Source organism: Pedobacter sp. Leaf216 (assembly GCF_001421515.1).
Lineage (GTDB): Bacteria > Bacteroidota > Bacteroidia > Sphingobacteriales > Sphingobacteriaceae > Pedobacter.
This window is the reverse complement of sequence record NZ_LMKM01000023.1, coordinates 173,015-230,685: the sequence shown is the minus strand read 5'-3', so window position 1 is coordinate 230,685 and position 57,671 is coordinate 173,015. Positions and strand designations below refer to the sequence as shown.

The 57,671-nt window shown below is 40.4% G+C and carries 48 protein-coding genes and 1 tRNA gene (2 of these 49 running past the window's edge); 32 read left to right on the top strand and 17 right to left on the bottom strand.

The features are described 5' to 3' along the window. Nucleotides 1-1,481, top strand: partial view of a M56 family metallopeptidase gene (locus ASE74_RS16350; RefSeq protein WP_055911260.1) — the 3' portion only. 409 nt of this gene lie to the left of the window's left edge; 1,481 of the gene's 1,890 nt are visible here — the last part of the coding sequence; its start codon lies off the left edge, out of view; it ends in the stop codon at nt 1,479-1,481. 31 nt (nt 1,482-1,512) lie between these two features. Continuing rightward, nucleotides 1,513-3,960 (top strand): outer membrane beta-barrel family protein, encoded by a 2,448-nt coding sequence (locus tag ASE74_RS16345; protein WP_055911258.1) that lies wholly within the window; start codon nt 1,513-1,515, stop codon nt 3,958-3,960. A gap of 174 nt (nt 3,961-4,134) precedes the next feature. On the opposite strand, the gene ASE74_RS16340 is transcribed toward ASE74_RS16345, so the two are convergent. The 3 genes from ASE74_RS16340 to ASE74_RS16330 form a co-directional block, all read right to left on the bottom strand. Further along, nucleotides 4,135-4,719 carry a nucleotidyl transferase AbiEii/AbiGii toxin family protein gene (locus ASE74_RS16340; RefSeq protein WP_235526135.1) on the bottom strand — a complete coding sequence of 195 codons (585 nt, stop codon included), beginning with the start codon at nt 4,717-4,719 and terminating at the stop codon, nt 4,135-4,137. 58 nt (nt 4,720-4,777) lie between these two features. Further along, entirely contained in the window at nt 4,778-5,272 is a 495-nt protein-coding gene (locus tag ASE74_RS16335; RefSeq protein WP_055911254.1) for a hypothetical protein, read from the bottom strand. A 160-nt stretch (nt 5,273-5,432) separates the two neighbouring features. Continuing rightward, nucleotides 5,433-6,116 (bottom strand): arylesterase, encoded by a 684-nt coding sequence (locus tag ASE74_RS16330; RefSeq protein ID WP_055911252.1) that lies wholly within the window; start codon nt 6,114-6,116, stop codon nt 5,433-5,435. A 105-nt stretch (nt 6,117-6,221) separates the two neighbouring features. Here ASE74_RS16330 and ASE74_RS16325 point away from each other — a divergent pair, with 105 nt between their 5' ends. The 4 genes from ASE74_RS16325 to ASE74_RS16310 all read left to right on the top strand — a co-directional run bounded on the left by ASE74_RS16325 (nt 6,222) and on the right by ASE74_RS16310 (nt 11,160). Further along, complete coding sequence (locus ASE74_RS16325) at nt 6,222-6,911, top strand: ABC transporter ATP-binding protein (protein WP_055911250.1); 690 nt, start codon at nt 6,222-6,224, stop codon at nt 6,909-6,911. Then, nucleotides 6,904-9,438 carry an ABC transporter permease gene (locus ASE74_RS16320; RefSeq protein WP_055911248.1) on the top strand — a complete coding sequence of 845 codons (2,535 nt, stop codon included), beginning with the start codon at nt 6,904-6,906 and terminating at the stop codon, nt 9,436-9,438. The genes ASE74_RS16325 and ASE74_RS16320 overlap by 8 nt, the downstream gene beginning before the upstream one ends. A gap of 133 nt (nt 9,439-9,571) precedes the next feature. Beyond that, nucleotides 9,572-9,754: a hypothetical protein gene (locus ASE74_RS16315; protein ID WP_055911246.1), complete on the top strand. Its 183-nt coding sequence runs from the start codon at nt 9,572-9,574 to the stop codon at nt 9,752-9,754. Nucleotides 9,755-9,870: 116 nt separating this feature from the next. Then, nucleotides 9,871-11,160 carry a gluconate:H+ symporter gene (locus ASE74_RS16310; protein WP_055911243.1) on the top strand — a complete coding sequence of 430 codons (1,290 nt, stop codon included), beginning with the start codon at nt 9,871-9,873 and terminating at the stop codon, nt 11,158-11,160. A 98-nt stretch (nt 11,161-11,258) separates the two neighbouring features. Here ASE74_RS16310 and ASE74_RS24760 read toward each other — a convergent pair whose 3' ends face one another. Together ASE74_RS24760 and ASE74_RS16305 are read right to left on the bottom strand one after the other, a co-directional pair. Next, nucleotides 11,259-11,405 (bottom strand): hypothetical protein, encoded by a 147-nt coding sequence (locus tag ASE74_RS24760; RefSeq protein ID WP_157255455.1) that lies wholly within the window; start codon nt 11,403-11,405, stop codon nt 11,259-11,261. A gap of 470 nt (nt 11,406-11,875) precedes the next feature. Further along, nucleotides 11,876-13,279, bottom strand: coding sequence for a discoidin domain-containing protein (locus ASE74_RS16305; protein WP_157255454.1), 1,404 nt, complete (start codon nt 13,277-13,279; stop codon nt 11,876-11,878). Between the two features lie 658 nt (nt 13,280-13,937). Between ASE74_RS16305 and ASE74_RS16300 the strand changes: the two genes are divergently transcribed. Genes ASE74_RS16300 through ASE74_RS16260 form a run of 9 tightly spaced genes read left to right on the top strand, consistent with a single transcriptional unit; the run spans nt 13,938 to nt 27,125 of the window. Then, complete coding sequence (locus ASE74_RS16300; protein WP_055911241.1) at nt 13,938-17,048, top strand: TonB-dependent receptor; 3,111 nt, start codon at nt 13,938-13,940, stop codon at nt 17,046-17,048. Between the two features lie 15 nt (nt 17,049-17,063). Next, complete coding sequence (locus ASE74_RS16295) at nt 17,064-18,425, top strand: RagB/SusD family nutrient uptake outer membrane protein (protein ID WP_055911238.1); 1,362 nt, start codon at nt 17,064-17,066, stop codon at nt 18,423-18,425. An 11-nt stretch (nt 18,426-18,436) separates the two neighbouring features. Further along, complete coding sequence (locus tag ASE74_RS16290; RefSeq protein ID WP_055911236.1) at nt 18,437-19,366, top strand: cyanophycinase; 930 nt, start codon at nt 18,437-18,439, stop codon at nt 19,364-19,366. Nucleotides 19,367-19,382: 16 nt separating this feature from the next. Beyond that, nucleotides 19,383-20,714 (top strand): hypothetical protein, encoded by a 1,332-nt coding sequence (locus ASE74_RS16285; RefSeq protein WP_055911986.1) that lies wholly within the window; start codon nt 19,383-19,385, stop codon nt 20,712-20,714. 12 nt (nt 20,715-20,726) lie between these two features. After that, on the top strand, nt 20,727-22,433 hold the full coding sequence (locus tag ASE74_RS16280; protein ID WP_055911234.1) for a hypothetical protein: 1,707 nt from the start codon (nt 20,727-20,729) through the stop codon (nt 22,431-22,433). A 4-nt stretch (nt 22,434-22,437) separates the two neighbouring features. Further along, nucleotides 22,438-23,037, top strand: a complete 600-nt coding sequence (locus tag ASE74_RS16275; protein WP_082458839.1) for a c-type cytochrome — start codon at nt 22,438-22,440, stop codon at nt 23,035-23,037. Further along, complete coding sequence (soxC, locus tag ASE74_RS16270; RefSeq protein ID WP_082458812.1) at nt 23,037-24,290, top strand: sulfite dehydrogenase; 1,254 nt, start codon at nt 23,037-23,039, stop codon at nt 24,288-24,290. Before ASE74_RS16275 ends, soxC begins: the two co-directional genes overlap by 1 nt. A 4-nt stretch (nt 24,291-24,294) precedes the next feature. Continuing rightward, complete coding sequence (locus ASE74_RS16265; RefSeq protein WP_055911231.1) at nt 24,295-25,746, top strand: NAD(P)/FAD-dependent oxidoreductase; 1,452 nt, start codon at nt 24,295-24,297, stop codon at nt 25,744-25,746. A gap of 5 nt (nt 25,747-25,751) precedes the next feature. After that, entirely contained in the window at nt 25,752-27,125 is a 1,374-nt protein-coding gene (locus ASE74_RS16260) for a YeiH family protein (RefSeq protein WP_055911229.1), read from the top strand. Between the two features lie 100 nt (nt 27,126-27,225). Here the strand turns inward: ASE74_RS16260 and ASE74_RS16255 are convergent, their stop codons facing one another. Together ASE74_RS16255 and ASE74_RS16250 are read right to left on the bottom strand one after the other, a co-directional pair. Continuing rightward, the gene (locus tag ASE74_RS16255; RefSeq protein ID WP_055911980.1) at nt 27,226-27,675 is read right to left on the bottom strand and encodes an SRPBCC family protein; all 450 of its coding nucleotides are present in this window, start codon (nt 27,673-27,675) and stop codon (nt 27,226-27,228) included. A gap of 196 nt (nt 27,676-27,871) precedes the next feature. After that, nucleotides 27,872-28,261 carry a helix-turn-helix domain-containing protein gene (locus ASE74_RS16250; RefSeq protein WP_055911227.1) on the bottom strand — a complete coding sequence of 130 codons (390 nt, stop codon included), beginning with the start codon at nt 28,259-28,261 and terminating at the stop codon, nt 27,872-27,874. 111 nt (nt 28,262-28,372) lie between these two features. Between ASE74_RS16250 and ASE74_RS16245 the strand changes: the two genes are divergently transcribed. After that, nucleotides 28,373-29,344, top strand: a complete 972-nt coding sequence (locus tag ASE74_RS16245) for an NmrA/HSCARG family protein (protein ID WP_055911224.1) — start codon at nt 28,373-28,375, stop codon at nt 29,342-29,344. Nucleotides 29,345-29,394: 50 nt separating this feature from the next. Here ASE74_RS16245 and ASE74_RS16240 read toward each other — a convergent pair whose 3' ends face one another. Both ASE74_RS16240 and ASE74_RS16235 read right to left on the bottom strand, forming a co-directional pair. Next, nucleotides 29,395-31,050 carry a hypothetical protein gene (locus tag ASE74_RS16240; RefSeq protein WP_235526134.1) on the bottom strand — a complete coding sequence of 552 codons (1,656 nt, stop codon included), beginning with the start codon at nt 31,048-31,050 and terminating at the stop codon, nt 29,395-29,397. A 173-nt stretch (nt 31,051-31,223) separates the two neighbouring features. After that, nucleotides 31,224-32,180 (bottom strand): NAD-dependent epimerase/dehydratase family protein, encoded by a 957-nt coding sequence (locus tag ASE74_RS16235; protein WP_055911222.1) that lies wholly within the window; start codon nt 32,178-32,180, stop codon nt 31,224-31,226. Between the two features lie 308 nt (nt 32,181-32,488). Here ASE74_RS16235 and ASE74_RS16230 point away from each other — a divergent pair, with 308 nt between their 5' ends. The 5 genes from ASE74_RS16230 (at nt 32,489) to ASE74_RS16210 (ending at nt 36,626) form a co-directional block, all read left to right on the top strand. Beyond that, the gene (locus tag ASE74_RS16230) at nt 32,489-32,977 is read left to right on the top strand and encodes an Lrp/AsnC family transcriptional regulator (RefSeq protein WP_055911220.1); all 489 of its coding nucleotides are present in this window, start codon (nt 32,489-32,491) and stop codon (nt 32,975-32,977) included. 369 nt (nt 32,978-33,346) lie between these two features. Further along, complete coding sequence (locus tag ASE74_RS16225; RefSeq protein WP_235526133.1) at nt 33,347-34,369, top strand: heme-binding domain-containing protein; 1,023 nt, start codon at nt 33,347-33,349, stop codon at nt 34,367-34,369. A gap of 1 nt (nt 34,370) precedes the next feature. Further along, nucleotides 34,371-34,841 carry a hypothetical protein gene (locus ASE74_RS16220; protein ID WP_055911218.1) on the top strand — a complete coding sequence of 157 codons (471 nt, stop codon included), beginning with the start codon at nt 34,371-34,373 and terminating at the stop codon, nt 34,839-34,841. After that, nucleotides 34,838-35,881 (top strand): sensor histidine kinase, encoded by a 1,044-nt coding sequence (locus ASE74_RS16215; RefSeq protein WP_055911217.1) that lies wholly within the window; start codon nt 34,838-34,840, stop codon nt 35,879-35,881. The genes ASE74_RS16220 and ASE74_RS16215 overlap by 4 nt, the downstream gene beginning before the upstream one ends. Then, a complete protein-coding gene (locus ASE74_RS16210) occupies nt 35,862-36,626 on the top strand; it encodes a LytTR family DNA-binding domain-containing protein (RefSeq protein WP_055911214.1) in 765 nt (254 codons plus the stop codon). The genes ASE74_RS16215 and ASE74_RS16210 overlap by 20 nt, the downstream gene beginning before the upstream one ends. A gap of 131 nt (nt 36,627-36,757) precedes the next feature. Here ASE74_RS16210 and ASE74_RS16205 read toward each other — a convergent pair whose 3' ends face one another. The 3 genes from ASE74_RS16205 to ASE74_RS25505 form a co-directional block, all read right to left on the bottom strand. Continuing rightward, a complete protein-coding gene (locus tag ASE74_RS16205) occupies nt 36,758-37,666 on the bottom strand; it encodes a ketopantoate reductase family protein (protein ID WP_055911212.1) in 909 nt (302 codons plus the stop codon). 9 nt (nt 37,667-37,675) lie between these two features. Then, nucleotides 37,676-38,614, bottom strand: coding sequence for a helix-turn-helix domain-containing GNAT family N-acetyltransferase (locus tag ASE74_RS16200; RefSeq protein WP_055911211.1), 939 nt, complete (start codon nt 38,612-38,614; stop codon nt 37,676-37,678). A gap of 273 nt (nt 38,615-38,887) precedes the next feature. After that, on the bottom strand, nt 38,888-39,139 hold the full coding sequence (locus ASE74_RS25505; RefSeq protein ID WP_162235820.1) for a helix-turn-helix domain-containing protein: 252 nt from the start codon (nt 39,137-39,139) through the stop codon (nt 38,888-38,890). 139 nt (nt 39,140-39,278) lie between these two features. Between ASE74_RS25505 and ASE74_RS25210 the strand changes: the two genes are divergently transcribed. Continuing rightward, a complete protein-coding gene (locus ASE74_RS25210) occupies nt 39,279-39,419 on the top strand; it encodes a hypothetical protein (protein WP_235526132.1) in 141 nt (46 codons plus the stop codon). A 241-nt stretch (nt 39,420-39,660) separates the two neighbouring features. On the opposite strand, the gene ASE74_RS16185 is transcribed toward ASE74_RS25210, so the two are convergent. Further along, complete coding sequence (locus ASE74_RS16185) at nt 39,661-40,089, bottom strand: helix-turn-helix domain-containing protein (protein ID WP_055911205.1); 429 nt, start codon at nt 40,087-40,089, stop codon at nt 39,661-39,663. Nucleotides 40,090-40,197: 108 nt separating this feature from the next. Between ASE74_RS16185 and ASE74_RS16180 the strand changes: the two genes are divergently transcribed. The 4 genes from ASE74_RS16180 to ASE74_RS16170 all read left to right on the top strand — a co-directional run bounded on the left by ASE74_RS16180 (nt 40,198) and on the right by ASE74_RS16170 (nt 42,876). Continuing rightward, a complete protein-coding gene (locus ASE74_RS16180; RefSeq protein ID WP_055911203.1) occupies nt 40,198-40,944 on the top strand; it encodes an SDR family oxidoreductase in 747 nt (248 codons plus the stop codon). A gap of 13 nt (nt 40,945-40,957) precedes the next feature. After that, the gene (locus ASE74_RS25205; protein ID WP_235526130.1) at nt 40,958-41,515 is read left to right on the top strand and encodes a polysaccharide deacetylase family protein; all 558 of its coding nucleotides are present in this window, start codon (nt 40,958-40,960) and stop codon (nt 41,513-41,515) included. Beyond that, on the top strand, nt 41,491-41,904 hold the full coding sequence (locus tag ASE74_RS25200; protein ID WP_235526129.1) for a hypothetical protein: 414 nt from the start codon (nt 41,491-41,493) through the stop codon (nt 41,902-41,904). The genes ASE74_RS25205 and ASE74_RS25200 overlap by 25 nt, the downstream gene beginning before the upstream one ends. Nucleotides 41,905-42,006: 102 nt before the next feature. Further along, the gene (locus tag ASE74_RS16170) at nt 42,007-42,876 is read left to right on the top strand and encodes an SDR family oxidoreductase (RefSeq protein WP_055911201.1); all 870 of its coding nucleotides are present in this window, start codon (nt 42,007-42,009) and stop codon (nt 42,874-42,876) included. Between the two features lie 569 nt (nt 42,877-43,445). Here ASE74_RS16170 and ASE74_RS16165 read toward each other — a convergent pair. The 4 genes from ASE74_RS16165 to ASE74_RS16150 form a co-directional block, all read right to left on the bottom strand. After that, nucleotides 43,446-43,535: transfer RNA gene (locus ASE74_RS16165), tRNA-Ser, on the bottom strand. Between the two features lie 172 nt (nt 43,536-43,707). Next, entirely contained in the window at nt 43,708-44,148 is a 441-nt protein-coding gene (locus ASE74_RS16160) for a DoxX family protein (RefSeq protein WP_235526128.1), read from the bottom strand. Between the two features lie 76 nt (nt 44,149-44,224). After that, nucleotides 44,225-45,049, bottom strand: a complete 825-nt coding sequence (locus ASE74_RS16155) for a response regulator (protein WP_055911197.1) — start codon at nt 45,047-45,049, stop codon at nt 44,225-44,227. Next, nucleotides 45,034-48,207 (bottom strand): two-component regulator propeller domain-containing protein, encoded by a 3,174-nt coding sequence (locus tag ASE74_RS16150; RefSeq protein WP_055911195.1) that lies wholly within the window; start codon nt 48,205-48,207, stop codon nt 45,034-45,036. Before ASE74_RS16150 ends, ASE74_RS16155 begins: the two co-directional genes overlap by 16 nt. Nucleotides 48,208-48,363: 156 nt before the next feature. Between ASE74_RS16150 and ASE74_RS16145 the strand changes: the two genes are divergently transcribed. From ASE74_RS16145 to ASE74_RS16120, 6 genes are all read left to right on the top strand, one after another. Next, complete coding sequence (locus ASE74_RS16145) at nt 48,364-49,380, top strand: glycosyl hydrolase (RefSeq protein ID WP_235526127.1); 1,017 nt, start codon at nt 48,364-48,366, stop codon at nt 49,378-49,380. Between the two features lie 567 nt (nt 49,381-49,947). Beyond that, nucleotides 49,948-53,151, top strand: coding sequence for a TonB-dependent receptor (locus ASE74_RS16140; protein ID WP_055911193.1), 3,204 nt, complete (start codon nt 49,948-49,950; stop codon nt 53,149-53,151). A 1-nt stretch (nt 53,152) separates the two neighbouring features. Further along, nucleotides 53,153-55,075: a RagB/SusD family nutrient uptake outer membrane protein gene (locus ASE74_RS16135; protein WP_235526126.1), complete on the top strand. Its 1,923-nt coding sequence runs from the start codon at nt 53,153-53,155 to the stop codon at nt 55,073-55,075. Nucleotides 55,076-55,081: 6 nt separating this feature from the next. Then, nucleotides 55,082-55,789 carry a DUF3823 domain-containing protein gene (locus ASE74_RS16130; protein WP_055911188.1) on the top strand — a complete coding sequence of 236 codons (708 nt, stop codon included), beginning with the start codon at nt 55,082-55,084 and terminating at the stop codon, nt 55,787-55,789. 147 nt (nt 55,790-55,936) lie between these two features. Then, entirely contained in the window at nt 55,937-56,926 is a 990-nt protein-coding gene (locus ASE74_RS16125) for a glycoside hydrolase family 43 protein (RefSeq protein ID WP_055911186.1), read from the top strand. Nucleotides 56,927-57,052: 126 nt separating this feature from the next. Next, on the top strand, nt 57,053-57,671 hold the 5' portion of the coding sequence (locus ASE74_RS16120) for a family 43 glycosylhydrolase (RefSeq protein WP_055911184.1). The gene runs 416 nt beyond the window's last position; 619 of the gene's 1,035 nt are visible here — the first part of the coding sequence; it begins with the start codon at nt 57,053-57,055; its stop codon lies off the right edge, out of view.

Below are 57,671 nucleotides of genomic sequence, written 5' to 3'. Positions count from 1 at the left end.
AAAGTATCCAGTTAATGGTAGGTTTAAATGGTGTATATCATTTACGCAGGCATAAAACTTATGCTGCGGGAATAAAATGGGATGAAAAATTAACTGAACTTACCGCAAAGATGGGTTTAACCCAACCTGTTAAGATAATGCAATCGGGCATTGCGCATGCACCCATGGTGGTAGGGCACTTAAAACCGCTCATACTGATTCCGCTAGGTTTGCTAAATGGGCTTTCCAATGCCGAAGTTGAGGCTATTCTTGCGCATGAACTTGCGCATATCAAGCGTAAAGATTATTTGGTTAACCTGTTGCAAAGCTTTATTGAAATTGTTTTCTTCTTTAACCCAGCGGTACTTTGGGTATCACAATTAATAAAAACAGAACGCGAAAATTGCTGTGATGATTTGGCCATCGCATGCGTGGATGATCGCAAAAACTATGTTCAAGCCCTTATAGTCTGTCAGGAATTTAAGCAGCGTGCACCTGCTTATGCCATGGCGATTACAGGTAAGAACGGTAGCCTGCTGCATAGAGCCAGCAGGATGTTATTTAACACCAATTCAACTTTAAACAAAATGGAAAAAACAATATTAACCATCGCCCTGGTATCGGTAGTGGTTTGTACTGCCGCTTTTAAAAGTGTAGGCAATGCAAAAACAACTACCAAAAAAGAAGTGTCCAGTTTAGTGCAGATTAAACAGGATAGCACCAGAAAAACTAAATCTACACAAAGCAAACCGACTGATCAACTGGAGAAGGAAATCAATGTGAAAATGGAACGACAACTTAAACAGTTGGATGAAAAGCGTAAAAAAGCCGAAACAGATGAAGATGTAAAAGCCAGAGCTGAAGATTTAAAAGCAAGGCAGCAAGATGCAGATCATGCTAAGGAGGATGCCAGAGCAAGAATAGAGGACGCTAAGGCAAGAATTGAAGACGAGATGTTAAGAAAAGTTGATGAAAAATGGGCTAAAGAAGATGCCAAATGGGCTAAAGAAGATGCTAAGTGGGCAAAAGAAGATGCTAAATGGGCTCAGGATGATAAGCGTGGTGATGGTCCTCGTTCACCAAGGGCACCCCGCCCGCCGCGCCCGCCAAGAGCACCAAGAACTCCGAGATCGTCTATCGCCGTTCCTGCAATGCCTGCCGTGCCAGCAGCTCCTGCATTGCCACCAAATCAAATAAATCCACCAACTCCGCCTACGCCGCCATTAAATAATGGTAAAACGGTTAATCAGCGCACGGTTACTTCCAAAAGCGTTACCAATGGTGACGGCCATGATTATACCAACCAAATCAATCAACAATTGATGAAAGACGGAATCATCAGTAGCACCAATAAATTATCGTACAAGCTTAATAAGGATGAACTGATTGTAAATGGCGAAAAACAAAGTGCCGACGTTCAGAAAAAGTACAAGCAAAAGTTTTTAAAAAACGATAACCATTCGCTGATGTATAATTTTCTGATCGAAAACAACAAAAACTAATTTTCTAAAAGCGCTAATCCAATAACACATCATGAAATTTAAGCTCGTGGCTTTTTTAGCCTCATGGATAAATATTGCCCTTACTTTTGCCCAAGTTCAACCCCAACAAAGCCGAATTTATGGTCGTGTATTGGATGCCGATGAAAAAAATATAGAATTTGCCACTATTGCCCTGATTAAAGATTCGCTGCTGATAAAAACTACTTTTACAGAAAAGGACGGTCAGTTTAGTTTTGATAAGCTCGCTTATGGTAAGTACATCATCAAAGTATCGGTTGTGGGTTCGCCCATTTATCAAACCGATACTTTGGTTTTAACACCTGATCATACCGTTATTAATTTAACCGATATTAAGATCAAAACGGGAGCAACTAATTTAAAGGAAGTCAATGTTTCGGGCCAGAAAGCATTTGTAGAGCGTAAGATAGACCGTACAGTGGTTAATGTTGATGCTTTAATTTCCAATGCTGGTACAACTGCACTGGATGTATTAAGTAAATCGCCCGGAGTAAATGTAGATCAAAATGGTGCAATCTCGCTCAAAGGAAAAGGTGGTGTAGCTGTTTTTATTGATGATAAACCGACCTATTTATCGGGGGCCGACCTGGAAAATTACCTGCGTTCGTTGCCGTCTTCTTCACTTGATCAGATTGAACTGATGACCAACCCGCCTGCCAAGTACGATGCTGCAGGAAATGGAGGGGTTATTAATATAAAAACTAAAAAAACCAAAACCGCTGGTTTTAATGGAGGGATTAATCTGAGTTTGAACCAGGGAGAATTAAGCCGATCGAACAATAGTTTTAATTTTAATTACCGAAAGGATAAAATTAATGTTTTTGGAAACCTGAGTTACAACCTGAACAATAGTTTTACAGATCTTGACCTTAACAGGAAATACAAAAATGAAGATGGTAGTGCCAAATCCTATTTCAATCAAAATTCATATTTCCGTAGGCATGGCAACACATTTAATTTAAAAACCGGTTTAGATTATTATGCATCTGATAAAACCACCTGGGGTATTGTGCTTACCGGAATGAACCGGATTTCTAAGCAGGTTAATAACAATACCAGTAATTTATCCAATGCTTCTGTTCAGTTGGATTCTGTTATAAGGGCGGAAAATATCGACCAGATTAAATATCAAAATGCAGGGGTAAATTTAAATTACCGGCATAAATTTAACCAGGCTGGCAGGGAGATTACTTTTGATGCCGATTACCTGTTGTACCGTAACCAAACTGATCAAACCTATTATAATTTCAGTTATCTGCCTGCCGGAACTTTAAAGTATCAGGATATTTTAACAGGTAATTTGCCTGCTGATATTGATATTTATACGGCAAAAGTGGATTATTCCCATCCACTCGAAAACAAATGGAAGATTGATGCAGGTGTTAAAACTGCTTACACCAAAACAGATAATATTGCCGACTATTTTAATACTGCCAATAATAAAACCAATGCCGATTACGAAAAGAGCAACCACTTTTTATATGAAGAACATATTAATGCGGTTTATTTGAATATGAGTCGCGAAGGAAAGCGTTTTTCCTTACAGGCAGGATTGCGCTATGAAAATACAGTTTCAAATGGTCATCAGCTTGGCAATCTGATTAAACCTGATTCGAGTTTTAAGCGAACTTACAACAGTTTGTTTCCAACACTTTATTTTTCTTACAAATTAGATACTGCCGGCAACAACCAACTGGGTTTAAATTACGGCAGGCGGATCGATCGTCCGTATTACCAGGATTTGAATCCGTTTTTCTCTCCGCTGGATAAATTTACCTACTATGTAGGGAATCCTTTCCTAAAGCCATCATTTACACAAAGCGTCGAACTTTCGCATACCTTTAAAAACAAAATTACCACCACATTTGGGTACAGTTGGGTTAGGGATGAAGTAAATGAAACCATCGAAATAGTGGAGGGTACGTATTACAGCCGACCTGCAAATGTGGGCAAAACAACAGTGGCTAACGTTTCGGTTGATGCTGAAATAGACCTGGCCAAGTGGGTAAAGTTGAATGCATACCTGGAGGTTGCGAAAATGGTTTCTAAAACCGATTTCTATACGGGGTTTTTGGTTACCAATGGAAGTTATTTCAGGGCAAACCCTACGTTGCAGTTTAAAATAAGTAACACATGGAATGCCGAGTTGAACATGCGTTATCAAAGTAAATTTTCTAATGTTCAGTTTTTCCTGGGTTCTGTGCATGAATTTGGAGCGGCTGTGCAGAAAAAGCTTTCCCCAAAAAGCACACTCAAGTTAACAGCAAGCGATATATTTAGAAACCGTATTTACAGAGGCGTAATTAATAACCTTGCAGCCACAGAGGCCAATTGGGTAAACAAACAAGATTCTCGTGCGGTGATGCTGAGTTACAGTTACCGTTTTGGAAAGGCATTTTCGTTGCCAGCCAAGCATGAATCTTCTGGTGCAGATGCTGAGAAAAATAGGGTAAAGAATTAGGGTTTATTTTCAGGATGCGAAGCTTATTTGACTTCGGTTTACCTCAATTGTAAGCGCGGCAGAGTTCGAATGATGTTCAGTTAACTCAGTTAACAATGATGGAACATAAAAAAGTTTATGAGGAAAAATATGAGCAGTTTCACCCTATTTCAATAAATAGTATGATTTATTATTCTAATTCTCTAAAAGAGTTATCAAATCATACTTGATCAGTTCCCAGTGTTTTCCCCTCATGCAGATTGGATCGGGTTCATGATCGGCAGGCCCAAAATCGATCATGTTTCTTTTAATAAGTAAAGGATCGTGGTTGTAAGGATATCGTTTTTGATGAAGTGCCAACATTTGTTGTAATGAAAAAGATTCCATTAGTTCATGAATATCCCAAAAATCTTTTTTCCTACCGCCCCTCTGAATCACATCTACTTTCATAGCCAAAATTTCCGCTATTGTGGCCATTCGAATACCATCAACAATAAGCGGCTCAAATATAAAGTTATCAGTATAGTAAAAGTCGAGTTTAACAAGCGTACTTTCATCTTTTCCTACCCTGTATGATTTTCCCATTGCTACTGGCATATTAGATACACCAAAAATAAAATCAAAGTGATTAGTTAGAAAAGAATCAATTTCTTTAAAGTTTACTGATCCGTAAGTTGCATCTGTAAATAAATCAATGTCTATTGAAATGCGGTTACCCAATTGTAAACTCAATGCTGTGCCCCCAACTAATCTGAACCGATTAAATAATGGCTCATGCATTAGAAGTTGCAGGCAATCCTTTAATCGATTATTTACAGTATGCCAATGAATCATTAAACTAAATTATGTTAATTCCATTTAAGCTTTTCGGACGACTATTTGAAGGTGTAGAAAGTAATTTTTCCACCGTATCTTTTCCATAAAAACTCAAAATCTCTTGTTTTTCATTTTCATTGCCATATTCAAATATTCGGCTTACAATAGATTTTTTATGAAGATTCCAATCAATATTTTCAATTTTGGTATCCCAAAACAACGTTGGGCTAAAAACAGAGAGATTAGGTGTTAATTTTTGCTTTTGCTTTTCTTTTTTGATGTCATAAAAGGCTTGAAGTGTCATTAAAAAACCTTCTTCCAAACCAAGTGCATTTTCAATCCGCAATGAAAGATTGGTGTTCATATCTCTGTTTCCTTTGGTAATTGCCCCAATGGTTTGTGGATGCTCTGCTAAGGAAAGAGCGAAACTCCGTTTAGAAAGCTTTTTTTTCTTAAGCTCATGCTCCAGAAAAAAGCCTGGATGGAGTCCTTTTAATATTGATAGCTTTTTGAACATAATACAAATGTAAACAATATTGTTTGCATTTTGGGTCCTCACTAGTACATGATTATATCTAGGAGTTGTGTTAACTGAATCATTATCAGTTAAATGATTTTTAATATTCTTTCTGTTTGTATTTATTATCGGCAATCTTTTTATTTGAAATTGATGGGTCTTACAATAAATCCTTTAGCACTACCCAAACATTTTCTGCAAGAATTTTATCTCCTTCAGCGGTAGGATGAATACCATCAGCCTGGTTTAATTTAGGAATACCGCCAACCTTATCTAATAAAAATGGAATTAAAGCCATTTGATTCTTCTTGGCTAAATCAGGAAAGATGTTTTTAAAGTCGGATGCATATTTTGCGCCCATATTTGGTGGTACCTGCATACCAGCCAACACCATTTTAGCATCCGGATATTTAGCTTTAACCCGATCAATAATTGCCTGTAGGTTTTTTATGGTTTGCGCAACCGGTAAACCCCGCAAGCCATCATTTGCTCCTAGTTCGAGCACAAAAATATCCACGCGCTGTTTAAGCAACCAATCAATTCTGCCTTTGCCACCGGCAGAGGTTTCGCCACTTAAACCACCATTGATTACCTCATAGGGCATTTTTAAGGAGTCGATTCTATTTTGAATCAATGCCGGGTAAGCTTCCGTAGGGTCAAGTCCGTATCCTGCAGTTAAACTGGTGCCAAAAAAAAGAATGTTTTTCTTTTCCTGCGCTACAGTTGCTGATTTTTGGTCAGCCGAATCTAAAGTTTTATTGGTATTGCTTTTACTTTGTTGATTTCCACAGCTTAGCAGTGCAAAACACAAAACAAATAGGCCTATTAATCGTTTTCGTAACATATCTAATAAATCTAAATCTAATTTTCGTTTAAACCAATATCTTAACAGGCATCAAGCCGTTATGTTTGGTAAATGTAGATACACAAACCCTAAAAATATCAGCTATTGGAAAGCATATTGAATATCCGAAATGTAAGCAAAATTTACCAAAGCGCCGGACGAGAACTTACCGTTCTGGATAACATTAATTTTTCTATCGCTGCTGGCTCAACAGTGGCCATTACCGGACCTTCCGGAAGCGGAAAAACAACTCTACTGGGTTTATGCGCAGGTTTAGACCTTGCGAGCAATGGAACTGTTGAATTGAATGGTATTGCGTTGGAGAAATTAAATGAAGATGAGCGTGCTGCGGTTAGAAACCAGTATGTAGGCTTTATCTTTCAAAATTTTCAGCTTTTGCCGACCTTAACTGCACTCGAAAATGTAATGGTTCCTTTAGAATTAAGGGGCGCAAAAAATATCCGTACGCATGCTTTAGATCTGCTTGATAAAGTGGGGCTGGCTAACCGGGCGCACCATTATCCGGTTCAATTATCTGGCGGAGAACAACAAAGGGTTTCGTTGGCCCGTGCATTTTCCAATCAGCCTGCCATTCTTTTTGCTGATGAACCTACCGGGAACTTAGATGCAGAAACAAGTGAGAAAGTAATTAAACTGCTTTTCGACCTGAATAAAGATGCCGGAACCACATTGGTAATTGTAACACACGATTTAGAACTGGCAGCAAAAACAGCAAGAAGCATTAAAATTAAAGGTGGCGTAATCATTTCAGACGAAAATCCTACTTATGCCTAATACCCTTCCAAAGCAAAGCGTTAAACTTTCGTGGCTGTTTAAAATGGCCTGGCGCGATAGCCGGAAAAACCGTGCGCGTTTACTTCTTTTTATATCATCAATTGTGTTGGGTATTGCGGCGCTTGTTGCTGTGTACTCATTTAAAGATAACCTGCAAAAAGATATTGATGCGCAGGCAAAAGAGCTTACCGGCGCCGATCTGGTTTTGGATAGTCGTAAAGGTGTAAGCAAAGCGATGCAAAAAATGCTCGATACGCTTGGCGATGAAAGGTCGCAGGAGAAAACATTTGCCTCGATGATTTACTTTCAGAAGGGTGGGGGCAGCCGCTTGGTACAAATGAAAGCACTTGAAGGTAATTATCCCTATTACGGTATAATAGAAACCATCCCGCTGGCTGCTGCAAAAAACTTTCAATCGGGAAGAAATGCACTGGTAGATCAAACACTGATGTTGCAGTTTAAGGCTAAGGTTGGCGATTCGGTAAAAATCGGCGATTTAAACTTTAATATACTTGGTACCTTAACAAAGGCTCCAGGCCAAACAGGAATCGGTTCGAGTATTGCGCCAACGGTTTACATTCCGCTGCAAACGCTTGATAAAACAAATCTGATCAAAACCGGAAGCCGGATCAACAATAAATTTTACTTTAAATATAACGATCCATCAGGTATTGATGAATGGGTTAAAAAACAGGATGCAAAACTGGAAAAAGAAGGTTTTGATGCCGACACGGTAGAATCGAGAAAGGAACAAACCGGAAGGTCTTTTAAAGATGTAAACCGTTTTCTGGCCCTATCGGGATTTATTGCCCTATTATTAGGCTGTGTGGGTGTAGGCAGTGCCATACACGTTTACATTCAGGAAAAATTGAGTGCCATTGCTACTTTAAGGTGTTTGGGCTTAAAATCACGGCATGCTTTTATAATTTATCTCATTCAGGTTTTTTTTATAGGTTTAATTGCTTCGGTTTTGGGCGCAATTTTAGGTACGGGTATCCAGTTTCTGCTTCCATTGGTTTTAAAAGATTTTTTACCTGTAGAAATTACCATGCAAGTGTCGTGGTTTGCTGTTGCGCAGGGAATTTTGCTTGGCCTCATCATTTCAATTCTTTTTGCCCTTCCATCATTATTGTCTGTAAGGCGTATTTCACCTTTAAATGCCATCAGGTTATCTTTCGAAAAAACGGGGGGCAAAAGAGACCCTTTAACCTGGCTGGTATACCTGCTTATGGCCGCCTTTATTACAGGTTTTACGCATTTGCAAATGAAAACATGGGTGCAAACCCTGGCATTTACCTTAAGTATAGCCATTGCTTTTCTGCTGTTGATCATACTATCTAAGTTATTGATGTATATGGTGCGCAAACTGTTGCCAAATTCATCGAGCTACTTATGGCGACAGGGCTTTGCCAATCTTTACAGGCCCAATAACCAAACATTAATGTTAACCGTTTCCATAGGTTTATCAACCGCATTTATCTGTACATTATTCTTCGTGCAAGGTATATTAATGAGCCGGGTAACACTTTCATCGGGTGCCAATCAGCCAAATATGGTGATGTTCGATATTCAGAATACGCAAAAAGAAGGGTTGGATAGTTTAACGAAAGCTTTTAAATTGCCATTGATGAACCAGGTTCCGGTGATAACGATGCGCATTGAAGAAATTAATGGCAAAAAAGCCAGTGCCGATACCAATAACAGGAGGGCTTATCGCAACGAGATCAGGGCTACTTATCAGGATACTTTAACGGCGGCTGAGAAAATCACTTCAGGTAAATGGATTGGAAAAATTAAAGCCAATGAAACCGTTTATATTTCACTGGATCAGCGTTATGCACAATCGATTAACGTTGAACTGAACGACAAAATTCTTTTTAATGTGCAGGGCATGATGATTCCGACGGTTGTAGGAAGTTTGCGTGAGGTAAACTGGAGCAGGATGCAAACCAATTTTAGGGTGGTTTTTCCGGCCGGGGTGTTAGAAGAAGCACCACAGTTTCATGTATTGATGACAAGGGTACCATCAGGTGAAGTTTCTGCCCGTTTCCAGGGAGAAGTGGTGCAAAAATTTCCTAATGTATCGGTAATCGATTTAGATCTGATTTTAAAACTGCTTGATGAGTTGTTAAGCAAAATTGGTTTCGTAATTCAATTTATGGCCGGTTTTAGCATGGTTACCGGATGGATTGTTTTAATATCGTCGGTACTTACCAGTAAAAACCAAAGGATAAAAGAAAGTATTTTATTGCGTACAATGGGAGCGAGTAAAAAGCAGATTTTAGCCATAAATGCCATCGAATATTTATTTTTAGGTGCTTTTGCTGCAGCTACAGGACTAATTTTAGCCATTGGTGGCAGTTGGGCTTTGGCTAAATTTGTCTTCGATGCGGCATTTACACCACCACTTCTGCCAACTGTGTTGTTATTTGGCTCGATTGTATTACTGGTGGTTATTACAGGAGTGCTGAGCACAAGAAGTATCCTTAATCAGCCGCCTCTAAAAATTTTAAGAACAGAGAGTTAGGAGCTCCTAAAGCTCTGCTACCAGTACCAGCCAAGAGATTTAAAAGCAAATTAAAATCCGATTGCTTCTAAATTTAAAACATTGCTAAACACAATCGGTGGAGATTTTATTAATAATCGATACTTTTACTTTTATGATCAGATTAAATAGCGATACACCCAGCGATATTCTTCAAGATGTAAAAATCGGCGATATGGTAACCGATACCTTTAGCAAAACAGGTTTGGTAGAAACCATAGAAATCAGCGATGATGGTTTGTATCGGATTTACGAGTTTAATCTTGTTACGGGCAGAACCATTGTTATTAAGAAATAAATTAAACCTAAATTGAATGAGAAATTAGCCACAGTTAATTAGAAAAGTACAGGTATGAAAAAACCTGTTCCATCAAGTGCACCTGTGGCAAAGTACATTGCCTAAACCCTAACCAAATGTCATTATTCATATTACTCTTCGGAATTTTGTTGCTTTTCGTGCTGATTCTCAAAAAGATCAACCCGATGATTGCATTAATTGCAGTGGCCATTATTACCGGTTTGTTATTGGGTATGCCAGCCACAAAGGTAATGAGTGCCATCAGTAATGGTATAGGTAGTACACTCGGGAGTATGGTTATGGTATTGGCACTCGGGGCCATGATGGGTAAATTGATTGAGGATAGCGGCTCGGCGAAAAAGATTGTTTTCATTCTCATTGGAGCTTTTGGTAAAAAGAACATCCAATGGGCCGTTTTGTTAACAGGCCTTTTAGTTGGGATTCCACTATTTTACAATGCAGGTTTTGTAGTGCTCATCCCTTTGGTATTTGCAATTTCAGCTGCTACTGGTCTTTCTAAATTATATATTGGCATTCCAATGGCCACCGCACTTTCAGTAACCCACGGCTTTTTACCCCCTCATCCGGGGCCGGTTGCTTTGGCAGGAATTTTTCATGCAGATATTGGTAAAACATTAATTTATGGGTTAATATTAAGTGTGCCAATAGCAATTATTGCCGGAATTTACTTTCCAAGAATGATTATTAAACGCGATCAAACTGCTAATATTCACGATTTTAACATCAGCGAAGAAGAAAATCTCCCTTCTGCCGCAAGAAGTTTTGTTACAGCCTTATTACCAGTATTTCTAATCATTGCCGGAACTATAGGAAGCAGTATCAAGTTCGCTTATATTGGTAAACCACTGTTTGTATTTCTGGCAGATCCTACCGCGGCACTATTAATTTCGGTTATCATTGCTTTGGCCGTTCAAAAAACCAGCATCGCTAAGGCTATGGAATCTTGTGCGGAAGGCGTTAAGAGCATTGCCATGATTATTCTGATTATTGCTGCGGGTGGAGCTTTTAAGCAAATTTTAATTGATAGTGGAATGGGCGAAACCGTTAAACAACTTACAGGAGGTTTAAATTTATCGCCACTGCTGCTCGCCTGGTTAATTACTGCTTCGTTACGGGTAACTTTAGGTTCGGCAACGGTCGCAGCATTAACCGCATCGGGTATGGTACTCCCGTTAATCGGACCCGGAGCACCACCAGAATTAATGGTATTATCCGTTGGTGCCGGAAGTTTGATGTTTTCGCACGTAAATGATACCGGTTTCTGGATGTTTAAAGAATATTTTAATATCAGTCTCAAAGAAACTTTTACCACATGGACGGTTATGGAAAGCCTGGTTTCCATTTTGGGCCTTGTTGGGGTATTGGTGTTAAACCAGTTTGTATAAAATTCTCTGGCGATTGATCCTGATGTGATATTAATTTTTGGGCTAAAATAGCACTGCTATCCGAAGTGAATCAAGCCAATTACATCCAGGAGAAATAACTATTCTAAACTTTTGGATTTTGGCAATGATGAAAATGTTTTAACCTCTTTGTGCTCTTTAGGGGAGAGCTGGTAAAACAGCAGCCAATACGTTATGGCCATAATCAATATACCTAAGAGCGCACTGATTATATCTTTCGTTTTCATGCGGTGGATGTAACAAAAAAGATGCCGATTGGGACGTCTCGATCAATAATTTTTACAATCTGCCCATTTAATATTGATTTTTAACTTTTTATAATCAGTACTGTACCGCTACGTTAGAAGTGTAGTGTACAGCTGAATAATTTTATAGACGAAATACTTTACACATAAAATCTTTCTGAAAAAGGACGGAAAATAATTCCTGTTTGCATCTTAATATACTGCATGCCTTAACCATAACTTAGAGCGCTTGCTTGCCAATTTGAACAAAATTCTCCTTCTATTTGAAAAACGTGGCTACAGCAAGATAGATGTAGAAATTTGATGCATGGCAACTGGATCAGATTTTGAAAAAAAAGCCTGATCTTAGTGTATTGTGCTGATTTATAATAAGCTACGAAGCTTCGAAGAGGGCGATTGAAACAATGACCGGAAATTGCTCAACTCTTAAATTTCCGGTCATCATCAATATTTTACTGCAATAACCTCCATTCGCTAAACTGAAGATCAACACTGCCATTGTTAGAGGTAATAAAAAGCTTATAATATTTATAGGCCGTGGCGTTGCTGATCACTATTTTTTTAGTCTGTTTTCTAAGATCAAAAGTTTGGTTGCTGCGGATATCCAGTTGCGTAAAGTTTATATTATCATTGGAGCCCATCAGTTTCCAAGCCTTCGGATCGCGATCAGGGGCGTCATTGCCTGCGGTAATGGTGTATCCTCTAACAACCTGACTTGATGGGAAGCTAAACTGTGCCCAAAAAGATGTTGGGTAACTGCCCAAAAAGAATTTGGTATTATAATAACTATCCGCAAGTTTTGATGAGCCCTCTGTAGCTGATGTGCCACCCGAATTTTCGTTACTTACGCTCAAGGTAGCCTGGCTGGTAATATCTTTAAGGTAGCTTACATTTGGGAAAGCGGTTTTTGCTGTGCTCAGTTGAGCCGTCCAATCATTGCCTTGTTCATCCAGGCTACCGAAAGCACTTAAAGCAAGCGGCTTAAGGTCTATACCGGTTGCACCACTCCAAAAATGGATAAATTCACCATAGTTCATTGATCTGGAGAAACGCATAATATTGGACTGGCCATTATTTACAGTTTCTTTTGGGAAGTATTGTGCCAATAAGCTAAAATACTTGTTTAAAGAACTTGCATCGCCCTGCTGACTGTAAATTGGGAAGAACCAATCTCTAAACCAGTAAGTTTGTGCACGTGGATAGTTTTCGGCACCATTGGCTACAAGATTATACCAACGCTGAACATCGGCGGGGCGGTTGAGGCCTTTATAAACATCATAAATGTATATTTCCATCCATTTGCTATCGTGCCAGATGCCAAATGCAGGCGAATTCAGCACATTTCGTGATGCGCCTTCAACAATATGCCCAACTTCATGTGTAGTAAGGTCTAGATCGTTGCCTGTGCCCGATAGCCATGCACTTGTACTTGATGAGCCTACGTCAATTACGTTTCTATAATCGTGGCTTGCATCCATATAAGTGCTGGGATGCCCACCACTATATTTCCCGGTATGGAATATTGCCCATAAACGTGAGTCGGAACCAAAAGAACCATATTTGTTTTTAGTGTAGTTCCAAACCTGCGCCAGGTAAGTATTAGGCCAGGTAACCGTATTGCTCACATCATTATCATGGTATACCACAATACTCGTATCGTGATAGAAACGCTGTAAAACTTGTACATGATCGAACCAATGTTCCTGCCAGGTAAGGGGTGGTTCTGCCAGTAATGCATTATTTTTTAGTGAAACTGGGCTTTTAGAAATCTGCTGAACATCTTCCAATGCTTTCTTTTTACAAGCGAAGGCAAGAAAGATCAGCATGCCCGGGATGAGAATTAATCTGTTTTTCATAATGGTTTTTTATATTTAGGTTGAGTTGATTGCTCAAATAATATTCGGCCATCTCCCGTTTCATCTTTTCTGCCGTTACAGTAAAAACTACTAATAAGTTTATTTAAAACGTTTTAGTAATTCGTTTAAAAATTAATCCACTGCAACGGTGGACATATAAATTAAGTTAGTGTTTTAAAACAAAGAATACAAATTTGTAATTTAAAAATTACGTAAATGTATTTCTAACGGTTGTTACAGATTAGGCTTCACCAGAGGAAAAAGCGATCATGTAACATTATTAATAGTTAGTCTACCGATTTTGTAGATTAAATATTTATCAATATGTTTGCGCTGATCATGAATGCAACAATAAGCCCTAAAGTGTCTTCTATCCCTGATATAGTTTATAAAGATGTTGTTTTAAACATTTATATCTATGGCAAAATATGGTGTTGTTGATTTTTGATTTCTCTTGAAAACCATAGTCTGATGCTTATTTTCCATTAAACTGACCACCAATCTCTTAAATATGTGTTAAAAACCTTATATAAAAAAAACCGGCAAGGAAGCCTCGCCGGTTTTCATGGAATATCAGTTCTGTAACGCCAATCACGCACTGATATCCATTTCCAGTCTTATCCAATGAATTTAATCATTAACATAAAACCCGTTAAATATGGAAATATTTCTCCATAAGAAAAAACCATTCTTATTGGTCAGCCATTTTTTGCTCCTTACAGTGCTGGCCATCCCATTTAAAATTTTTGCACAGGTAGAGCCACCGCCGCTAATCAATTCTAAATTGGCCGGAACGGTGATCGATTCCCTTACCAAGCAAGCACTGCCAGGCGTTGTTGTACGCATTAAAGGCGTTACACACGTAGTTTCTACCGATGGAGATGGAAAATTTGTTTTTGTAACCGGTCAAAAACTGCCATATACGTTGATACTTTCTTCCGTAGGTTATGAAACCAAAGAAATTGTAGCGGGTACAAGTCCGGTAACCATTAAATTGAAAGAACTTAACAGTCAGTTAAATGACGTAGTGGTTGTGGGTTATGGCACACAGACTAGAAAATCGTTAACCGGTTCTGTTTCTACCATCGCAGTTGATGAGGTAAGGGCAAAGCCGACCGCTACATTTGCCGAGCAGTTACAAGGCAAGGCTCCGGGTTTGCAAGTGAGTACATCTACAGGTGTTCCGGGAGATGGAATGTTTATCCGGATCCGTGGTACCACCTCCATTAATGCCAGTAATGATCCTTTATATGTAATTGATGGTGTGTATGTAAACAGCGGATCTTTACAAAAAATCACCACACAAGGGCAAGCAAATAATCCTTTATCGGATATTAGTCCTGATGATATTGAAAGCGTAACCGTTTTAAAAGATGCTGATGCTACTGCCATTTACGGTGCACGTGCAGCCAATGGGGTAATTTTGATCACCACCAAACGCGGTAAATACAATACTGCACCAAAAGTAAGTTTAAGTGCTTATGTTGGTGTGGCAAAAGCACATAAACTGTGGGATCTGGTAACGGGGCCACAGCATGCAGAACTGGTTAACGAATTTTACCGCAATTCAAATGCAGATGCCATTGCAACTGCTGCTGCAAATGGAACTACGCCTGCTACAACCTATGTTTTCCAGCCTTTCAGGGCATTAACCGATAATCCTGCAGCCTCCCCGGCGCCACGTGGTTTACCAAAGGATCAAAATACTTACGATCGTTTGAACAAAGCTTTTCGTACCGGACTGTTGCAGAATTATGATCTTTCAGTTTCAGGAGGAAACGATAAAACGACCTATTACATCGGTGGCGGACTAAACAAACAGGAAGCTACCCTAAAAACGAACGATTTCAGAAGGGGAAGTTTTAAGCTCAACCTCGATCAGAAAATTAATGATTACGTTAAAATAGGAACCAGCAACATCCTCACACAAACTTACCGTACCAATGCGCGTGTAGGCGATGGGCCGCAAGGAGGTATCTTACAATCGGCGCTGCATACTCCAACCTATCTGCCTGAATTTAATGCCGATGGAACGCCTGGTAAATGGGCAGGTTTTGATAACCTGGATGTGTTGCTGAACAACACAAACATGAACAGCACAAGTAACAGGTTGATTAGTAATTTGTATGGAGAGGTAAATATTACCAAAGATTTAACATTTAAAACGAGCTGGAGTGTTGATTATAATCAATACAATGAATATCAGTACTGGAACAGTTTAACCAACCTGGGTTTGGCAAATAAAAACCTCGGTACTTCAAGTATAAGCAATAACACCATCTGGACAAATGAACAGACCTTAAATTATAACCATGTTACCGGTAAGCATACTTTTGGGGCATTAATCGGTAATTCATTGCAGGGATCGGTTTCTAACCAAACTTTGGCCCAGGGTACCAATTTTCCAAACGATTCATTCCAGCAGATTATTTCGGCTGCTACCACCACTTCATCTGCTTCTGAATCAAAATATACACTGTCATCATTCTTTGCCCGTATAAACTATAACTATGGTGGGAAATATTATGCGGTTTTCAGTGTAAGGGCCGATGGATCTTCGCGTTTTGGTGCAAACCACCAGTGGGGATATTTCCCTTCAGCAGGTTTGGCATGGCGCGTTAAACAAGAAAATTTCTTAAAGGATGTTGCGGTAATATCCGACTTAAAACTTCGTGGAAGTATTGGTGTAACCGGAAACCAGAACGGGATCAACGATTTTGCCTCGCGTGGTTTATGGGGTGCTGGTGCCAACTATCTAAATAATCCAGGTACTACACCTTCACAGCTTGCCAACCCTGATCTGAAATGGGAAAGCACCCGCCAGGCCAATATCGGTTTTGATTTAAGTTTCTTTAAAGATAGGTTGACTTTAAGCGGCGACGTTTACGATAAATATACCAGTAACCTGTTGCTTAACCTGCCATTGGCATCAAGTAAAGGTTTTTCTTCCATCCTCACCAATGCCGGCGAAATGAGCAATAAGGGTTTGGAGCTGAACATCAGCAGTGTTAATCTGGATGGTGCATTTAAATGGAGTACCAATTTCAATATTTCGCGCAATATCAATAAAATAGAAAAATTACCTACACCTGTTGTTGCCGCTTATGCCGCCGAACGGATGGTTCAGGGTTTATCGATGTATACTTTTTATGTGTATAACCAGCTTTATGTTGATCCGCAAACGGGCAATGCAGTTTATGAAGATGCCGATCATAATGGCGTAATCAACGCCAATGATATTGTTCCGGTAGGGAATGCACTGCCGAAATTTAATGGCGGTTTAACCAATAACCTCAGTTATAAAGGCTTCGATTTATCGGTGTTTTTCAATTTTGTATACGGCAATAAGGTATATAACAATAACAATTTTTTTCTTGAAGGTGGCGGTACCCGCGATGCCAACAGGGCGATGGATGTTTACCAGTTAGATCGCTGGCAGAAACCGGGCGATATAACAAATATGCCAAGGTTAACCGCTTATGGGCAGAATTACACTTTAAGTCCAACCAGCCGCAATATCGAAGATGGATCTTTCTTACGCCTCAGTAATGTTACCCTTGGTTATAACCTGCCGAAAGAATTTATTAAAAAAGCCAGGATGAATTCTGTTAGGATATACGCCAGTGGCTCAAACCTTTGGTTGTGGACGAAATATAAAGGCCCGGATCCTGAGATCAACGTTTCTTCATCGGCTACCGTGCTCGGTTACGATTTAGGTACGCCACCCGTGCCACGTACTTTCCAGATAGGTGCAAACATTACTTTTTAAACCGAATAATCAATCATGAAAAAAGTTATCTACATATTCGCCATTTTATCCTTGTTTACTTCCTGCAAGAAGTTTCTGGAGGTACAGCCCCAGTCGCAGGTAGATCAGGATCAGGCGATCATCAATGCCGGTAGTGCGGCAACAGCGGCAAACGGTTTATTTAATCTGTTGGCTGCAAACAGTTATTATGGTTCAAATTTCCCGGCACTTTCTTACTTATCTGCCGGCGACATTCAATGGTCGGGTTCACAGTCAGATCCTAACGAAATTACCAAACACCTTACTTCTGCTACAAACGGTTATGTTCAATCTGCATGGACGGCCATTTATAAAACCATTTTGCAGGCTAATCTTATACTTGATCGGGTTCCGGCAGTTAATGATCCACTGCTTAGCACAACGCTAAAAAACCAATACCTTGGTGAAGCTTACTTTGTGCGTGCTTTGGCCTATTTCGATCTTGCACGAGGTTGGGGCGGTGTGCAATTGGTTTTAAAACCTACCAATATTCCTTCAGAAAACAGCGATATCCCACGCAGTACCTTGGCTGATACCTATGCACAGGTGTTAAAAGATTTAAATGCTGCTGAAACGTTGGTGCCTGCATCAGTAAGCAGAAACCGGGTAAGCTTGCGCACGGTACAAGCCCTTAAAGCGAGATTTTACCTGTATCAAAAAAACTGGGCATTGGCCGAGCAATTTGCTACTTCGGTAATTAACGATAATGAAAATTATTTCCTGGTGGGCCCATATAGTGCTTTTTTCGCCAATAATGCTGCGGCTACTCCCGAGTCTGTGCTTGAGCTGGCTTATACCACATCCAATACCAATGGCCATAGCAACTGGTGGTTGCCACCGGTTTTGGGCGGCCGTAGAGAGTGGTCGCCGAATGATGCCCTGGTTGCTTTGTTAAATAACCCAACCATTGGCGGCAACCGCAGCACTTTGATTGCTAAAACCGCGCCTCCGGGTAATTTATGGTATGGCAAATTATATTACCGTAATCCATTGGGTACCGATCCGGCTTATATAATCCGCATGGCTGAGTTGTATTTTATCCGTTCAGAAGCCAGGGCACAACAGGGTAATTTAGTTGGTGCAAACAGTGCACAAAGCGATTTAAACCTGGTAAGGAGCCGTGCAGGACTTGGAGCCACCACTGCTGCAACATTAAGTGATATTTTGCTGGCCTTGGAAAAAGAACGCCAGGTGGAGTTCCCTTTCGAAGCCGACCGCTGGTTTAACCTGGTAAGAACCGACCGTGCCCAAACTGTGCTGGGCCTGCCTGATAAACATCTTTACCTTTTTCCAATTCCATATAACGAAACATTGGTAGATCCGCAATTGGCGGGTGCTAACCGTAATCCAGGTTATTAAAAATATTAATTATGAAAAAATTAAGTGTGCTGTTTTTGGCCCTAACTGCATTTGCTTACCCGGCCTTTGCTCAGCCATCACCAATAACAGTCAAAAAATCTGATACTAAACATGGACCTGAAAAAGGCAGTTTGCTAATCATCGGTGGCAATGTAGGCTCGCAGCGCGATATATGGGAGAAATTTACCGAATTGGCAGGAGGTAAGGATAAAGCCATATTGGTTGTGGTTACCACTGCCTCGGGCGATTCTGCCGCGTATGATAAAAAAGGGGTAGAAGAGGTAAAAAAGCAAACAGGGATCAAAAATGTAACCCTTTTCCATACGAGCGATTTGAAGGAAGCCAATAGTGAAAAATTTATTGCCCCTTTAAAAAATGCAACAGCTGTTTATTTCGAAGGTGGCCGCCAATGGCGAATTGCCGATTCTTACCTCAATACCCTTACCCACCAGGCTTTTATTGATGTTTTGAATAGGGGAGGCGTTATTGCAGGCAGCTCGGCCGGAGCAAGTATTATTGGTTCTTTTTTATGGAGGGGTGATACGAAAGGCGCACAAATTTTAGTTGGCGACCATACACAGGGATTGGGTTTTCTTAAAAATTCCGCTATCGATCAGCATTTATTGGTACGAAACCGCCAGTTCGATCTGGTCAACTTTATCCGTAATGCACCAGATTTTATCGGCATTGGTTTAAATGAGGCTACAGCAGTCCTGGTACAGCGGGATACCCTTCAAGTGCTTGGACATTCTTTCGTGGCAATTTACGATTACAACACCATCGTAAACAGTAGCGAAAAACATGTGGTCAACAATCGTGAAGATTTTACTGCTTCAAACGGATCTTTTTTCTTTTTAAGCGCAGGGCAAAAATATGATCTTGCCAAAAGAAAGGTAATTACAGCTCCACGCAAGCCCGCAAAGGCTGATGAGGATCAATAATCTTATTTATACAGCAATGAGTAACACAAATAAACCATCACCGCTTGTATGGACGGATAGGGAAAAGCTGATATTCAGGTTCTTCTTCTTGTTTTTCATGCTGCAGGCTATTCCTTTAAGCGTCGATTTCTTTAAAATTGTTTTTGGTTTTAACTGGCTCCATATCAGCTATGGCGATATTTTTAACCTTACACGTTTATCTTCAAAATTTCTTTCCGGTGCCGATAGTTTTATCAACTGGATCATTATTGCAGGAATTTCGGTTATCTGCGCAGTGGTATGGGGCAAAACCAAATACAAGGAAGTCGATTACAATCAATTTTATTATTGGTTAAGGGTTGTGGTCCGCTACCGTTTGGCTATTGGTATTATCGGTTATGGGTTCATCAAGTTTTTCCCATTGCAGGCACCTTTTCCTTCCATTAGTAATTTAAACACCAGTTATGGCGATTTTACCGACTGGAAAATATTTTCGATGAGTTTAGGCATTGTGCCTTCTTACGAAACATTTTTAGGCGCGATAGAAATCCTCGCAGGTTTGTTATTGTTCTTCCGGAAAACCGCAACCATTGGCGCAGCAATTATTCTCGTATTTACAGGGAACGTATTCATTTCAAACCTGGCTTACGAGGGCGGCGAATTTGTATATGCCACCTACTTAATCACTTTTGCATTATTTGTGTTGTGGTTCGATGCAACGCGGATTTATAATCTCATATCGCTCGAGCGGCCAACAGCACCAAACAGCTTTAAGCCAATTTTTGTGGGGAGAATTAAATCCTTGCGTTTAGCACTTAAAACATTGGTTATTTTCTTTTTTGTTTTTCTTTACGGATTTAAAACGTATTCAGGTTTTCACGATGATCCTTACCAGTTTCCACGCAAGAAGGGCTTGGCCAGGGCTGCGGGAATTTATAATGTTAGTGAGTTTAAAATCAACGGGCGGGTATTGCCTTATGCTGCTACAGATTCTACCCGTTGGAAAGATGTGGTGTTCGAGAAATGGGCCACCATCAGCGTGCGTTCCGATCGAAAAGTAATTGTTGATTCTTCAAATTACGAACAGGTATTTAAAAACGATAAAGACCGCGATTATGAACTAGCCGGTACCGCAGGAAGGCATTATTACAGTTACACAATCGATTCGGTAAACCGTGTTCTGCTGTTGGCTAATAAAAATCCACACTACAAAGGCGAAAGTTTAAGGTTAAATTATTCGCGTCCGGATAGCGTAAGCATCATTCTTTCAGGGATCAATCAACAACGTGATTCCATTTACGTCGTATTGAATAAAATCGATAAAAAATATCCATTAAAGCTTAGCCGCCGCAAAGCACTTAAACTATAAAAGCTTAATGTTATGTCTGAAATAAAACAACAGGAGATAGATAAAAATTTAACAGATCAGCAAATACCAGCTAAAAAGCCATGGTCGTGGCAAAAGAAATTTGGCTTCCGCGTGCTGTTTATTTTCTTTCTGGCCATGTGTATTCCATTTTCTGCCAATTGGTATAAAAATGTTTTCACCCTGGATTGGTCGCGACCGCATTACCGCGATCTCTACGATATCGCCAGGTTTCAACCCAGCTTTTTGTCACTTTTTGGCGGGCAGCGATCACGTGATATTACCGATTCGCCATCTGCAGATGAATCGGCTAAAAAGGATGGCAACAGGAAAAAGAAATTGGAAAAAAGTAGCCTTAAGCAAACCGAACAAAAAAACGAAAGTAATGCTGCTTTGCCTCCAAAAAGAAGTTTTCTGGCTGATTATGTAGATTGGGGCATAGCATTATTCTTAGCCCTTGTTGGTGCTTTAATCTGGTCGGCCTTCGATCGTAAGCGTAAATCCTATCATATCCTTCATTACTGGATCAGGGTTGTTGTCCGTTATCGTGCCGGGATTGGGATTATCGGTTTCGGTTTTACCAAACTTCTCCCTACACAAATGCCCTATCCATCGTTAGGTCTTTTAAATAGCAATTTTGGCGATTTTACCGCGCAAAAAATATACTGGCTTTCCGTTGGTGTAGTGCCCTGGTACCAGGTTTTTGGTGGTGTGGTGGAAATAGCCGCCGGAGTAATGCTTTTTTTTCGTAAAACAACCACTTTTGGTGCCATTTTACTGGCTGCGGCACTGGGCGATATTACTTTTGTAAATTATGCTTACGATGGCGGTGTACATGTATATGCGTTTTATTTTGTGCTGCTCGCGCTGTTTATTGCCGCAGATGATTTTCCTAAATTATACAACCTGCTCATTTTAGAGCGTTATACCATACCTTTTAGGATCTACCCCGATTTTAATAAACCTTGGTTAAAATACACCCGCATTACCCTGAAAGTGCTCACTTTTGTCATCTTTTTCGGTGTGCTCACTTATACTGAAGTCATCAATTTTAAATACGATCCTTATAAACAACCCGCAACTGCAGGTGTTAAAAAACTAAGGGGAAATTACCATGTGAGCGAGTTTAAATTGAATGGGGAGGTTATTCCATTTAATCCATTGGATTCTATCAGGTGGCAGGAAGCTACCTTCGAAAACTGGACTACCCTCACTTTTAAAATCAACCGCCCGGTTTTAATCGATCCATCAAATGGAGGAGGCAGCCCGATGCGTGATATTCAACGTACTTTCGAAATCAGTGGTGTTGCAGGAGGCCAAAGGGCCTTTCATTATTATGCCGATACCGTAGATAAAGTACTGTACCTCCAGGATAAAAATGTAATGGCTTTAAGGGCTGGGCGTAAAGCTGCAGGTAAAACAAGAGAAACAGCACCAAATGAAGATAACTGGATCAGTAAAACCGCATGGCAACATATCGGCGATGAAAATAAAATGATAGATAAAGCAGCCTGGTCTACCCGCAGAGACCGTGAGTTTGAAGAAAAACCAAGAGAAGTGAAACGCCACCGTATGGTACTGAAATACGATACCACAGATGGTTCGAGGGTTATACTTTCCGGTATTGATGAACATAAAGATTCTATTTACATCGTTCTCGATCGTTATAACCGACAATATGTATTGCCTAAAAGTTCTTTAAGTGCTGGTAAATATGAATAAGAGGATGAACAGAAAGACGGTATACATACTTGCATTTCCTGTAATGTTGTTCTTAATGTCGCTAAAAACAGCGTTTACTTCAATGCAGGCGCAATCGCCATCAACGGATAGCTTAAAACGCCCGGCAAAATTTGGTTTCGGTCGCCCGGCCACCGCTCAGGAAATTGCAGCTTGGAATATTGATATCCGGCCCGATGGTAAAGGCTTACCAGCAGGCCAGGGTGATGTTAAAAAAGGGAAACTGTTGTATGCGCAAAAATGTGCAATGTGCCATGGTGAGGATGGTACCGAAAAGCCGGGTGTAAAACTTCCCGGAAGTGCTTTAGTTGGTGATACCTCGGCTAATAGTAAACCGAAAACAATCGGTAATTACTGGCCATATGCCACTACTTTGTTCGATTATATGCGCCGGGCCATGCCCTATAATCTTCCTGGTTCCTTAAGTAATAATGAAGTGTACAGCATAACCGCTTATCTGCTCAATGCGAATAAAATTATCAAGGCTGATGTAGTGCTCGATGCCAAAAACCTGTATAAAGTGCAAATGCCTGCTAAAAAGCTATTTATTATGGATGATCGTAAAGGAGGACCTGAAATAAAGTAATGAAGAAGCAAGATAAAACCGATCGGAAAATAGTTACTGGTAAAATGAGCAGACGTACTTTATTGGGCGGTGTAATTACTGCTGCAGTTTTACCGGTACAATCGTTATTTGCAAGTGAAGCAAAAGCTGAAAAACAGGTTCTTACAGATATTGTAGATGATCCGACCAAAATTATTGGTCCGGGGCCAAGTCCGCTCGGCAAACGCTCCTTATTTGAACAGCCTGTACGCAAACCTTCTGATATCTCTTCGCGTACACCCTTGCAGGATATGCACAGCACTATTACGCCTGCTGATCTTCATTTCGAACGTCATCATGCAGGTGTTCCAGCAATTGATCCTGTAAAACACGAATTGCTCATTCATGGCCTGGTAGATCAGCCGATGAAGTTTACCCTGGCTGATATCAAAAGGTTTCCATCCATAACACGCACATGTTTCATTGAATGTGCAGGTAATTTCCGCACTGGCAAAACCGAAATGACTCCGCAGGATATTCTTGGCCTTACCAGCCAAAGCGAGTGGACGGGCGTTATGCTCTCTACCATATTTGAAGAAGTCGGCATCAGCAATAAAGCGAAATGGTTTTTGGCCGAAGGCTCGGATGCTGCTGTTATGACACGTACCATCCCGATTGCAAAAGCCTGGGATGATGCCATGATTGTTTATGCGCAGAATGGGGAGGCCATGCGCCCCGAACAGGGATATCCCATGAGGCTACTTTTGCCAGGTTTTGAAGGCAATATGAATATCAAATGGCTCCGTCGGATTGAACTTTCAGAAGAACCATATATGACCCGGGAAGAAACCTCAAAATATACTTACCCTGTAAAAGATAAAATCAGAATGTTTAGCTTTGAGTTGGATGCACGCTCCATCATCACCTATCCTGCTTACCCGCAAAAGGTAAATAAAGGTTGGGTGGAGATCCGCGGAATTGCCTGGAGCGGAAGGGGTAAGGTAGAAAAAGTGGAAGTAAGTACCGATGCAGGCAAAACGTGGCAACTGGCCAATTTACAGGAACCGGTGCTTAGCAAAGCGCATACTTATTTCAGGCATTTATGGGAATGGGACGGCAAAGCAACTGAAATTTTGAGTCGCGTTACCGATGAAACAGGCTATTTACAGCCAACATTGGCGCAATTGGTTGCGGCACGTGGCGTAAATTTAGGGGGTTACCACATGAATCCCATTACGGCTTGGCAGATTGGTGCCGATGGAAGAGTTTTATTTAAACCGGAAACAATAAAATAACCAGATGAAATTAGAAAAACGGGATTATGATGCAGTAGTTGTAGGTTCGGGGCCAAATGGATTGGCCGCAGCAATTCTTATGCAGCAACAGGGACTTTCCGTTTTAATTATAGAAGGTAAAAACGTGATCGGGGGCGGCTTAACTTCTGCTGAACTTACTTTGCCCGGTTTTACACATGATGTATGCTCAGCGATCCATCCGATGGCATTGGCTTCGCCATTTTTTAAAACACTGCCTTTGGCCGAATTTGGCCTGGAATACCTGCAACCTCTTTTGGCCGCCGCACATCCTTTTGATGACGGAACCGCTGCTATATTGGATCATTCTATCCAGAAAACTGCCGGATACCTCGGCAGGGATGCAAAAACGTATACTTCCTTAATGGAAAATGTTACATCAGCCTGGCCATTGATAGCTGAAGATGCTTTAGGGCCCCTGCGTTTTCCCAAGCACCCATTGGCAATGGCCGGTTTTGGCCTAAAAGCATTAAGAAGCGCAACGGGTTTTGTTAACCGCTTCAAAGCACAACATGCGCGCGGGCTTTTTGCCGGAATGGCCGCACATGCCATACAGCCTTTAAGTAATTTGAGTACCACTGCAATCGGTTTGGTATTAATGGCTACCGGGCACCTTAAAGGTTGGCCGATACCCAAAGGCGGATCAAAATTTATTGCAGAGGCATTGGCTGCTTACTTTAAATCACTTGGCGGGAAAATTGAAACGGGAAATTTTATTTCATCACTAAATCAACTGCCATCCGCCCATGCAGTGCTTTTTGATGTTACGCCAAAACAATTATTGCAAATAGCAGGACATAAATTCTCCAATATTTATAAATGGCAGCTCGAACGTTACCGCTATGGTATGGGAGTATTTAAGGTAGATTGGGCACTGGACGGACCTATCCCTTTTAAAGCTGAAGCATGTAAGGGTGCCGGCACGATACACCTTGGCAATACATTTGAAGAAATAGCCGAAGGGGAACTAAAAACCAGCAAAGGCCAGCAGGCCGAAAAACCATTTGTATTACTTGCTCAACAGAGTTTGTTCGATCCATCACGTGCGCCTGAAGGAAAGCAGACCGCCTGGGCTTATTGCCATGTGCCAAATGGATCGAAACAGGATTTGACAGCAATTATAGAAAACCAGGTAGAACGTTTTGCCCCTGGATTTAAAGATCGCATCCTGGCCAAACACACCATGAATACCGAGCAGATGGAAGCACACAACCGAAATTATATTGGTGGCGATATCAACGGAGGTATATTGGATATTGGCCAACTGTTTACCCGCCCGGCTTTAAGGTTGTCGCCTTATAAAACTTCTGCCAAAGGGTTGTACATCTGTTCATCTTCTACGCCTCCAGGCGGTGGTGTACATGGAATGTGCGGTTACAATGCCGCAAAAAAAGCACTGAAAGATATTTTTAACATCAAATTAGATAACCACAAATAAACACTATGTCAACACAGAACAATGCTTCAGGAACTACGGGAGCTTTAACAGACGCCGGGATAACGCCCGACAAAAAAACATTTTTACAATCGCTTACAGAAGATTGGTGGGCTGTAATTTTAGGAACAATCATTATTGCAACCGTGCTTTACTTAACCAATAACGGCACAACCATCACTTTACCCGCATTTAAATGGGCTACTACTGATGATTTGTTTGGTGAAATATTATCGCCTCAAAACCTGTTGCTGATTGTAGAAACCGGTGCAGTTTTTCTGGTGCTGGCAGCCATTGCGATTGCGCTATCAGGAGGTAAGGTAGCCAGGTTTGCAGCGGGTTTTACACTGATTTATTTTTTGGCAATTGTCTCTTTTATAATCGGTGGTAATAAAAGTATTTCCTATTTCGGTTTAGAATATGTTGTATTCGCCCTGTTGATCGGGATCCTGTTGGGTAACCTGGTTAAATTGCCAAACTGGTTAAAGGAGGCGGTAAGGTCTGAATTTTATATCAAAACAGGCTTGGTAATTTTAGGTACCACTATTTTATCTGCCGATTTAATTAAAGCTGGTTTACCGGGCATTGTTCAGGCCATAATTGTGGTAACCGCTGTTTGGTTTTTCTCTTTATGGTTAAGCCGTAAATTGAAGGTTGATGATGAATTCGGTGTAATTTTGGCCTCTGCGGTATCCATTTGTGGTGTTTCAGCCGCAATTGTTGCTGCAGGTGCAATTAATGGCGATAAACGTAAATTATCCTATGTAACCACTTTGGTATTGATTATGGCCATCCCGATGATGGTTATTCAGCCATGGGCCGTAAGGTATTTTCATATTCCTGATGTAATTGGCGGTGCCTGGTTGGGTGGCACTTTAGATACCACCGCTACAGTTACTGCTGCCGGCGATTTAGTTGGCCCGATAGCGGTTAAAGCAGGGGTAATTGCTAAATTTTCGCAAAATGTATTCATTGGGGTTGCAGCCTTTTTTATCGCCATATGGTGGGCCTACAAAAAACCAAAAGGCGAAAACGGAGAAGTTTTGGTTAAAGCGGAAAGCCCTGGTTTAAAAATTGTTTGGGAGCGTTTTCCGAAATTTGTACTGGGTTTTGTTGCTGCGTCATTGGTATTTTCTTTCCTTTTATCGCCTGCAACAGCAAAAGGCGTAGCCCCAACATTAAATGGCCTGCGCACGGTGTGGTTCGCTATCGCATTTATTTCTATCGGTATGGAAGCTAAATTTTCATCTTTAGTGAAATTACAAGGTGGGCGGCCTGCATTTACCTTTGTAACTGCTCAGATTTTTAACATCTTTTGGACACTGCTGTGGTCTTACATCTTATTTGGCGGTCATATATTCCCAATACCAGATTTTAAATAGCATTATTTCAAATTAAGACGCCATTAGTAAATCCGGTTAAACAAATATGGCCATGCATTTTGCATGGCCATTAATGATCCAAAACAATATTTGCACTTAATCAGGCATCCGGTATCTGAGGCTCTACTAATTTTATTAATTTTTCTATCGATTCCTGCCAGCCCAGATAACACATTTCGGCAGGTATTACCGAGGGAATATTTTCCTGTAAAACTTTCAATTCAGTGCCCACCATGGTTTGGCTAAACCATACAGAAGTAACCATTGCACCGGGAAGGTTTGGATCGTCGAATTTATCGGTATATTTTAAAAATTCGTTTGGCTTTATTTCCAAAAATTCTCCAGTCCAGCTGTGACTGTTTCCTGTAGTAAAATTCTCGAACGACATTTTGTACGTTGCGCCCTCCTGCACATTCCGTTCGTGTACCGTGCAGAGAAACCCATAAGGAGGTAGCCATGCGGCAATTGCAGTATTACTGGTAAAGGCTCGGAATAGTTTTTCTGGTGATGCTTTAATTATTCTGTGTAATGAAACCTTATTATCTGACATAACTTTTAATTTTTTACTCACAATCTTATGGCTTTTTAGTCTGCCCGTTTTTTTGATGTGGTTGCTACTCCACAATTACTTTTAACAAATATGGACGTAAAAAAACAAAATCAGCAGGGAGTAAAGCGACTTTCTGACGGTGTATTTGCGACACAATACAGTTAAATGCTCAACCTTATCAGATGATAACCCAATGCTACATTTTTGGCAATGGAGTAAAATTTACAAATTCTGCGCTTTGTTCAGTAATCTGGTTTCCCCATGCAGTAATCGCTTCCAGGGTAGGGATTAATGTTTTTCCAAAATCGGTTAAACTATAAACCACCTTAACCGGAGGTTTTTTGCCGTATACTTTTCGGGAGATCAGGCCATCCTGTTCCAGTTTTTTCAGTTGGATACTCAAGGTCATTTCTGTTACGGTATGCATTTCTTTTAATAACTCACTATAACGCTTAGGTTCTGTTTTTAAGTGGTATAAAATAACAGTTTTCCATTTCCCACCAATCAGATCCATGGCCAGGCTAACCGTACAAGGGTAAGTTTTACCGTTCAGTTTTACGTTTTCACCAATGCATTCAGTTTTCACAATTTATTTATTTAAACCTATCTAAATGGATAGTTATTGTAAAAGTAATGCACTAAAATTAGTTTTGCAACTATAATTATTATAGTATAAAATTTTGCTAATTTTTAAAACATGTCATCATATTTTATTGAAAAATCAAATCAGAACGATAAGCCGCTAATTACAGTTGTAGGCATTATGGGTAAGCAGGGCCTTAGCGTTGCAAGAACCCTGTTAGAAAGCAAGCAGTTTCGTGTACGCGGCATTACCCGACGGGCGAATTCAGCCGAAGCGGTTGAATTGATTAAACAAGGTGCCGAATTGATAAATGTACCATTGGATTTGGGACATAAAGCACAATTTGTAGCGGCGTTCCTTGGATCGTACGGTGTATTTATGGTTACGCCCAGCATTGCTCCTCCACATACACACGAAATGGAATTGGGTAAGGAACTTGCTGATGCTGCAGTTGAAGCAGGAGTAAAACACATTTTATTTAGCAGTCTGGAAAATGTAGACCGGATTACCAAAGGAGAAAAATTTGCACCTCATTTTACTGATAAGGCCCTTGTGGAAGAATATATCCGAACATTACCAATAGTGAGTTCCTTTATATATATGGCCTTTTTTTATACGAATCTTATGGAATTTTATACGCCATATTTGAAGGATGGTCAATTTGTATTTCCGATTTACCTGCCGAAAGATTTTCGTGCACCATTTGTTGATCCGCTTACTGCAACAGGGCCAGCTGTTTTGGAAATATTTACCAATCCGGCAGAATATGCAGGCAAATCGCTACCTGTAATTGGCGAATTTATTTCTCCCCAGGAAATGGTTGATGCCTTTGTGAAGGTTACCGGAAAAGAAGCCGTATACAGTTCTGCTTTCACAAGGGAAGATTTTCTCCGTCATTTCCCTGGTTTTGCTTCCAATGAAAGCCTAATAAATGAAGTTTTAGGCATGGCAGCCTATGCAGTTGAGTTTGGTTATTTTCAAAAAGACAAAGATCTTTCATGGAGCCGTAAAATAAATCCTGGCACGCTCAACTGGGAGCAATTTTTACGCACAACAGGCTGGCAAGGTGAAAAAATCTCTTACTAAATGATTCGAGAGGGATTATTGAAATCAGCTTTACCGGATATGGAATAAAATCAATTGTTCGTTTTAACCTTTACATCTTTGAACATGAAAAGATTATCGCTGATCCTCAATGTTTTCTTACTGGCTGTGGTTACGTTCTTTAAAATAACCTCATTGGGTTTTATATATGGAAACTTTTCCTTGTAGGTGCTATCATTCATTTTTGGATTAAAATCAGCGAAAATAGCCGGGCCCTGGTAATTTTCTGGATGATTGACATCCTCAATCCGTAAATTTTCGATGGTAATCTTTGCCGGCATATAACAGGTATACCCAAAATCATGCTCACCAGAATTGGAGCCGTTTATAATGGAAGCAGTGATAGGTTTACCTGCGGCTGGTAAAAACACACAGTTTTTAATCATCAATTTTCCCTGCCAGGTACTGCCGTAATCAGGGCGCAGGTTAATAAAGCTCCGTGCATGTACTGTAGAATTTTCTATGCTCAATATTCCACTACCGATACCATTAATGCCCATATGACCTAGGGTAGAATTTCTGATGGTGGCATTGGCAACCCCTTGGTGAGCATCAAACCTGGAGAGGGTACAACCATCATAAAGCAGATTTTTGCAAAAGTTTGATCCTAAAATGCCCCAATATTTATTGTCATCAATGCTATTTGTTTGACTGCAATTTATAAATGATATATTAACTGCACGGTTTACAGAAAGGTCGTACGTGCCCATGGTAACAGGCTTGCCCGCCGCCCCAACAGTGCTATAGGCAAGGTGGCCGGTTAAAATGCTGTTTTTTACCGTTACATAGGCACAATCACTGATGTTGATAAAGCCGCCATAAGGTGCCCCATGGTCGCCTTCACCTTTAACGAAATGTTGCAGACCATCCACAATAACATGCGATCTTTTTATTGAAATATTGCGGCTGTAATAGTTGTATTTAGCTTGTTCTTTATTGGCAATTGTAGTAAAACGGCCCCCGGTAATGTTCAAAGGCTGCTCATCAATCGGCAGTGCAGTAATATCAGTAAGCTGTTCAAAATCCCAGATAATCGGTGCTTTCCTGTCCAGATTACCGTTTTTATCTGCCAGAAAAATATCAGTTTGCGATGAGCCGTTGTTTTGGTTTAAGCCCAACCGGATATACTGTTTAACCCTGGAATTTGTTGCTGTAATTAAACACGGTTTTGGTAAGCTAACATCGATTTTTTGCTGATTTTTTTTTAGTGAGTTAATATTTTTGAGTTTAAATGATTTCAGGGCTGAACTTACGGTGAAAACAGATGCATTACGGTTTTTTACTTCCGTATCATCAATAATAAAGTTGGCCGTACCAAAATCGGTATCCGTTTGAATAATTGCCGTGCGCTCATTTCCGCCAATGTAATAAGTGGCGCCTGCATCAGCTTTTACCATAAGGCCATGTTGATTGGCAAAGGCATGGGTTGCTGCGATGGCATCTATATCATCCGTTTTTCCATCACCCTTTGCCCCGAAATCGCTATAATGAACCAACTTTGCGGTTTTAAACTTTAATGCATCTGTTGGAGAAACGTTTAAATGCAATTCACCTTTATCATCAACAATAACCTCAGTTTTTTGAGCCTTACTGGTGATTGTTATATTTTGAAGCGGGATTTTGTTCTGCGCTTGTAAATCAACTAAATTATTTAAAAATAAGCTCAGTAAAAGGATGTACTTCATCATCAAAATTTGGTTAATGGTTACTCATTAAGAACAGCAAAGTTTGCCCGGGCGTGATAAGATAGTTTAAGGTATGTAAAAAGTTGGGATGTGCGAAATATAAAAAGCAGGGAACCATCGCGGCCACCTGCTCAATCATTAACTAAATATTTTTTCTATTGATGCACAGTATCTACTTAAATTTCTTGTAATGCCCTTAGGTTTAACAACATATCGCTAACCATAGCTTCAAGGTTGTAAGCAGGTTTCCAGTTCCAATCTGTTTGTGCTGCGCTATCATCAATGCTTCCCGGCCAGCTATCAGCAATTTGCTGTCTGAAATCGGGTGTATAATCCACTTTAAAACCTGGCACCAGTTTTTCGATTTCTGTTGCAAGTTCCTCGGGGCTAAAGCTCAGCCCGCTCAGGTTGTACGAAGTACGCACTTTTATGTTATCCACCGGCGCATCCATCAACTCGAGCGTGGCCCTTATAGCATCTTCCATATACATCATCGGAAGAACTGTTTCTTTTTTAAGGAAGCACGTAAAAGGTTTGGCTTCTACCCCATGATGAAAAATATCAACTGCATAATCAGTGGTACCGCCACCAGGTGCGCCCGTATAACTGATCAATCCTGGGTAACGGATACTGCGCACATCAAGTCCGAATTTTTCGAAATAATATTTACACCAGTATTCTCCTGCTGCCTTGCTGATGCCATAAACGGTTGATGGTTCGGTTATCCCCTGTTGAGGGGTATTTGTTTTTTCAGAATCCGGACCGAAAACAGCAATGCTGCTCGGCCAGAATACTTTTTTTACGCCATATTTTACTGAAAGATCCAGCACGCTGAGCAAACTGTTCATGTTCAGGTCCCAGGCTTTTTTAGGATTTTTTTCGCCATTGGCTGATAACATTGCGGCCAGATGGTAAATCTGTGTAACTTGTTCATCTGCAATCAGTTTTTCCAATGCATCGGCATCAGTTACATCCAGTTGCTGATAAGGAAAAACCTCTGTAGATAAATTATTCTTCGCCTGAATATCGGATGCCAGCACCTGCATTTGCCCAAACTTTAAACGCAATGCAGCTGTAAGCTCTCTGCCGATTTGCCCGCAGGCACCAATCACTAATATTTTTTCCTGATCCATTTCTTTTACGTCTGTTTCTCCTTTTTAACTGATTAAAAAGTGAATTTATAGCCACGAAATTCGGTGCTGGAGATCATAATTCCTCAAGAGTTGTGCAAATCCGGAAATTATTCTAATGGAAACAAAATAGCGGAATTAAATTTTGCTTGTTAGCCATCATTTTAGTTAAAATCCAAATATTATTGGATGTAATTTGGTGCATTTCAAAGAAACTCATTAAGTTTGCTTCAATTTACCCGATTTAAATAAGCGATTAACGGTTTTCTGTATTTTTATCCGGTGCAATTACTATAAAACAGCAAGTACGCATGCACAACAGCACACTGGATCAGCTTGATCTGGACATTTTACGGATCATTCAATCTGATGGACGGCTGACCAATAAGGAAATTGCTGCTAAACTTAAAAGGTCTGGCAGTACAATTTTCGAAAGGGTGAGCAGGTTGAGACGTGAAGAATTTATAGGAGAAACTGTAACGGTAATTAACCGCAATAAATTTACCGATCTGTGGATTGCGTTTTCGCACATTAAACTTACTGTTCATAGTGCAGAGGCCTTATCCAACTTTCAGAACCAGGTAATTGAATATCACGAAGTACTGGAATGTTACCATACCACCGGAGAATTTGATTTTCTGATCAAAATCGTAGTGGGCGATATGCCTGAGTATAACCGTTTTATTATGGAAAAACTTTCCAAATTGGAAAATGTAGGTGCGCTTAACAGTACGTTTGTAGTTAATGAAGCCAAACGCTCATTGTGCTATCCAATCAGGTATAAGCAAGAAGTTTTATAAAAATACCTGAAGAATTTTCTCAAACTTTCGTTATTCTATTAAAAATTTATTGGGTTGAGCTTTAGGAAATTAATAACCGCTCATAATAGTTATTAAAATATATGCTGTTCTTCAATGCAGTTTATTTAATCGCTGCTGATAAGTAATATTTTTCAAAAATTTCGTTCTGTTTTAGTATCAAAAAATTTCCATCAATTTTATGAAAAAGGTTCGGGAACCTACACTTTTTTAATTCACTGTTTAATAAATGGTTAAATTGAAAAAGACGCAAATTCTGACAGCCCATTTCAGAAATGAGTGAGCCAGTTTTTCGGGGGGACGTCAACGAAATTTATTTTAACAATATACAAATTATTGTTCAACTGCTTAATGGCCAATCTCAGCAACCAATTTGCCGCTTACAGGACATTTAGATTGCCAGACCGAGATTTGTTGAATTTATTTGTACCAGAAATCATAATCATGAAAAAGTATTTTCTTCCGGCTGTATCATTCATCGTTGTTTTATTGGTCAGTCTTCAGTTTTTCCGTCCACGACTTGACGACCCACCAGTCACACAGGACTTTCAGGCTCCAAAGGCTGTTAAAAATATTTTAGTGAGAGCTTGTTACGACTGCCATTCCAATGAAACTAAACTGCGATGGTATGATCAGGTACAACCGGTTTACTGGCAGGTTGCAGCCCATGTTCGTGACGGCAGAAAGGGGCTCAACTTTTCTAATTGGGATAAGCTGGCACCCGCGGATCGCAAAGCAAAACTTTGGGAGGCTGTCAATCAGATCGAGCAGGGAGCCATGCCGGTTAAAAGCTATCAGGTCGTTCATCCTAACGCCAGGGTTTCGCCGAAGGATCTCATTGTCCTAAAAAAATACCTGACCAGCATGATACATGATCTGCCGGAAGATACAGCCAAAATAAATGCCTTTGAGCATCAGCGAAAAAGTTTAGTATCTGTCGACCGTCAAAAACTACCCAAAACATTAAACGACATCACCTACCTTCCCGATTACAAAAACTGGCAGGTCATCAGCACATCGGACCGTTTTGATAACGGCACCATGCGTGTAATATACGGAAATGATATCGCGGTGAATGCTGTCAAAACTAATCATAACAATCCCTGGCCCGATGGAACTATTTTTGCAAAAGCTGCCTGGGATAAACTGGAGGATAGAAACGGAAATGTAACAACCGGGGCTTTTAAACAGGTTGAATACATGATCAAAAATGCTGAAAAATACCGATCAACGAACGGCTGGGGCTTTGCCCGGTTCAAAACACCAAAATTAACGCCATATGGCAAAACAGCGATTTTTACAACAGAATGTATGAACTGTCATAAGCCGATGAAAGACAATGATTATGTGTTCACCTTTCCAATCAAGAATTAAAATGAAATTAATATTTTATATCATTGCAGCTGGTTCATTATTTGTAGCCGGCTGCAAAGGAGCCACGGATCCAGATCGTCTCATTAACAGCAAAGCCTCGCTTCCTTCAACTTTCAGGTTGTCAGAACTGCATGAAAAGGTAATTACTTCCCTGATAAATAAAAAGGTGGGCACCATGAGCATCCTCTATGGTGATGAGCATTTTAAAAATGCGACGCAGGAATCAAACTTAAATGTGCCAGGTAATTCCTTTACATTAGTGACATGGAAACAGCAGGATGACGCCCATTGGTTTGGCGCACGAATACCAGGTGAGTTGATTTCCGCAGAAACGATCAATATAGGAAATCATACTAATTTTGTAACTTATCGAAAATTTATGGGCAAAAACCTCCTGTTATCAGCAGATACAACAGGACAAAATGAACGCATACATTTTATATTGACACAAAGGCCATCCATCATTCCATGATTTTTGAAAAATACATACATAAAGAAACTGGCAGGGTTTTCCAGGTATCACAAAAAGTGATCTGGGCATCTGCTGTCTTTATGGGTATTCTGGCCTCTATTCCAAAAATATTACAGCTGAAGATCAGTTTTGCTGAAGTTGTCATCGACTGTTTTATAGCGTTTATTTATTCGCTGTTTGTCTGGTTTTACAACTTATATACATTGCCAAAATTCTTCAACAAGGCGTTAACGACCAGGTTTTTTGGGCTCAGGCTGATCAGAAGCCTTTCATTGGGTATATTTGTTATGGGAATATTGGTAGTTTGCGGTCAACTTTTCTTTAACGATAAGCTTATTGGTACCATGATAATGATGTACCAGTTCCGGGGCATCCTGATCAATTTGACTATTTATATGTTTTTGTATTTGCTTTTTCAGAGTTACGCTAATCAGGTAATCGGCATGGATCTCGAACGGACAAAAGCGGATTACCTAAGCGCAAAATACGAGGTATTAAAGCAGCAAGTTAATCCGCATTTTCTGTTTAACAGTCTGAACACCTTGAAATCGATGGTCGATTTCGGTGATGCAACTGCGGCTGATTTTATTGTCAAATTATCTGACTTTTACCGCTATACACTGGAAAGCAGGCAACAGGATTCGGTATTGATGCAGAAGGAACTCGAAAATCTAAATGCTTATTATTTTCTGGTCAGGTCGCGATTTGAAGAAGGCATTGATCTTCAGATCCAGTTTTCTCCGGAGCACCTAAGCGCAATAACCCCTCCATTTACCCTGCAGCTCTTAGTGGAGAACGCGATCAAGCACAATATTATCTCCCTTGATCAGCCTTTAAATATTTCGATCTATTCGGATGGAAAATATATTAAAGTTAAAAATAACGTACAGCTAAAAAATCATCCTGAACCATCGAACATGATCGGTCTGGAAAATATCGGTCAGCGATATTTGCACCTGATGGGACAGCAGATTATTATAGAATCAAATCACCAATTTTTCACCGTAGCGCTTCCGGCCAATGCAGATATTAGTAATTGAAGATGAATTAAAAACTGCCAGGGCGCTAATCAAAATGATCTCCCAGATCCGTCCGGGTAGTCGTGTAGACGGCCCCCTGCAGAAAGTATCAACATCAGTAGAGTACCTGTCGGTTCATCAGGCACCTGACCTGATCTTTATGGACATCCAGCTGGCTGACGGCATATCCTTTGAAATATTTCAAAAGGTTAAAGTAGACTCACCGGTTATTTTTTGTACCGCATATGACGAATACGCTGTTGATGCTTTTAAGGCCAACGGGATCGATTATATCTTAAAACCGTTTACTGAAGATGCTTTTAGAAGAGCCTTCGATAAAATGGACCGTTTCATAGGTCAAAGAAGCGGTGACATTTCTCCTGCGCTGATCGCTCAAATTCTAAAACTTCAACATCCGAACACCGGTAAATCAAGCTTCCTGATTTACAAGCACGGAAAATATTTAAACCTACCTACAGATGACATCGCTTATTTTTTTGCCCATAACGAACAAATAACAATAGTGACCTTCGATAGCGAAACATTCCATATCAATCAGTCTTTGGAGCAAATAACCGCTCAACTATCCCCGTTAAATTTCTTTAAATTAAACAGGCAGTACCTGATCAGCTTTAAAGCGGTTAAAGAGGTTGAGCAATACTTTGCCCGGAAGCTCTTGGTTAAATTAGTTATACCTACGGACGAGAATTTACTGGTTGGAAAAGATAAGGCTACTTCATTTCTGGCCTGGCTGGACAATCGATAAGATGTAATTATTGAATGCATCATAGGTATTACTGTTCTGTATTTGATAAAAATACTGCCGTACAATTGTGTTTATCTTTCCGACTTTTACGCTGACTGATATCCATGATAAGCATTATGCCGGCAGCATGTTTATCTGAAATGTTTTGCAATTTTTTCATAATGCGGAATTTGGATGCTGTTCCGGGCCGCCAGTCGCACCATATCATGAATAATTTCATTGCGCTCATCTGGTTTATTCTGCTGTAAATCTTTTTGAAAGGAAGCAGTAAAGTCAGCAGAAAGATCGTCCAGGATTTGAAGATTCTCCTTGAAAAAATTGTCGGTTAGGCCAAAGTTTGCAGCGTCTGATATTTGCTTTAACTCTTTAAGTAAGCTAATGAAGTGGTTACGGTAAGTTTCATCTGACTGCAAAGATGATGCTTGTATGTTATGATAAGCTGCACAGGACGCAAAAGCCGAAGTAAAGGTTAATTTTTTAAATATTTCGCTGGTAATAACTGCACTGTACCGGATATCTATACCGCTTTCCCGTACTTCGCTTTCCATTTTATCTCTTGAGTTATCATTTTTATTTTCCTCTTCCAACCCGTAAAAAATTCTAAAGATCTGGTTATTCTGACTTACCTCTCCGGGTGCTGAAATATAACCTGTGATATAGATACAGCCATCATAAATATTTAGTCGGGGCAACTCAGTACGCAGATAGGCACCACTGCCCAGCGAGTTTAAAATGGGGATGATCATCGTTTGCTCCTTAGCTGCATCTTTTAGCATCTGTACAATGCTACTCAAATGATAAGCCTTCACACAAACAAAAATTACATCAAATTTTTGATTTTCCAGCGCATCTTCACCAATAGCTTTAATGTTGGTTAGGTGAACAGGTTCTTCGCCGTAAGTTTTAACGGTAAGGCCCTTTTGCTGAATAACTCTGAGGTGCTCACCACGCGCTATGAGTGTTACATCAAGCTGGTTTTTTGCCAAATAGCCTCCTATAAGGCCGCCGGTTCCTCCGGCGCCAATTACTAAATATTTCATAATAATTAATTAATGCTGTGTTGTCAAATCAAGGTCGTAACGTTCTTCATGAAGCGTTTTGCCCCATTGCTCCATTTGTATAGACGCTGTTGGCTGGAAGCCTGCTTTTTTGTACATGGCAATGGCCTTTTGCTGTACATCAGTAGTCAGTAGGTATACGTTTTTGAACTGCTGCCCGCGGCAGTAAGTTAGCGCTGCATGAAGCAAGTGTTTGCCTACGCCGGTACCCCTGAATACCGGGTGCACAAGGAACCAGCGCAATTGCGCTTCATTATCGGGCTTAGCTAAGATGGCGATACATCCGATGATCTGCCCATTATAAGTAGCCAGCCATATTTTATCTCTACCCGTGTCATAATGTTCCAGAAACTCGTAAAAAGTTTTGACCATATAACCTTCAAATTCCTGCGAATAACCAGATTCGCGGGCATAAAGTATGCCATGCAGATAGATCAGATACCCGACATCGCCTGGCTTTAATCCTTCACGGTAAACAACCTGACCGGACAGCAACAGATTGCTATAATCTGCTGACAATAGATTTTGGACCGTTTTCATGGAATTCACTAACATGTCTGCTTCGTCGGGCGAGAGCTTCGTTAAAAATCCTTCGATTTGATGGTCGGATTTTCCCTGTAGATCTTTTAATAGATTTGAACCCTGAGCGGTCAGGTTGATATGATAGACACGCGAGTCCTCCTTTGAGGGTGTCCGTGCAATCACGCCATCATTTACAAACATTTTAATGATTTTGCTCAAATAACCTTTGTCCAAGGTGAGCAATGTGGCCAGTTCCTGCGCGGTTACTGGCTGTCTTATTCCTATCTCAAATAAAATGCGGGCTTCCGCCAAAGAATATGGACCGTCTAAAATATGCTCATTCAATAAACCGAGATGGGCGGTATAGAAGCGGTTAAAACTCCTGATTTGCTCTATATCTTTTTTCATAAAGCAAATATAGTAATAAGTTGACACCTATCAACTATAATTGTTGATACTTGTCAACTTTCTTTTAATCAATGTTATTTTTAGATTCAAAAAAATTGTTTAAATATTGGTATTAACGAACATGTAGTTAGATCGATTGGAAGGGTTGACTTAAAAAGATAAGGTGCTTAAATACTGGTAGCCTGCCAAGTCTATTACACAAGAGGTTGTGCGAAATAGCTATTGAGACCACACTCACCAACTCAAACTTATATCTTGTTCCAGTATGACTCATTAAATTTCTGCTAATTTATATCCTTGTTCCCTTATACTTTGTCTAACAATTGAAGGTTCTGATTTAAGGAACTTATGCAGCCTGGTAATGTATACATTCATCCTCCTTGCATTGAAGCGATTATCTTCACCCCAAAATTTAAGCAAAGTAGATTTGCGATCCAACAATTTAATTTTGTTTTGTAAGAGAACAGCAGAAGGTCGGCCTCGCGCTGCGACAATAGTGCTGTACCTTCCGCGCCATATTTCCAAATCCTGCCCTACCAATTTAATTTGAGCAATAGAAGTTTTACCGTGATTCTAAGGGCAGAGGCAGGAGCTCAAATGCCACCGCATTTTCATTCAACATCAGTTGGCTACACCTTACGCGGAAATTGGTACTACCTCGAACATGAATGGACAGCTAAACCGGGAACTTTTATTATATGAACCGGCAGGTGAAGCACATACATTGGTAGTGAATCCAGGTGAGGTGACGCCGGCAATAATTCTTTTCATGGCAACAGGCGGGGCATATATTTTAACAAAGTAACCGACGGTAACATGCTGGCCTATGATGATGGCTTCATTTTGAAAATAGCAAGGAAGCATTATGAATCTGTGGAATTAAACCCTGCGACGTTAAATACCATGATCCGATAATCGGGAAAAATCTAATCGCTCTTTAACATACTATTCGGCAATGTTAAAGTGGAAATTCCTACAGTGCAATCTAATTAAAGTCTTTAAAATCCAATATCTATTAAAAGCTTTCAGCCTCAAAATATATGATGCTATTTTGCAGGAGCATCGCTTTTTAAACGCTGCAAAAGTTTCTCCCGGATTTCCCGTATAGTGCCTTCTTTATCTTTTTCCAATTTTTTAACCGCCTCTTTTATGGGATATGAATCGTACTTCGATCCCCAAATCATTAATTCGACAATAAGGGGGATCAGGTCAATACTTTTCTCTGTAAGATTGTAGATAAACTTGTTCTTTTTTTCGGGAGATACCGAAGATTTTATAAATCCGTTTGCTTCTAAAAGCTTAAGCCGGTCTGCAAGAATATTAGTAGCTATTTTTTCACCAGAACTGAGAAAATCACCATAACTCGACTTACTGGTGAAGATCAGGTCCCTTAGAATTAAAATTATCCACTTGTCGCCTAAATAATCTAAGGAATAAGCTATCGGACAATCAGATCGGTGCTGAATTTCTTTCATGACATAAAAATGTTAAATAATACTTGCAACTTGCAAGTATTATATTTTATCTTTGTTTACTTGCAAATGGCAAGCAAATTTAAATATTATTATTAATAAATAGAAATCATGGATATTAAGAACAAAACAGTCCTGATTACCGGTGGTGGTTCAGGAATCGGTTATGCAACAGCAAAATTTTTAAGTGAAAAAGGAACCAGGGTAGTTATAACTGGTCGCAATGAAGATAAGTTGGCAAAAGCTGCCAATGAGTTAGGTATTAATTATATCGTCTCCGATGTGACCGACGCAGATGCTGTTAAAAATCTCGTTACAAAACTGGAAACTTTTTACGGCAATCTTAGCTTATTGATCAATAATGCCGGCGTGGGATTTGTTTATAAACTGGGCGAAGGCGCAAATGCGGTTGATAAAGCAAAGCAGGAATTTGAAACCAACTATTTTGCCCCGGTTAGGTTAATCGAAGCCTTGTTGCCGCTATTAAAAAAGCAGCCCGAAGCGGCAATTGTAAATATTACTTCCAATGTGGCATTCCATCCGCTGTTGGTTTTGCCGACTTACTCAGACGCTAAAACAGCCTTGCATTCGCATTCAGTTGCTTTACGTTTAACCTTATCATCAGATACCAACATCAAGGTTTTTGAAGTAATGCCATCGCTGATCAATACAGATGCAACCAAAGATATGGGGGGCGAGCAACATGGCTTGCCACCTGAAGTTGCTGCTGAAGACATCTATACCGGGATTAATGAGGACCGTTACGAGATCTTTGTTGGGGAAGCGGGCAGGCAACGTACTGACTACTTTGCTAACCCTGATGCAGCCATAGCGAAGTTTAACCAGGGACTTTATTAATTGGGGCAAAGTTATGACAGACAGAAGAGATTTTATTAAACAAACTGGCCTGTTATCGCTGGCAGGTTTCATTGGTGCAAATCAAATATCTATGGCTGAAAGCCCTAATAAGTTGTATGCCTCCAAATCATCAAAGTGGGCAGATGGCTCACGGCTCGTCGTTTCCGCCACCATGCTTTTTGAAGCAGGCGGCCAGCCGGATAATGCACCAAGCCCTTTTCCGCCCAATATGAAACCCGGTTATAAAGACTTGCCTGCAAGCACCTGGTACGAATACGGATATAAAGAAGGTATCCCACGGATGCTGGATAACTGGGATAAATTAGGCATCAAAGTAACAACCCATATGGTGGGCTCTGCTGTGTTAAGAAATCCTGCCCTGGCTAAAGAGATTGTAGGCCGTGGGCATGAGGCTTCCGGGCACGGTATGACCTGGAAAGATGAATACGACATGTCGTATAAAGAAGAAAAAATATTCATTAAAGATGGCTTAGATGCGATTAAAAAAGTAACCGGACAAACGCCGGTTGGTTACATGCCAACTTTTTGCGCCGTAGTGAAAACACTCTGAAGATATTACAGGAGCTTGGATGCATTTATCATATTGATGACTTAGGCCGTGATGAGCCGTTTATTATCAAAGTTAACGAAAAGGATTTTGCGGTAGTTCCATACACGATACGTAATAATGATCTGGGCATGATCGAAATAAGAAATTTTTCGCCAGACCAGTACATCACGCAGGTGAAAATGGAGTTCGATCAACTTTACGAAGAGTCGGCAACCCGGCGCAGGCAACTTTCCTTAACCTTTCATGACCGTGTCAGCGGTACGCCGCAGATGGTTAAGGCGGCAACAGAATTGATCAGGTACATGCAGAAGCATTCTGGTGTTGCATTCAAACGCAAAGACGAAATAGCCAAGATGACGCTTAATGACCCAACAAGTATTCGCGAATAGTATGCGATTACAGTGAAAAGGCTTCACAACATGCAGTCTTTTCATTGTATTTCAGCATTAATACAATCTACTGCCATTGTTTGAAATCAAGTAAATTATATCATGACAAAAATATTAGTAACAGGAATAACAGGTACAATTGGAAAAGGAACAGTTGAGCATTTATTAAAAAAAGGTTTTCCTGCAGACCAAATTATTGGCCTTACCCGAAAAAAGGAAGAGGGAATTAATTTAGCTGCCAAAGGTATTGAAGTTCGCTTTGGAGATTATCTAAATTATGATTCTTTATTGCGCGCATTTAAAAGTGTTGATAAAGTGATGCTCACCAGTGCAGTCGCTTTCTCAGACCGATTTACCCAGCATTACAATGTGATTACCGCTGCCCGCCAAGCTGGCGTTAAGCATGTGGTGTATATGTCGATAATGCGGAAAGAAGACTCAGGACGTATAATGCCTGAAATTACGGAATCAGATCTTTTTACGGAACAAGTACTTAAGTCATCAGGACTTGATTATACCATTTTATACCATCCCCCTTTTACAGATATTTTGTCTATCTACTATGATTCCAACCCTTATGGAAATGGGATAAAAGTTCCCGCAGGCAACGGGAAAATGGTACCTGCAACAAGAGATGAACTGGCGGAAGCCCATGCCGAAATACTTTCTACGCCGGGACACCAAAAGAAATCGTATTCACTAGGTGGAAGCGAAACTATTTCATTTGCTGAAATCGCTAAAATTCTTGCAGAAGAAAAAGGAAAACCTGTCCCTTTTTCCACCATCACAGCCGAAGAATATACTGGTGAGTTAATTGCGAAAGGAACGTCTCGAAAAGTCGCCAAATTCCTCACCAGTTGGGTGGTAGCAATCGAAGAGGGTGAATTCGAACATCAATCAGGCGACTTAGAAAGGTTATTGGGTAGAAAGACAACGAATTTTAAAAAGTATATCGAATCAACTCTAGCCTAATTATTGCTGACTGCAAATACTGGATGCGAATCAAATAGCTCTGAGCTGCCAGGCGCCAGAGGTTATATTCTTGCTCAAATTACATACTGGAGAGCATTTTGGATTTGATATCAGAAATGAAAATTAAATTCCAATACAAGCTTTCAATAAAAAAATTAATCAAGAAGAAAGGTAGTCATGCTACAAATGACGCATTATTGTTTGATGGTGGTTCGTTATAATGTTAGGTTAGTAAATAAGAAAAAGCCCTTGCCGGTAACTACGGAATTTAATTAGCATTCAAGTATGAAAACCAGACATATCAAGCTTGCGCGCATGCCGGAAGGTATGCCACAGATCATTGGACCTATAAAAAATGGTTAGTTGTTATTAAAGCCCTTATATTTTTTTGTTGATCCATGCCATCAAGCTCTTACGAGGAATTAAGGTGCCCCGGATTTAGATGTGTAGATAGGACACCTGTTGGGGCAACTCAGAATCGTATAAATTGTATGATTTTGCTATGGCCTATAGACAAAAACGCTTTAAACATACAGTTTAAAGCGTTTTGATGTATTTTGATTATACACTGGCGGAGAGTGGGGGATTCGAACCCGCGGACCCTTTGACAAGTCAACAGTTTTCAAGACTGCCGCAATCGACCACTCTGCCAACTCTCCGCCGCAAAAGTACAAACTTGAAGCAAATCTGCAAATGATTTCCAAAGAAATATTTTAAAAGATATGCTAAGTGTTGTTTATCATTAAGTTAGCGCATGAAAGAAAATAAAAAAAAGCAGATAAATAGCTTAAATGTGCCAATTATCTGCTTTATAATGAGTGTGAAATTATGTTAAAGCGCCTGATTTGGGTAAATTTTATCGCGATCTACAGATAATATACCGTTTCCTTCTATAACAAAACAAACTAAACCCACCAATACCGAAACCGAAAACCAGAATTCTGAATAAGGCTTAAAAATACCACCAGAAATATTGATAAAGAAAACTGCGCCAATGAGTATCGGTAAATTAACCAAACAGAATGTGCGGGTATGTGTGCCTAAAGTAATGGCAAGTCCACCTATAACATGCAGTACAATAATGAGGTGCGCCAGTAAACTAATGCTCACAGCGGTACCTAAAAAGGCTCCCCTCATTAAATTGCTGAAAGCTTGCATATTGATGTAAAAATCAATACCCTTCCACATTAATATAAGGCCTAATAAGATTCTAAAATAGTCTAACCATTTTGGGTGATGCTGATCACCCCAAATTTGGATTTTCTTAAGCATGTTCATAACTTCTATATTTTGGTTATGACAATTTACATAAAAATAAATAGAATAACAATGGTTAACTATTTGATTTTTAAGGCTTTTTTTTCTCTGCCGTTTTGCTGTGTAAATAATCAGTAGGCGACATTCCAAACTGTTTGGCAAAGTTTCTGCCGAAATGTGATTGAGAGCTATAACCAACTATTTCCGAGATCTCGTATATTTTCAATAATCCCTCATTTAGATATGCTGCGGCTTTTTTTAAACGGGCAAGGTTAATCAGTTCGTTAGGACTTAAGTTGGAGATGGATTTAATTTTTCGGTACAGCGTAGGGCGGCTCATGTTCATCTTTTCGGCCAGGTGTTCTACATCCAAACTCTGGTTGCTGATGTTTTTATTGATCGTATCCTGAAGCTTCTCCAAAAATACCTCATCAGCCTTGGAGTAAGCAATACTTTTGATGTGCAATAGCGGAGAACTCGAGAAATATTCTTTAATCTTGTTCCTGTTTTTAATCAGACTGGAAATCTGAACCTGCAGAAATGCTGGTGAAAAAGGTTTCTCAACATAAACATCAGCACCCAGTTCCAAACCCTCAATTTTTGATTGCAATGAGTTTTTTGCCGTAAGTAAAATCACAGGGATGTGGCTAAATTCTAACGTCGATTTAATTTTTGCACAGAACTCAAAACCATCCATCTCCGGCATCATTACATCGCTGATGATAAGCTGAACAATCTCGTGCTCCAAAACTTTCAAAGCTTCCACACCGTTACGGGCCTGCAATACATGGTATTTTTCTTCCAGGTCATCCGATATAAAATCAAGAATGTCCTCATTGTCATCTACTAAAAGCACTACAGCTTTATCTGCTTCCTGAGGATATTTTATCGCGTGCGTACCTACAATTTCTTCCATTTTCCGTTCAGGTTAAATTCAATAAGTTGATGGATGGGCAGTTCCAATACAAATATATTAAAATCGTTGTGATTAAAATCCAGGTAAAGTTCACCACTGTGTAGCTGCGCGAGCGATTTGGAAATTGATAGTCCGATACCAGTACCCCTGGTGATTTCAGTTTCCTTGGCCCTGAAAAACGGTTCGAAAATTTTGTTCTGTATTTCTTTTGGAATCTTATGGCCATCGTTCATAACAGTCACCCTGAATTTATCTTCCCCAGCGGTTTGTTCAAGCTTAATTTCGACAGTTGTTTTGCCGTATTTAATGGCATTATCAATCAAATTGCTGATAATTTTATAAAAAGCTTCCACATCAATATAGGCTGAAAAGGCTTTTTCAGGTAAGTTGATCAGGTAATTGACTGTGCGCTGTTCGGCAGCTGGTTGAAACTGTAAATATACATCCTTCAAAATCTCAGTAATGTCCGCCTTAACAAAATTCAAAGAGAAATCGCTGGTTTCTGTTTTTCTGAAATCCAATAACTGATTGGTCAGCTTTAATAACCTGTCGGTGTTACGCCCCATAATGCGGAGGTTTTTTTCAATTGCAGGAATGGCATCGGCCTGTTTAATCAACTTTTCCATCGGGCCGATAATCAACGTTAACGGCGTTCTGATTTCGTGTGCAACATTGGTAAAAAACTCAATCTTCGCCTGGTAAACTTCCTTCTGCTTCTCATGTTCAAAAACCTCCATGCGCCTGCTGTTTTTCAACGCAATTTTTTGATGGTAACGGGATACCAAAAAGAAAATAATTGCACCTGCACTGATGAAATAAATAAAATAGGCAAACGGACTTAAATAAAAGGGCGGACTGATCCTGATCAGTAATTTTACGTTTTTGTTGCTCCAGGTATTGCTTCCTTCTACCAGTGCCTTTACCTCAAAAGTATATTTGCCCGGCGCAAGTTTGGTGAAGTAAACCTTTCTGTTGGTTTTTAGATATTCCCAATCTTTATAAAGTCCGCTCATTTTGTAAGCGTATTCTGTCATTTCCGGAGAACGGTAGCTCAGGGCGGCAAAATCGATACTGAAAGATGACTGGTTGTAGTTAAGTTCAATAGTGTCTGCATAAACGATTGATTTATCTGATATGGCATTTGCCCCATTTAAGCCAATTTCGGTGCTGTTCACCTGAAAACCGGTTAAAAAAACAGGGGTTTCATAAGTGGTAGCGGTGAGGTCAGCCGGATTAAAACTGATCAAACCTTTTACACTTCCAAAATAAATGCGGCCATCTTTACCCTGGTAGGCCGAGTTGTAATTAAACTGATCGGTTAGCAATCCGTTGGCTTTGGAGTATGTTTTGCTTAGCGCCGTTGCCGGATCGAAGTGGATTAGCCCGCGGGTACTGCTGATCCAGAACTTATTTGATGCATCTTGTTTAATCCTGAAAAGGTAATTGCTGGGGAAGCCATTTTTAACACCATACCGTTTAAACTGCTGCGTTTTTTTGTCGAACCTGCTCAGTCCGCCACCATCTGTAGTTATCCACATTTGATGTTGCTTATCTTCAAAAATGCTGTTTATCGTATTGTGGCTTAAACTTTTTGCATCACTGGTGCTGTTCCGGAAGTTTACATATCCGGGTTTGGATAAATTAAAGCGGAAAACCCCATCGTTAAAGCTTCCTGCCCAAATATTGCCCTGGCTATCTTCAATAACCGAATCGTAAAAAATAAAAGGAAGACCAGCTATAGGATCAAAATCATCGCGTTTGCGGTTATAGCGGTAAATTCCATTTATGGTGCCTACTAATATCTCTCCCGAACGTGTTTTGCAAAAGGTTACAATAAAGTTGGTGCGTAAAGCATTTCCTACGCCCGCCTGGTAATGTTTAATTACTTTCTCGGTTTTCAGGTCTAACACATCCAGCCCATGTTCAAAAGTACCGATCCAAAGCTTATCTCCATCAACCAGCAAACCATGGATGTTCGAATAGGCAATGCTTCCGGGCCTGCCATCTGGCAGGAAGTGTTTAAACTGCCCGGTTTTGATATCGAGCTTGTTCAGGCCTGCGTCTTCAGTCCCGATCCAGAAATTGCCAGCCAGGTCTCTGGTAATTTCCCTTACATCACTTCCGCTAATGGAATTCGTACCTTTTTGCGGAAAGTATTTGGTAAACAACGATGTATGGCTCGAGTAATAATTTACGCCACCAAAATAAGTACCCGTCCAAACGCCCCCCTCACGATCCTGGCAAATCGAATAAATGGCATTGTCGCTTAAGGAGTAATCATTGTTATATTGTTTCTGGATGTGTGTGATTTTTTCGGTCGAATCGTTATAAATGTAAATCCCCGATTCTGTTGCAATCCAGAATTCATTTAAACCTGTTTTTTTAATATCCCTCACAAAGATCGGCGTCTGGTCGTCGTTCAGTTTTAAAATGTTTTTTGATTGCCGTGTAACAGGGTCAAATAGTTTTACGCCCTGGTTGGTGGTGCCAATTAGCAGTTTGCCGTTCCCGGTTTCGGCAAGTCGTGATACCCAACCATATTCCGGCTTTTTGTTTATCCCATTAATATTGAAACTCTGGAAATTATTTTCTTCAGGATTGTATTTTTCTACCGTTCCCTTCCCGGTACTGATCCATACACTGCCATTTTTTAACACAGTAACCAGCGAAGCATCAAAACGGGCATTGTTGCCAAAAACCTGCATTTTTTTAGTGCTTTTTTGATAAAGGTAGATTTTAAATGAAGATAAAATCCATAAATTTCCCTTCATATCACTGTTCAAATCAATAATACGCATCCCTTCGGTGCCTTTAATTATGCTGAAACTCTCTTTGGATGGATTATACCTGTATACACCATTGTTTGTGCCAACCCACAGCGTTTTATGCTGGTCGTAATGCAGGGCATAAATCAGATCGTTGCCCAAACTGCCTGCCTTATCCGGATCGTGGCGGTAAGTTTTAAAAGCGTAACCATCAAAGCGGTTAAGGCCATCCTTCGTACCGAACCACATAAAACCATCTCCATCCTGTACACTGCAAAATGCAGTATTGTTAGAAAGTCCGTTTTCTACCTGGTAATGCCTGAAATAATAAGGCTGAGCCAGCAGCAGGTTGGCTGAGAAAGTTAAACATAAAAGGATGAGGAGTTTTTTCAATTTATATTGGTCAGCAGCTTCAAATATATTAAAGAAATGCTTTGCTTTTAACTCAAATTGAATTTGAGAGGATAAGTGGAAAGATTGAGACAGATGAATTTTGTGCTCCAGGGCAAATTCTATTATTTGTGCCTTACTAACCGGTATAAACCAATCGTGAGAAACTTAAGGCCAATAATTTTATCCATTCTGCTATTGTTAACTGTTAACACTTATGCACAACAACTGCGGCTTGCACCATCACCCCTATACCGCGATCCGATTTATGATGGCGCTGCAGACCCTGTTATTGTATACAACCATGCCGAAAAAAGTTGGTGGATGCTTTACACGCAGCGCAGGGCAAACGCACAAACCAATGATGTAGCTTATTGCTACGGTACCAATATCGGTGTGGCCACTACTACTGATAACGGGCAAACTTTTGTGTATAAAGGTGCACTCGATTTAAATTTTGAACCCGGTGTGAATACCTTTTGGGCACCCGATGTAATTTACGAAAAAGGCATTTACCATATGTACCTCGCCTATATTAAAGGCGTACGTAACCATTGGGGAGGCACGGCAAAAATTGCGCATTACACTAGCAAGGATTTATTTAAATGGAAATATAAAGGTTTCATTACCTTAAATTCAGACCATGTGATTGATCCAACCTTATTAAAAATGCCCGACGGGAAATGGCACATGTGGTATAAAGACAGTTCTAAAGGGAGCATAACCATGACAGCCGAAAGCAAGGATCTTCAACATTGGGTAGCACAGGCAGAGCCGGCCATAGGTGGTGCCCCGCACGAGGGTGCAAAAGCTTTTTTCTTTAACAACTTTTATTGGATGATTACCGATGAATGGCACGGCCAACGGGTTTACCGCTCAAAAGATGGCGAAAGCTGGGAGAAGCAGGGGATGGTTTTGGATGTGCCCGGGCATAGGGCTGAAGATACCCCAACCGGTGCCCATGCCGATGTACAGGTAGTTGGGGGTAAAGCCTATATTTTTTACTTTACCCATCCCGGACGCAAAACCCATTTCGAAGGCAGGTTGGATCAGGATTACACCTTTTCATATTCAAATAAACGCACATCTATCCACGTTGCAGAACTGGAGTTTAAAGATGGAACGCTGGTATGCGACCGGGATAAACCTTTTGATTTTTACCTGAGCCAGCCTTAAATATTACCTTCCTACCCAGAGAGGTGCCCGCAAAATGAGTTTTTTTGAAGATTACTTACTTTGATTTGCCGCTGCCCACGACAGGAAGGTTTTAAAGTGAAATGCATAAAATTTGTCATTGCTAGGCAGGGGAAGAGCGAGCCGTAGCAATCTTTCACTAGCATTTCAACTACGCTCGTCCTTTCCCGCGCATGCGGGAATCGTAATGCACTCGCTATTTTTGTCCTTTGTTATGATTCGCTTAGACTTCTCCGCTACGTTTCATTTCGCACAATATGACACAACACAAAATATTATCTGTGCCCATCTGTGGTAAAAAACCAAAGAAACCTCCTTCAACTCCGCAAAATATGACACAACACAAAACATTATTAGTGTTTATCTCTACCCATCTGTGGTAAAAAACCAAAGAAATACCGCGCTTCCTCCAGCTGCAAATCGAGACAAATTGAAGAAATATTGATACAAATGCGTATCCCGTGCTACAGCGAAAAACCGAATCTTTGACAAGAATTAAATCGAACTAAAACCATTTACTTCTAGTAACTAACCAAATATCTAACCCATATGAAAAGAAGTTTATTCTCTTACGGCGGCTTTGTACGCCTGGATAGGTACCTGCTTCAAAAAATATTTTTGAAACACAAGGTCCTCACTGCTATTTTTACTTCAATTACCTTAATCTTGCTTTCATTTCAGCTCAGTGCACAAGCGCAAACTACCGTTACCGGAACAGTTACCGATGAAAAAGGGGAGACCGTTGTTGGTGCCAGTATTAAAATTAAAGGTACAAGCACGGGTGCTACTACAGATGGAGATGGAAAATTTAAAATCCAGGTAAGCGATAAAAACGCCACACTGATTTTTATTTACGTCGGCTACGCCAATCAGGAAGTTGCAATTGCTGGTCGCACGCAAATCAACGTTAAACTTAAACCTTCTGATAACGACCTTTCGGAAGTTGTTGTTGTAGGTTACAACACGCAGAAAAAGGAAGCCATTACGGGGGCCATTTCTTCCATTAGCAGTAAAGATCTCGAAAAAGTGCATGGAGGCTCTACAGTAAGTACAGGCCTCGCGGGCAAATTGCCTGGGGTTTCGTTCAGAATGCCCGATGGCAGACCAGGATCAAGCGCCAATATCCAGATCCGTAACATGGGCAACCCGTTATATGTTATTGATGGAATACAGCAGGATGCAGGCCAGTTTAATAACATATCACCAAACGATATTGAAACAATTAGCGTGCTTAAAGATGCCTCGGCAGCTATTTATGGTAGCAGGGCAGCAAATGGCGTAATATTGGTAACCACCAAGAGGGGTAAAAACAGTACGCGTAATACCTTTAGCGTAGATGCTTACACAGGATGGCAAAATTGGGTACGTTTTCCTGAAACCACCGATGCTTATACCTGGATGTTAGGCAAAGCCACCGCCGAATTGAATGCCAATGGCAGAACTGACATTACCCAGGCAGAACTGGATAAATGGAAAGCCGGTACGGAATACGGCTACCAGAGTCAAAACTGGAAAGATATTATTATTGCACCAAATGCACCGCAAAGCTCCGTTAATTTAAGTGCATCAGGAGGTACCGATAAAGTAAATTATTATTTTTCTGCCACCCGATTAGATCAAAAAGGTGTTTATGGAACCGCACGCGAATTCGATTTTAACAGAACCAATATTCAAAGTAATATCGAAGCAAAAATAACCGACCGTTTTAAAGTTGGTATGCTCATTAACGGCCGTATCGAAAGTCGCGACCAGCCAGGTGTACCAGGTGGAGATGATTATTTCGCCGCCCGTTTCGCCTTATTAAGAAACAGACCAACAGAGCAGGCTTATGCCAATGGCAACCCAAATTACCCTAACGATATCGGCCACAATACCGAACAGTTTGCCGTGCAGAGTAAAGCACTTACCGGATACTGGAGATCAGATTGGCGCGTACTCCAAACCAATTTATCTGCAAGTTACGATACACCAATAAAAGGATTGGAAATCAAAGGATTGTATTCTTATTACATAGCCGATAACGTAATTAACGGGCATGAGTATACCTATAATGTATATACCTACCATCCCGAAACAGGTGTTTACGAAGAAAAAGTGGGCAGCTCCAATCCGTACCGTGAGCGTAGAAATGAGAAAATATATACAAATACCTATCAGATACAGGCCAACTATAACCGCACATTTGGCAAACATACCGTAGGTGGGGTTTTGGTAGCCGAGCGTTTAGATCGTTTTAGAACATACACTTTTCAGCATGCCGTACCGCAGACCAATATTTTACCGGTATTGCAGTTTGCCGATATGGATGGACAGGATTTTGCAGATGTACAGGAAGAGCAGGCCCGAATAGGTTATGTAGCCAGGTTAAACTATAACTATGATAACAAATATTACCTGGAACTTTCAGGCCGTAGAGATGCCTCATGGAAATTTGCACCTGACAGACGGGTTGGCTATTTTCCATCTGCTTCCATCGGATGGAGAATTACCCAGGAGAAATTTATCAAATCACTTTTAGGTGAGAGCAACATCTTAAACGATTTAAAACTCCGTGCATCTTACGGTGTATTGGGTGATGATGATCTTCCTATTGATCCGTTTGCCTATATTCCAGGTTACAGGTACAACCAGGGAACAGTTATTCTGGATGGCAAAAACATTACCACCTCACGTGATTTAGGCCCGATTATAAATAACCTGAGCTGGTTTAAAAGCAAAATAACCGATATCGGATTAGACTTTTCGATGTTCGGAAGCAAGCTTTCCGGTACGGCAGATTATTTTTATAGAAAACGTACAGGGTTATTTGCCATTAAAAATGATGTTCAGGTACCTGTAGAACTGGGGTATCCACAAAACCCTGAAAACCTGAACAGCGATGCACAGTTTGGAGGTGAGTTTGCCTTAAACTACAGAGATAAAATCGGCGAATTTAACTACAACGTTGGCGGAAATTTTTCCATTAGCAGAAAAAAGATGATCGATGTTTATAAACCACGCTTTGGTAACTCATGGGAAAATTACAGGAACAATAGCACCAATAGATACACCGATATCTTCTGGGGTTATGAAGTAACCGGCCAGTTTCAGAGCATTGATGAAATCAACAATTACAAAGTGAACATTGATGGTAAAGGTAACCGCTCTTTACTCCCTGGTGATTTAATTTACAAAGATCAGAATGGTGATGGCAGGATTGACGGATTTGATGAAAGACCTATCGGTTATACCACGCAAGGTCAGCCCAATATCGGTTTCGGTTTTACTATAGGCGGTTCTTACAAAAACTTCGATTTTACAGCAGATTTCTCAGGCGGTGCATTGTACTCATGGAACCAAAACTGGGAACAACGCTGGGCATTCCAAAATACAGGTGCTTTATTACAGAATTTTGCTGATGACAGCTGGCACCGTACCGATCCTTTTAACCTGAACAGCCCTTGGGTGGCAGGTAAATACCCTGCGCTTAGGTTTAATGATGCAACACATAGCGATTACAACAAAAACTCTACCTTCTGGATGCATAATGTACGTTATCTGCGTGCCCGTACACTCGAAATTGGTTATACCATCCCTAAAAGCTGGGCTGAAAAAATCAAGATCCAGAATGCCAGGGTATATGTAAACGGATACAACTTATTCTCTATCGATAACTTAAAAGATTATGGCGTTGACCCTGAAATTGCTGATGACAATGGATTACAGTACCCACAAAATAAGTTCTTCAATATCGGTCTTAAACTAACACTGTAACATGAAAAAGACTAATCAAATGAAAAAAATAATATACGCATTTGCTGCCATTGCATGTTTAAGTTTTGCGCAGTCGTGTAAAAAAGATTCTGAGTTTTTAGATAAAAAACCCACCAGTACTTTACCTATTGATGCGGTATGGAAAGATCCAAACCTGGTATTAACTGTTCTTGGCGATTTATACGATAGTTATCCAGATTTTCAACGCATCGAATCATGGTGGTTATATGCCGATTTTGATGAAGGCTTTGCTTCAGCCGGAGGGGACTATTTCCGCCATCAGAATTTGGAATACGGGTACGACGCGTGGCGGTACTGGGATATGGATGTTTATAAACTGGTTAATAACCTAAACCTGTTTATAAAACGCGGGCAGGAATCTACACAATTGAAAGCTGAAGACCGCGACCGTTTCCTGGCCGAAGCAAGATTTATCCGGGCCGGCGTTTACTTCGAAATGGTAAAAAGAATGGGCGGTGTGCCGTTAATTACCATCCCCTTGGTATACGATTACAGTGGCGATCCGACCTACCTGCAATACCCAAGGGCAAAAGAAGCAGAAGTTTACGATTTTGTAATTGCTGAGCTCGAAGCCGTAAAAAATATTTTGCCCGATAATGCAACCGTACAAAGCAGGGCTACAAAAGCAGCAGCTTTGGCTATGGAGTCCAGAGCAGCCTTGTATGCCGGTGCTATCGCCAAATACAGCAATTCGCAGTTGACGCTTCCAGGTGGCGAAGTTGGCATTTCATCCGCTTTGGCAAATGGTTATTATACCAAAGCACTAAATGCCGCCAAAGAAATTATCGATGGCGGTAAGTATTCCCTTTATAAAAAGAATCCAAATCTATCCGAAAACTTTGCAGCACTTTTTACCGATAAAGGCAGTAACCCGGAAGTAATTTTTGCCAAAGATTTTAAATTGAAAACCAATAAGGTTCATGGCTTTACCATCGATAACCAGCCCCGTTCTTCGGCCGAAGAGGCACAGGGAGGGCGCTTAAACCCATCATTGAACCTGGTGCAGTCGTTCGAAAAGTTAGACAATACCTATGCTTCCCTTGCCTCGGTAGATGCAGGCGGAAACCCGGTTTATTATACCAATGTTACCGATATTTTTGCAGGCCGCGACGCGCGTTTGGCCGGTACTGTTATCCTTCCCGGAACACAGTTTAAAGGCAAAATAGTAGATATTTGGGCAGGTTATCAATTGGCCAATGGTACAATTGTAACTGGAGATAATTTTGCACAAAGCAAAACAAATGTATTGCCAGGCAACCCCGGTACGGTGCAGGTAGTCGGTGGCGATGGCCCTGTAGATGGGCTAGAATTTAGTGCGCAATCAGGTTTTTATGTACGTAAATATTTAGATCCAGCAACAGGCTCGGGGCAAATAGGTACCCGTAGCGATGTATGGTGGGTGCGTTACCGCTATGCCGAAGTATTATTAAATGCTGCAGAAGCAGCTTTCGAACTGGGTGATGCCGCTACAGCAGCCAATTACATTAAACCCGTAAGAGACCGTGCCGGCCTAACCACCGCCTTAACACCTGCTGAAATTACTTTCGACAGGATTGTACATGAGCGTAAAGTAGAGTTCGCTTTTGAAGGGCACGAGCTTTGGGATATGAAACGTTGGAGACTTGCGGATAAAGTATGGAACGGCAGCAACATGTCTGCTGCAGATTTTATCAATGCAACCAATATCGGTAGTGCCACACGCACCAGCACACAAGTGTTTGGTATATGGCCATACAAGTACTATAATCCGGGTAATCCAAACCACTTGAAATACCTTTTTAAAGTGGTTAAACCAAGCAGAGTAACCGCTGCACACCGTTTCCGTATCGGCAATTACTATTCATCAATCGGGCAGGATGTGTTAAACGGAAATCCGAAAATTGTTAGAAACCCTAATCAGTAAATTAACATGAAAAATAGATTTTATTACGTCATCGCCGCAGTTGCGGTACTTTTTTCATCATGTAAAAAAGATAATTACGATGCACCTGAAGCAGATTTTACAGGCAGGATTGTATATAAAGGGGAAGCCATTAATGTAGAGTACGGCCAGGTAAATTTCGAACTCTGGCAATCAGGCTTTGGTAACTATTCCGCTTTAAATGTTAATGTAAATCAGGATGGTAACTATTCCGCTAAATTGTTCGATGGTGATTATAAACTTGTTTTCTCACCCAACCAAGGGCCGTTTCTTTGGAAAAAGAATGCAGCCGGAAGGCAAGATAGCATTGCCGTAAATATCAGCGGAAGCAAAACACTCGATATTGAAGTGATGCCTTATTACATGATCCGCGGCGCAACACTTACTGCAACTGCGGGTAAAGTAAACGGTTTTTGCAGACTGGAGAAAATTATTACCGATGCGAATGCAAAAGATATCGAAAGGGTATCGCTGTACATCAATAAAACACAGTTTGTAGATGGCGGAAACAACCTTGGTGATGGTGCTGTACAGAACATATCCGGTGCAGCAATTGCCGATTTAAACAATTTGAATTTATCGGTTACGATTCCATCAATGACGCCCACGCAAAATTATGTTTTTGCACGGATTGGTGTTAAAATAGCAGGAGTGGAAGATATGATTTTTACCCCTGTGGCGAAAATAAGTTTCTAAAAGAAATTGTCATGTTGAGCCTGCCAAAACGCTTTAATAATAACGATAAGCAAATCTTTCGGCAGGCTCAGGATGACATGCTGTATGATTTAACATCTACATCACTTAAATTATCATATCTTAAGGTTTGCTAACCATTATTATCGGATGAAAACTTTCATTGGTATTTTAGTATACTTATCGATATTTTCAATAAGTCGTTCAGTAAGTGCTCATCCCGCCGGCTACCTGGTAAGCGATACCATTTACCTTGCAGACCCAACAATTTTTGTAGATAAGGGCGTTTATTACCTCTACGGTACCAGCAGCGATAAAGGTTTTTTGGTTTATCGCTCTACAGATCTTAAAAACTGGGGCAAGCCTGCCGGCAAGAACAACGGTTTCGCCTTAACAAAAGGTGATGCTTTTGGCAGTAAAGGTTTTTGGGCACCGCAGGTTTTTAAACGGGGCAATACTTATTTTATGACTTACACCGCCGATGAGCAGATTGCCATTGCCCATAGCCAAAGCCCCCTAGGCCCGTTTATACAGGAAAAAGTAAAAGCCATTTCTGGCATGGGGAAACAGATTGACCCATTCGTATTTACCGATAGCAATGGCAAAAACTACCTCTACCATGTTAAGCTAGATCATGGCAACAGGATATTTGTAACCGAACTAAAGAGTGATTTATCAGATGTGATCCAGGAAACCACCAAGCCCTGTTTATCGGCGACTGAAACCTGGGAAAATACCGCTAAAACAGATTGGCCGGTAACCGAAGGACCAACGGTTTTGAAGAAAGACAATGTGTATTACCTTTTTTATGCTGCAAATGATTTCAGAAACCCGGATTATGCCGTGGGTTATGCAACATCAAAATCGCCAACCGGGCCATGGGTAAAGTATGATAGAAATCCAATCATCAGTAAAAAATGGGTAAATATTAATGGAACGGGCCATGGCGATTTCTTTACCGATAAAAACGGCCGGTTACAATATGTATTTCACACGCATTATTCAAATCAGAAAGTATCGCCAAGGGCCACAGCTATTGTAAAGGCTGCCTTTGTAAAAGATAAAAAAGGGATATATCAAATGCAGATCGATCAAAAAAGTTTCCGGGTTTTAGAAGAAAGCTTGAATGGTTCTCCTTAATGTTAAATTGAATGCATTTGTAGAAATATTGAAACAAAACTAAATCGGTTTACGAAAAGAAATCGCTTATTTTAAAGATTACAGAAAGTAAAAAGCCCGGGTAAAAATGGCAGTAAAATACAATCAATGAAAAAACTAAACCTTAAATGCTTTTTTGTAATGCTGAGCCTGTTTTTTGCAGGCAGATCAATGGCGCAAACCTTCACAAATCCGTTGCTTCCATCAGGTGCTGATCCTTATAGTTATTATAAAGATGGCTATTATTACTATACAAATTCATTGGGCAACAGGGTAGACCTTTGGAAGGCTAAAAGTTTGGAAGGATTGAAAACCGCTGAACGTAAAACCATTTGGAAAGCCCCGACCGGTACAGCATACAGCAAAGAAATCTGGGCACCGGAAGTAATGTTTTTAAGAGGCAAGTGGTATGCTTATTTTGCTGCCGATGATGGCAATAATGATAACCACCGCATGTATGTTCTAGAAAATGCAGCTGCGGATCCTATGAAGGGAGAATGGGTATTTAAAGGGAAAATTGCCGACCCTACAGATAAATGGGCCATTGATGGTGATATAGTCGATTTTAAAGGTCAGTTGTACATGATTTGGTCGGGTTGGGAAGGAGACCGGAACGGAAAACAGGAAATCTATATCGCTAAACTTAAAAACCCATGGACGGTAGATGGCCAACGCTTTAAAATCTCGACACCAAAATTCGATTGGGAAAAGATTGGTGATTTAGGTG

Bases quoted from the DNA above. Each gene is read 5' to 3' on its own strand.
- ASE74_RS16300 (WP_055911241.1), top strand. From the start codon at position 13,938: ATGGAAATATTTCTCCATAAGAAAAAACCATTCTTATTGGTCAGCCAT.
- ASE74_RS16265 (WP_055911231.1), top strand. From the start codon at position 24,295: ATGAAATTAGAAAAACGGGATTATGATGCAGTAGTTGTAGGTTCGGGG.
- ASE74_RS16125 (WP_055911186.1), top strand. From the start codon at position 55,937: ATGAAAACTTTCATTGGTATTTTAGTATACTTATCGATATTTTCAATA.
- ASE74_RS16275 (WP_082458839.1), top strand. From the start codon at position 22,438: ATGAACAGAAAGACGGTATACATACTTGCATTTCCTGTAATGTTGTTC.
- ASE74_RS16160 (WP_235526128.1), bottom strand. From the start codon at position 44,148: ATGCTTAAGAAAATCCAAATTTGGGGTGATCAGCATCACCCAAAATGG.
- ASE74_RS16130 (WP_055911188.1), top strand. From the start codon at position 55,082: ATGAAAAATAGATTTTATTACGTCATCGCCGCAGTTGCGGTACTTTTT.
- ASE74_RS16185 (WP_055911205.1), bottom strand. From the start codon at position 40,089: ATGAAAGAAATTCAGCACCGATCTGATTGTCCGATAGCTTATTCCTTA.
- ASE74_RS16155 (WP_055911197.1), bottom strand. From the start codon at position 45,049: ATGGAAGAAATTGTAGGTACGCACGCGATAAAATATCCTCAGGAAGCA.
- ASE74_RS25205 (WP_235526130.1), top strand. From the start codon at position 40,958: ATGACAGACAGAAGAGATTTTATTAAACAAACTGGCCTGTTATCGCTG.
- soxC (WP_082458812.1), top strand. From the start codon at position 23,037: ATGAAGAAGCAAGATAAAACCGATCGGAAAATAGTTACTGGTAAAATG.
- ASE74_RS16320 (WP_055911248.1), top strand. From the start codon at position 6,904: ATGCCTAATACCCTTCCAAAGCAAAGCGTTAAACTTTCGTGGCTGTTT.
- ASE74_RS16230 (WP_055911220.1), top strand. From the start codon at position 32,489: ATGCACAACAGCACACTGGATCAGCTTGATCTGGACATTTTACGGATC.
- ASE74_RS16280 (WP_055911234.1), top strand. From the start codon at position 20,727: ATGTCTGAAATAAAACAACAGGAGATAGATAAAAATTTAACAGATCAG.
- ASE74_RS16135 (WP_235526126.1), top strand. From the start codon at position 53,153: ATGAAAAAGACTAATCAAATGAAAAAAATAATATACGCATTTGCTGCC.
- ASE74_RS16200 (WP_055911211.1), bottom strand. From the start codon at position 38,614: ATGAAAAAAGATATAGAGCAAATCAGGAGTTTTAACCGCTTCTATACC.
- ASE74_RS16170 (WP_055911201.1), top strand. From the start codon at position 42,007: ATGACAAAAATATTAGTAACAGGAATAACAGGTACAATTGGAAAAGGA.
- ASE74_RS16140 (WP_055911193.1), top strand. From the start codon at position 49,948: ATGAAAAGAAGTTTATTCTCTTACGGCGGCTTTGTACGCCTGGATAGG.
- ASE74_RS16245 (WP_055911224.1), top strand. From the start codon at position 28,373: ATGTCATCATATTTTATTGAAAAATCAAATCAGAACGATAAGCCGCTA.
- ASE74_RS16180 (WP_055911203.1), top strand. From the start codon at position 40,198: ATGGATATTAAGAACAAAACAGTCCTGATTACCGGTGGTGGTTCAGGA.
- ASE74_RS25210 (WP_235526132.1), top strand. From the start codon at position 39,279: ATGAATGGACAGCTAAACCGGGAACTTTTATTATATGAACCGGCAGGT.
- ASE74_RS16210 (WP_055911214.1), top strand. From the start codon at position 35,862: ATGCAGATATTAGTAATTGAAGATGAATTAAAAACTGCCAGGGCGCTA.
- ASE74_RS16215 (WP_055911217.1), top strand. From the start codon at position 34,838: ATGATTTTTGAAAAATACATACATAAAGAAACTGGCAGGGTTTTCCAG.
- ASE74_RS16285 (WP_055911986.1), top strand. From the start codon at position 19,383: ATGAGTAACACAAATAAACCATCACCGCTTGTATGGACGGATAGGGAA.
- ASE74_RS16220 (WP_055911218.1), top strand. From the start codon at position 34,371: ATGAAATTAATATTTTATATCATTGCAGCTGGTTCATTATTTGTAGCC.
- ASE74_RS16305 (WP_157255454.1), bottom strand. From the start codon at position 13,279: ATGAAAAACAGATTAATTCTCATCCCGGGCATGCTGATCTTTCTTGCC.
- ASE74_RS16335 (WP_055911254.1), bottom strand. From the start codon at position 5,272: ATGTTCAAAAAGCTATCAATATTAAAAGGACTCCATCCAGGCTTTTTT.
- ASE74_RS16295 (WP_055911238.1), top strand. From the start codon at position 17,064: ATGAAAAAAGTTATCTACATATTCGCCATTTTATCCTTGTTTACTTCC.
- ASE74_RS16310 (WP_055911243.1), top strand. From the start codon at position 9,871: ATGTCATTATTCATATTACTCTTCGGAATTTTGTTGCTTTTCGTGCTG.
- ASE74_RS16225 (WP_235526133.1), top strand. From the start codon at position 33,347: ATGGCCAATCTCAGCAACCAATTTGCCGCTTACAGGACATTTAGATTG.
- ASE74_RS16255 (WP_055911980.1), bottom strand. From the start codon at position 27,675: ATGTCAGATAATAAGGTTTCATTACACAGAATAATTAAAGCATCACCA.
- ASE74_RS16290 (WP_055911236.1), top strand. From the start codon at position 18,437: ATGAAAAAATTAAGTGTGCTGTTTTTGGCCCTAACTGCATTTGCTTAC.
- ASE74_RS16235 (WP_055911222.1), bottom strand. From the start codon at position 32,180: ATGGATCAGGAAAAAATATTAGTGATTGGTGCCTGCGGGCAAATCGGC.
- ASE74_RS16315 (WP_055911246.1), top strand. From the start codon at position 9,572: ATGATCAGATTAAATAGCGATACACCCAGCGATATTCTTCAAGATGTA.
- ASE74_RS16340 (WP_235526135.1), bottom strand. From the start codon at position 4,719: ATGCATGAGCCATTATTTAATCGGTTCAGATTAGTTGGGGGCACAGCA.
- ASE74_RS24760 (WP_157255455.1), bottom strand. From the start codon at position 11,405: ATGAAAACGAAAGATATAATCAGTGCGCTCTTAGGTATATTGATTATG.
- ASE74_RS16260 (WP_055911229.1), top strand. From the start codon at position 25,752: ATGTCAACACAGAACAATGCTTCAGGAACTACGGGAGCTTTAACAGAC.
- ASE74_RS16345 (WP_055911258.1), top strand. From the start codon at position 1,513: ATGAAATTTAAGCTCGTGGCTTTTTTAGCCTCATGGATAAATATTGCC.
- ASE74_RS16205 (WP_055911212.1), bottom strand. From the start codon at position 37,666: ATGAAATATTTAGTAATTGGCGCCGGAGGAACCGGCGGCCTTATAGGA.
- ASE74_RS16240 (WP_235526134.1), bottom strand. From the start codon at position 31,050: ATGATGAAGTACATCCTTTTACTGAGCTTATTTTTAAATAATTTAGTT.
- ASE74_RS16330 (WP_055911252.1), bottom strand. From the start codon at position 6,116: ATGTTACGAAAACGATTAATAGGCCTATTTGTTTTGTGTTTTGCACTG.